Consider the following 56533-nt stretch of genomic DNA (forward strand, 5'->3'; position numbering starts at 1 on the left):
GTCGTAGCCGCATCATCGCGTTGTTTATGATTGGCCTGCCGCTCTCCAGCTTGATTGGTGGGCCACTTTCCGGTTGGATCATGGGCCACTTCCATGAGGTTTACGGCATGCGTGGCTGGCAGTGGTTATTCCTGCTGGAGGGTATCCCAAGTGTGCTGCTGGGCGTGATGACCTTCTGGTTGCTGCCAAACAGCGTAGAAAGCGCCAACTGGCTGAGTGAGGAAGAAAAGCAAGCGGTGCAAAACGACCTCGATAGAGATGAAGGCGAGGCGAAAGGGGTGAAGCATCGTCTGCGCGATGGTCTGCTGAATATCCGTGTGGTGATGCTTGGCGGCATCGACTTTTCCATTCTGCTCAGCGCCTACGCCATGGGCTTCTGGATGCCGACCTTTATTAAAAACGCCGGTACTACCGATATCAGTACCATTGGTTATCTGACGGCTATCCCCAGCCTGGCGGCGTTGATTGGTATGCTGGCGATTGGCAGCAGCTCGGACCGGACGCGTGAACGGCGCTGGCATATTATCGTGCCGTTTATCATTGGCGCAGCGGCGATGGGAGCCAGCACCTTTTTCTCACATAACGTGATGATGACGGTGCTGCTGTTCTCGATTGCTCAGGCGATGATCATCGGCGCGGTACCCGTGTTCTTCAGCCTGCCAGCGACGTTTCTGAAAGGCACGGCCGCCGCCGCAGGCTTCGCGTTGGCCTGCTCCATCGCCAATATCGCCGGGCTGGTCAGTAACTCGGTCATGGGGATTGCCCTCGATCTCACCGGGAGCGGTAATGGCGCGCTGTGGTTCTTTGCGGTTTGTTTGCTGTTGAGCTGCCTGCTGGTAATCGCGTTACCGGCCAAACTGGTTAACCGTTAATCCCCTCCTAAAATCCGCGCGATAAATCGTGCCGCTACAAACAATTACCCCCGTAGCGGCGCGATTTATCGCGCTTTTTTATTTCCCGCTACAATCTCCTGCCCTGTTAACCATCGGTTAAAATTATGTGGTTGAGGTCAAACTATCAGCTAAAGGTATTATAAAGGTATTGTTAGTGGTGTTAGATTGGTTCTACCAACACCGGGGAGTAAGTTCGATGAAAAATACAATGCCAAAACTGTCGTTCATGATGTTCCTTGAATGGTTTATCTGGGGGGCATGGTTCGTGCCGCTCTGGGCCTTTCTGAGTAAAAATGGCTTCACACCGATGGAGATTGCGTGGTGCTATGCCTGCACCTCTATCGCCGCGATCCTGTCACCGATTCTGGTTGGCTCGCTGGCAGACCGCTTCTTCCAGGCACAGAAAGTCTTGTCGCTGCTGATGATTGCCGGGGCCGTGCTGATGTTTTTCGCCGCGCAACAGACGCACTTCAGCAGCTTCTTCCCGCTGCTGCTGCTGTATGCGCTGACCTATATGCCGACCATCGCACTGACCAACAGTATCGCCTTCTCCCACGTTGGCGATGTCGAACGCGACTACCCGCGGGTGCGGGTGATGGGCACCATCGGCTGGATCGCCTCCGGTATTGCCTGTGGCTTCCTGCCGCCGCTGCTCGGTTTCGGTGATATCTCGGCCAGTAATGTGCCGTTGCTGATCACCGCCGCCAGTTCGTTGTTGCTGGGGATCTTTGCCCTGCTGTTGCCGGCCACTGAACCGAAAAGCACCGGCAAGTTCAGCCTGCGCGTGGCGTTGGGTCTGGATGCGCTGCACCTGTTGAAAGATCGCAGCTTCCTCGTCTTCTTTGTCTGTTCGTTCCTGTTCAGCATGCCGCTGGCGTTCTACTACATCTTTGCCGAAGGCTATCTGACGGAGGTGGGGCTGCCGCACGCCACTGGCTGGATGACGCTCGGTCAGGTATCAGAAATCTTTTTCCTGCTGGCGTTGCCGTTCTTTATCAAACGCTTCGGCATCGGCAAAGTATTGCTGCTGGGGCTGGTGACGGCTGCGTTGCGCTATGTGTTCTTTGTGTTCGGCGGCGATCAGAACCTGTTGACCTTCGGACTGCTGTTTATGGGCATCCTGCTGCATGGTGTCAGCTATGACTTCTACTTCATCACCGCCTACATTTACGTGGATAAAAAAGCGCCGGTGGCGATGCGCAATGCAGCGCAGGGCTTGATCACGCTAGCCTGTCAGGGTATCGGCAGCTTGCTGGGCTATCGCCTCGGCGGTTATCTGATGCAGGAGATGTTTGCTTACGACAAGCCGATTAATGGCCAGACATTTAACTGGGCCGGAATGTGGATGTTCGGTAGCGTGATGATTGTGATTATCACCCTCGCCTTTATCGCCCTGTTCCGTGACGGCAAAAAACGCAGTGATGAATTAACCGCTTTTGATACTTCAGCACCCGCTGAAAGCCATAAATAAGAGACGTTACGATGACAATGACACACCAGGAAAAACGGATTTTGGGCGCTTTTTATGGTCAGGCACTGGGCGACGCGATGGGGATGCCGTCGGAACTGTGGCCGCGCAGCCGCGTGAAACAGCACTTTGGCTGGATCGATCGTTTCCTGCCCGGCCCGGCTGAGAACAATGCCGCCTGCTATTTTGGCCGGGCGGCCTTTACCGACGACACCTCGATGGCACTGGCATTGGCCGACGCCATCATCACCCATGATGGCGCGATCAATGCCGAAACCATCGGGGCCAATATTTTACGCTGGGCAGAAGATTTTGATGCCTTCAACAAAAACGTGCTGGGGCCGACCTCGAAAATCGCCCTCAACGCGTTGAAAGCCGGTACGCCGGTGGCGCAGTTGGAAAATAACGGCATGACCAACGGCGCGGCGATGCGCGTGTCACCGCTGGGATGCCTGTTACCGGCACGCGATCTGGCGAGTTTTATTGATGCAGTCGCGCTGGCGTCCAGCCCGACCCACAAATCCGACGTGGCAATCGCCGGGGCAACGGTGATCGCTTGGGCGGTATCGCGTGCGATCGACGGGGCTGACTGGGCCACCCTCCGCGATGAACTGCCAGCGATTGCGCGTGCCGCACAGGAAAAACGCATCACCACCTTCAGCGCCGCCATGTCGGCGCGCGTGGAACTGGCGTTGCAGGTGGTGGCGCAGGGCAGGGGCACCGAATCAACCATGCAACAGATTTACGATGTGGTCGGTACGGGCACCAGCACCATTGAATCGGTGCCTGCTGCGATTGCCATGGTGGAACTGGCCGCGGGTGATCCGAATCGTTGCGCCATTCTCTGCGCTAATCTCGGTGGTGACACCGATACCATCGGCGCGATGGCGGTGGCGATTTGCGGGGCATTGCAGGGCATTGACGGTATCGATCCGGCGCTAAAAGCCGAATTGGACGCGGCCAATAACCTCGATTTCACCCGCTACAGCCGCGCGTTCAACCGTTTCCGCCAGCAGCGTGAGGCCGCCTATGCTGACGCCAGATGATCTGACACGACTGGCGGGTCGTCTGCCGGTTTGTGTGGTGGGTGCGGCGGTGGTGGATGTGATTGCCGATGCTTACTCACTGCCGCATCGCGGCAGTGATATCGAACTGCATCAGCAGGGCGTCAATGTCGGTGGTTGTGCGCTAAATGTGGCGATTGCCTTGCATCGGCTTGGCGTGCCATCGATCAATGCGTTACCGCTGGGTCAGGGTGTCTGGGCCGGGATCGTGCGGCAGAAGCTGGTGGAATACGGCATCCAAAGCGTGCTGGAAACCGCATCAGGCGATAATGGCTGGTGTCTGGCGCTGGTGGAACCGGATGGTGAACGTACCTTTCTCTCTGTCAGCGGCGTGGAAAATCAGTGGGACGCTGCGTTACTCGATACGCTACCGCAACCGGCGCAGCGCTGGATTTATCTTTCCGGCTATCAACTCACCAGCAAAAGCGGGGAGGTGCTGATCAACTGGCTGGAACGGCAACCACCGCCGTATCAGCTGTTGGTGGATTTCGGGCCGCGCCTGGCGGATATCGGGGATGCGCAATTCGCGCGTATTATGGCGCTCAATCCACTGATTACAGTGAACAGGCAAGAGGCGGAGCTGCTGTGGCTGGAACGCCTCGGTGCGACAGAACCCTTTGATGCGCATGCCTTGCTGACGCGCTGGCAGCAGCGGTTTGGCGCTGCAATGGTGCTAAGGCTCGACAGCGATGGCGCGGGATACAGTGACGGCGAAACCCAAGGGTGGGTGCCCGCGCTGGCGACCACCGTGGTGGATACCATTGGCGCGGGCGACAGTCATGCGGGCGGATTGCTGGCGGGTCTGGCATCCGGCTGGTCGCTGGCCGACAGCGTGGCCTTGGGCAATGCCGTGGCATCTTATGTGGTTTCCCAGCGCGGCGGTGACTGCGCGCCGGATCGTGCAACGCTGGCGAGCTACTGGCAGCAGCGTCTCACTCGGCAATAAACACGTACATATCGCTACGGCAGTAGCTGATGCTGTACTCCAGCGGATTGCCCTGTGCGTCGAGCGCCAGCTGCTTAATCACCAGCACCGGCACATTGGCGGGCAGGGCAATTTGCTGTTGCAGCGCGTCATCCGGCATGCGGGCGCTGACGCGGCTTTGTGATTTCACGGGCAGGATTTGCCGTTCACGAAAATAGTCGTACAGCGAGATGCCGATATCGTCGGCATCGGCGATCAGTTGCGTCGAAACCCATGACTCCTCAACGGACACCGCCTGTTGATCCACATAGCGAATGCGTTTGAGTTGCCAGACATCGCTACCGCTGCTCAGTCCGAGTTTTTCCGCAATCTCCGCATTGCAACGGATTTTGCTTTTGTTAATCCACACGGTATCGGGCTTTTTGCCGCGTAACACCGCTTGCTGCGACAGACCCTTCGGTTCTTTCAGCGAATATTCGAACTGGCTACAGATTTGCGTACCGTAACCACGTGAACGAAACACCACGCCCTCTTTTTCCAGTTCATCCATTGCCTTACGTACCGTAATACGCGAAATACCCAGCAACTGGCTGAATTCGCGTTCTCCCGGCAGGATTTCTTCGTGAACCAACACGCCTGCCCGCACGGCGTCTTTAATGGCAGCGGCAAAGCGTTTATACAGCGGCGTGCGGCTTTCGTCCGCCAGAATGGTGGCAAGCTGTGCAAACAGGGAGCTGTGTTGAGGGGTCATACGCAATCCAGTAAACGACAGATCGGGCTATGATACTGAAAATTCGCTAGCTGCGAAGCGGAATTGCGGCGCGATAGCATTGCGCCGCTTTGATGGAGTGCGCTTTTAGGGGCAGTTTGAGATATTAAGGTACATTATTTTGGCTAATGTCCTCCCTGGCGCGCGCGGCATCCGGGCTACCTGATTTACGTTTATCACCGGAATTGGAGCAGTTTGAATCATGGTTTTGTCCAATCTGAAGACAGACTTCCGAGGAGTAATCGCCGTAAACAGGCGAGTTGTGCTGACAGCCACCTGTTATTAATGAAACAAACATGATTGCCGGAACGCATATACAAATGTGATGATTTGATTTCATATTGCACCTTTTATGTTGACTGGAACGTAAAAGGTAAATTTATAATCTGAAGTTTTCTAATTATTATCGTTCTGTTTGTGATTATTTTTGTTTAGAATTCTGGCCGTTGGATGTTTCCCTGGCGTTATGTGTCTTATCTGTTGATGTTTAAAAAGATGAATCGATATATCTTCGATGCTATTTTATTCCTGATGCATAGTGTTCTCGTTCGTCTGCCATGGGCAAGCAGGCATCCTTCCTTAAGCGAAGATTTTAACGTGACAGCACCATCCACTGTGAGCATCTTTTTTTTAACCTTGAATGTTAGTTGTGAAAGATTGTTCTGGGAAGTCACGGCTTTCCGTGAAGGCCATATGTGTTCAATAACAACATCTGCAGGTACGGTGTTTCCATGGTGCTGTGCGAGCAGGCGGTAATAACAGAACTCCATTTTTGTCATTAATAACTCCTTCCGGTTGAAGTAAATCGATTTACAGCAATCATCAATGATTATAAGCACATTTATCTCCTTGTCAGACACTTGTCGGTCTTCACAGGTAACATACGGTTTCTTAATGAATTGCGCAAATATTTCTAGTAGTAATGAAATTATATTCTTCATTGAATTTTATTTTATTAGTTGTTGTAGTTAGTAATCAGATTACTCTTTTATTAATTTAACTGTTTTGCATTGTGGTGATGTTTTTTCTCGGTAAGGATATCTCTCGCAGCTAATTATCCCATGGGAAATCTCGGCGGGTTATAGCTGTAAGAATGAGTCATTTAATTCTGGAGAATTTAAACTTAAGAGGAAAGAGTATGGGTAATGGATTTGATAATGCCCACAATCACCAATTTGGTGGTGGAGATCGCGGCCCAACCGGTGGAGTTAACAGCGGGGGAGGTAATTCGGGGTCAGGAAATGCTGGCGACAAAGGGTACGGATATTACTCGTATAATCCGGGTACGCCTGCATTGGTGATGGTCAATGGTGAACAACGTATCCAAATAACCGGAGGCATGAATTGGGTTAGCGATGACCATCTTCATTGGTCGGACGGTAATTCCGGTGGAGACAGTAACGATAACCTGCGTACCAATGTGACAGCAAAAGTGCCTGACGGTTATCGTGCGGCCGTCAATGGCTACATCTATATGGTAACGGTGGATGGAAATGACAATATTGTCAGTGTCAGCCTATATTCGCGTCCGCTAAATTCAAGCCGCCAGGAATGGATGCAGGGTGACAAAGGACGTCAGGAACAGGCAATTGCCTTGGTTCAGGAGCAAATTAATCTGAAGAAGGCCTTGGAGGCTGAAGCAGCACGTAAAGCCGCTGAATTGGCGGCGGCGCAAGAAGCCCAACGTCTGGCCGAAGAAGAGGAGCGGCGTCGGCAGGCCGAATGGGATGCTGCGCACCCGGTAGAGGCCGCACAACGTGATGTGAATAATGCAGCGGCAGCGGCGACGGCTGCCAGCAATCAAATCAATACTCACAACGCGCAAATCAGCAGTAACAATGCGGAAATTAATGCCAGACAGCCGAGGTTAGAGCAGCTTAATGCTGAAATAGCACAGTTGCGAGGGGTCTGGGCCGCAATGATGCAGGCGGGGGACACGCAACGGGCCAACCAGTTTCATAAAGCGCATATTGACCCGCGACTGAATGAAAGGGACCCGCTACAAAGTGCCGTGGATGCTCTACAAGCGCATAACAGCACGCTAAATCAGGACGTTGCGGCCCAAACCGATATTTTAAATCACGCTAATCAGGCGTTACAGGTGGCACAAACCCGTCTGCAACAGGCCGAGGCAGAAGCGGAAGCTAAACGTCAGGCAGAACGGGAACGACAGGCGGCTGAAGAAGCGCGGGTACAGGCTGAGCGTGAAGCGGCAGCACAGGCGCAGGCAGCCGCAGACGCACAGGCGCAGAGAGAAGCGGAAGCGGCATCTAAGGCGGCAGCGCTTGAAGCCGCTCACGCCAAACTTGAAGAACCAAACGTTTTTGGCTTTGCGGGCTTCCCGGCTGCCGCTGCGGCGGCTCCTCTAACGTTTGCTGAGACCGGACTGGGGGGTTTTACCTTCGGCGAGGCCGCTGCAACGGCGGCGTGGAACACGGTTCGAACTGTGATGGCCGAGTTGCTGGGGACCGTGCTGGCCGGTAGCGGAGTGGGTGCATTGATTGCTTCTGTTGCCTACATTCCTGGGGCGGGAGAGGGCAGCGATCAGGTACCGGGCCGCGAAGATATCAATATGTTTCTCTCCGCGATGCCGGGTGAGGCCATAAATCTTCCTGCTAACGATGATTTGCTGGCTGCGGCCGCTGCCGGAGAGTCGGTAGATATGGTGGTGCGCGGCCGCGTCTACGTGACAGATGGCGTGTTAAAAACCTATCTGGTACGTACCGTCAATCCGGGGCAGGTACGTGTTCTGAGCGCCTCGGTGGATGCGGTGACCGGCCTGTATTCCGTCACCATTCCGGCGGAAAGTGGCCTGCCATCGCGTACTATTTTGGTCTCTCCAACAGGCGCGCCGGGTTACCAGGGATTACCGCCGCTGGTTACCCCCACGCACAGCGAAGCGGTACCGGATAATACCGGTAACACAGATCCTGACGTGGTCACACCTTCGGTAGAAAGTTTTCCTCAAGCCGACGATGTAGATTTCCGTGACGCTATACTGATCTTCCCGGAAGACTCGGGACTTGCGCCTGCTTATATCATGCTGCAGAGCGGGCGCGATCTACCGGGCAAGGTAACGGGCACAGGTACTGATGTTGAGGGAAGCTGGTTAGCGGGTGCCGGAGAGGGGCTGGGTGCTCCTGTACCGACACGTATTGCTGACCGCCTACGCGATCGTGAATTTAGCAGTTTTGATGCGTTTCGCAGATCGTTCTGGCAGGAGGTAGCGGCGGACCCGGAATTGGCAGGGCAATTTAAGAAGGGTAATCAGGGCCGCATGAAAAAAGGTCTTGCTCCACGAGTTCGTGAGTTAGAACAGGCTGGAAAAAGGCATTCTACAGAGTTACATCATGTTGATTTGATTTCAGATGGTGGGGAAGTTTACAACATAGACAATATCCATGTCGTTACACCAAAACAACATGTCGAAATTCACTCAGGAAAGTAAGGAATCCACATGGAACGAAAAACGAAGTTGGAAGACTATTCAGAATCAGAATTTCTGGGATTAATCGAAGAAATTTTTGAAGCAGAAGGTGGAGAGGCGTATCAGGATGCCTTAATTGAACATGTCTGCGACATTTCAGAATATCCTAACTGCAACGATCTCATTTTTTGGAGTGATGAAGATTTGACACCCCAGGGAATTTTGAATGAGATCAAAGATTGGCGAGCAGCAAATAATAAACCAGGTTTTAAGTCCTGAGACTAGCCGCCATAAGCTAACAAGTTGATTCTATGATCGCATGGCCGAGAAGCGTAAGCTACCCGGCCATTTTTTATGGTACCACCAGCAAAGGAATGGCATGAAACATAATGGGGAATCACACGGGTGTGGAATTTATTGGACGGTTGATTGGAATTCGTAGTGGTAATGTAAAAGAAGCGTATCAGGATTAGCTTCTTGAGAATTTCATGAATTTATCGGAATTTCATCAGGATTCTGACTGACTCCTCGACAATGAAGATAAAGATTTCATACCCGACTTTAAATCTATTTGGGTGTACTGATCTCGTCGCGGCACGGCACGATTTATCGCGCGGCTTTTACAGCCCTGACCATGCTTAAAACAGCGCGAAAAATCGCGCCGCTACATATCTGTGCAAGAACAACCGTTACAGCGTGTTAATCATCTCATGCCACGCCATGCCGCCGTGGTCAGAATCAGACGGTTTGATATAAGTAAAACCAAACTTGCGGTACAACTCGATATGCTGGGTTTTACACATCAGGTGAATGCTTTGCTTGCCCAACGCGCGTTGTTCCTCAATAAACCTGCGCATCAGTTGCGCGGCATAGCCTTTACCCTGCCACTGCGGATCCACCACCACCGACATAATCACCACATTCGGCGCGGCAGCATCATGCCCCACCAGCTCTTTAAAGGCTTCGTCAGACATCACAACTTCCCAGGCACAGCCTGAGTTGATAAAACCAACGGGTTGACCGTCCACTTCCAGCAGCAAAAAGCCTTGCGGATAGTCGGCGATACGGGTGGCGATCTTCTCGCGTGTTGCGGCTTCATCGCCTTCATAGGCAGTGATTTCAATTTCAAAGCAGCGATCAACATCATTGAGGGTAGGGCGACGGAACAACGGCAGGGACATGAAGACTCCGGGAGAAAGAAAAAAGCACGTGTAGCGGCGCGATTTATCGCGCAGGTTTTCACAACCCACGCACGGAATTGCGCGCTAAATCGCGCCGCTACGAATTTGTACAAGCTAAGCGGCCTTAGGGTAGCGATATTTGCTAACAGGATAAAGGGAAGAGGGGAAAATCCTGCCCATCAGGATAATGGGCAGGGGAGAGGGTATCCGTTAGCGCTCGTCAAACGGAATGCCGCCCTTTGATTTCATGTGCAACGGCGTTTCGACAATCGAGACCACCACGGCGTGCGCATCAATCTCAAACGAATCCGACACCGCCGCAGTGATGGCTTTCAGCAGTTTCTTTTTCTGTTCAGTGGTACGGCCTTCCGCGGCATAAACAACAACTTCTGGCATAACGTCTTCTCCTGTAAGGGTAAATGCTGCGATTCAGCATACTCCTCAGTTCTATGGAAAAACGTAGCCATTTGTTGCGATCTGTGCGATCACGCGTTTACCTCATCGCGTTCAAACCATTCCGGCAGTGGATCAGATAACTGCTTCCAGTGTGCCGGACCTGCCGCCATCTCTGCGGATGTCAGCAGGGCGTGGTCCAATGCATTCCGCACCTGGTCTTCATCCATCTCAATACCGATAAACACCAACTCCTGCCGCGCATCACCGATACCCTCCTGCCAGTGCCGGGCGATAAACGCCAGCGATTCCTCATCCTGTGGCCAGCGTTCACGTGGGATACTGGCCCACCAATGACCGGCATACCCCTGGCGTGCCACCGCACCGGCCTGCGACCACATCGCCGCATACTCCGGGCGGCTCGCCAGCCAGAAATAACCTTTGGAGCGGATTACCCCCTCCAGTTGGTGATTCACCGCATGCCAGAATCGCTGTGGATGAAAAGGGCGACGCGCGCGATAGACAAAACTGCGGATGCCATACTCCTCTGTTTCCGGCTGATGTTCTCCGCGTAATTCCTGTAGCCAACCGGGAGCCTGAGCGGCGGCATCAAAATCAAAACGCCCGGTTTCCAGCAGTTCCGTCAACGGCACCTGGCCAAAGCGGGAAAATACAATTTGCGCACGTGGGTTAAGGGAACGCAGCATGGCGTGCAGCGTTTGTTGATCGTGTTCGCTAATCAAATCGGTTTTATTCACTACCAGCACATCGCAAAACTCGATCTGATCGACCAACAAATCCACCACTGAACGGGCATCGGCCTCACCGAGGGATTCGCCGCGTGCTTGCAGGGAATCGGTTGAGCGGTAGTCGCGCAGGAAGTTATAACCATCCACCACGGTTACCATGGTATCCAGCCGGGCGAAGCGTGACAGGCTTTGGCCGTCTTCGTCCGCGAAGGTGAAGGTTTCTGCAACCGGCAACGGTTCGGAAATGCCGGTGGATTCGATAACTAACTGGTCAAAGCGTCCAGCTTCGGCCAGACGACGCACCTCCAGCAGTAAATCTTCGCGCAATGTGCAGCAAATGCAGCCGTTGCTCATCTCCACCAGCTTTTCATCGGTGCGGGAAAGCTCCGCGCCGCCATTGCGAACCAGCGCAGCATCAATGTTTACTTCCGACATATCATTGACGATCACCGCGACCCTACGTCCTTCGCGGTTGTTAAGAATATGGTTGAGCAGCGTGGTTTTTCCGGCACCGAGAAAACCAGACAGCACCGTGACGGGAAGGCGAGAATCCGGGATGAGCGACATAGCATAACCTCTGAATCATTAATTGTTATGTTATAACATAACAATAATAACCCAGAGATGACAAGGGAGATTATCGGTCAATCTCTGCTGGCGCCAGACGTTGGCCCGGCGCCGGCAGAATTAAAGCAGACCCCAGTAAGCGCCGAACTCGGGCAGGATATGACCTTGCAAGGCCACCAGCGCGCTGTCGTAGTCGTTGTTACGCAGCGCGGTAACGATAGTGACGTGCTGATCCCATGAACGATGCATATGTTCGTCGTTGCTGCCGAGGTAATTACGTATGGTCGCCATGCGCGATGAGATCAAGGTGTAGGCTTGTTCGAGATAGGGGTTCTGGCACCAGGTAAACAACGCCTGGTGAAACAGGTTATCCAGCCGGATATATTCCACGCTGGAGCCGTTGTTAATGCAGAACTCCATATTATCGAGAATCGCCGAAATCTCCTGCACCAACTGCTTGGGATTCCTTTTCAGCGCCAGTGCCATCGCCTTCGATTCCACATAGAAACGAAACTCCAGCAAATCTTTGAATTCCAGATCGTTCAGGCTAAACACAAAGGTGCCACTTTTGGGTTTGATCTGGACCAGCCCTTCGCTTTGTAAACGCCGTAAGGCATCTCGCACTGGGGCTTTACTGGCGGCTAAACGGGTAGCGAGGGCAGATTCTGAAAGCTTACCGCCCATTGGCAGCGAGCCATTAACGATCATGTCCTTGATTCGTTTGTACACCACATCTTTCAGAAGATCCTGCGCCATAGTTTTGCTGTCTGCTCCACACTGATTGGAGCAGTATGTATACCAGAAATGTAGCCATTCGGACATGGCGTAAATCGCGCTATGCGCAGGCGCATGAGATTATCGTTGGGCTGTTTGAGCGGGGTCAGGATCGTGCTGCCGCCCGGCGGCAGCCAATTGCGCACCGTAATGCGCCACCAGCACCGAGAAAGTCTCTTCTGCTTTAATACGATAGAGTGCCTCTGAAGGATGCACACAATCTGGTGATAACAATGACTGCCAGTTATTCATTTGCAGAATGCGTTGATATTGTTTTGACAGTGGTACGTTTTCAGTCCGCGCCAGCTTATCCAGCTGGGTGACATAAGGGGCAATATTCCACCTGGCGGCTCCCCCACAAATCGGGTGGGGTTCCTGTAAAATCACCTCTTTACCTGCGGCACGGGCAATATTGACCAGTTGTGCCATGACCTTATTGTATTGCGCCGGGCTCACGCGATAGTTAGGTTCAATATCCTGATAATGAAAATGTCTGGCATCGTTAGTGGCAAAATTCAACAGCACGATGCGGGCCGGAGACTTTTTCATCTCCTCGCTCCAGCTTTTATTGTTCTTATAAAAGTATTTGCCGTTCAGCAGATCCATCGCCTGCGAAGATGAAGCACCTTTATTGACAACCTGAATGCCATCACCGTATTTCTCTTTGATGAATTGGTTGATCAGACCTATTTCATTATTTTTTATAAAAATGGGATGCACTTTGCCATTTTCCCGTACCGCCATTGCGCCCTGGGTGCTGGAACCACCGTAAGCCTCAATAATAAATTTATTATCGGTATTGTTTGCTGCATAAACCCATGGACTTAATGATACGATTGCGGGCGATAACGCGCTAAGGAGATAAAAAATGGGTTTCATCGCTAATCTGCCTTTTTGCTATTGGAGTGTGAATGGCTTCAGCTGTAAAGAGTATATATGCCATGTTCTGACATTGGGAATGCCATCAGAGCATTCTTAAAACCTGTCTAATTATAAATATATCGTTAATTAACTTTGTTTATTTGTTTTTGTTGTGATTTAAAATCAAGGAGATAGGGTTTGTTTGTTATTTCATTGTCAGTTATTTAGTTAGCTGGATTAATTTTTATGATTTTATTTTTAACCCTAATTGGTTATATATTCTTTACATTGTCATTATATGCAAATTTATCGTAAAGATATCCACCGCTGAGTGAAAGAATTTCGTCATATTAGCAAAATCATCCATTTAGTGAGTTTTATCCTAACCCTGCCGATATCTCATTAATTCATTGCGTTATGCTTTGCATGGTAAGGTTATTCTTAATGCTATTAATTTTCCTTTAGAGTTGGAGAGGTTTTGCAATAGCGATTTTCCTAAAAGATGTAAACGAACAGTAAACAACTCTCCGAGCTGTTAGCATCAATTTAATAAACGTCGCTTCCTTTAAATAATTCATCTTCGAGGTGTGGATATGAATACGCCGTCGTTTTTGTCTGGCCGTAATATCGGCCTGGATTTGCTGCGCGCCGGATTAATTCTTGAGGGTGTGCTTTTACATGCGTCGCGAAGTCTTCCGGGTGAAAATGGCTGGTATTATGTTGCACAGCGCGACCCCTCAGAGTTATTCACCGCCTTTCTTAGCATGATTCATACATTCAGAATGGAGGTGTTCTTCTTTCTCTCGGGCATGTTTTCCGCGCTGGTGGTATTACGTAAAGGGCAACAACTGTTTCGTGATAACCGCTTAAAACGGGTGCTGGCACCGCTTATTACTGCGTATTTATTCCTGCCACCACTGATGTATGTGATTGCCTGGCAGATGAAAGGCACACCCTTATCGTTAGCGGGTTGGTTGCACAGTTATTCAATGATGCATCACCTGTGGTTCCTGGTGTCGTTGTCGGTGATGTCGTTAGTTATTCCGCTCGGGTTCTATCAATTTGCCGCCAAACAGCTTGAGCGGTTTTCGCTACCCTGGCTTCTGGTAACCCTGATTGCACTTGCTAACGTTTGTTTCTTCCTTAAGTTTTTGGTCAAAGGGCAGGGAGAATTTATCGAGTTAATCCCGGTGACGGCGCGTTTTGTGGTGTATTATGCGGCCGGGTATGCGTTGTATGTTAATCGTGAGAAAATAGCCACTTACGTCAATTCCTGGGTGATTAATACGTGGGTGATTGCTGCGATGGCGCTGATTACCTGGCTGGGGTTTTATGTGGTTGCGCATCATCACATTGCCAGCGCGTTGAAATATTTGCCGGTGCTGGCGGGCGGCGTCCTTTCGTTCCAGCTTGCTTACTGGTTGGTATTCGTCTTTGAACGGATGCCGGTGAAGGAAAACCCCTTACTGACCGGGGTGGTCGATTCCGCGCTGGTGATTTATCTGCTGCATTATCCGGTGGTGATCACTTTTTCCTGGCTGATGGATGTCTGGCTACCGGCGAATTTGTCGATTATCTATGTCCTGATCAACTGCTTCATCGGCATTGCGTTCAGTACGTTATGTTATCTGCTGATTAAGCGGTCACGCATCGCATCAGTATTATTTGGTTTGAAGGTCAAAACGAAAAAAGCGGTGGCACCGGTCGAGGTCCGGTTGTAACCTCAGGCCCGCCCTTTCCGGCAGGAGAGGGCGGGCTGGCGTGATTAATTCGCCTGTTGCAGAAAAGCGTTAACCTGGGACTGGCGAGGGATCGGTGCCACTGCACCGTAGCCCGTGGTGGTAAGTGCCGCGGCCGCGTTGGCGTAATGCAACGCATGTTGAGGCGCATCGCCCGCCAGTAATCGGGTAAGAAACGCACCGGAGAAGCAGTCGCCAGCACCGGTAGCATCAACGGTCGCCACCTTATGACCTGCGGCAATGACGCGTTGCTCCGCGCTGGCATACATCGCACCTTCGCTGCCCATCTTCAATACCACCTGTTTTACGCCGAGATGCAGATAAAAATCGGCGATGGCATCAGCATCCTGTAAACCGGTCAGCAACCGTGCCTCATCCAGGCTTGGCATACAAATATCCACCCAGCGTGCCACCTCATGAATCACCGCGCGTGCCCGCGCCAGCGGCCACAGTTTCAGGCGCAGATTGGTATCGAAGGAGGTTAATGTTTGATGGTTACGCGCCAGTTCCAATGCGGCAAAGACGCTGTCACAGGCACTGTCACTGATTGCCAGGGTAATGGCTGAGGTGTGCAGCAGCCGTGCGGCAGCAATTGCGGCTTCCGGTAAGTCCTGCGGGCGCAGGCGAGAAGCGGCAGAACCCTGGCGATAAAAGGTGAAGTGGTGGCCGCTGGCATCGTGGCTGATAAAGTAGATACCGGTCGGGGCGTCTTCATGACGCAGCACCCAGTCGCAGCGGACGTTTTCCTGCTGCCATAAGGCGACAAACTGATCACCAAATACATCGTTGCCAAGCTGTGTAAACATCGCCACATTCGCGCCCTGACGTGCTGCGCTGATGGCAAAGTTCGAGGTGTCGCCGCCATAGCCGCTGAGATAGCTAACCGGTTGTTGTGCCTGCGGTAACTGACTGAATTCGTACAGCGGTTCACCAAAGGAGAGAATATCCAGATCTTTCATTATTTTGTCCTGTCAGACGGCCGCGACAGTGGGCCACGGCCGTTTATCACGGTTAAATACGACCGTATTTGGCCAGACCTTCACGCAGCGATCCTGACTGGATAATCAGTTTGGCCTGCTCCAGCTCGCGCTGGTCGATCGATTTGGACAGTTCCAGCACTGCGTCAACGTGGGCTTGTGGTACACAAACCACGCCATCAACATCGCCAACGATCAGGTCACCCGGGTGAATGGTCACTTCACCCAGCGTCAACGCGACATTGGCATCGAGGGTTTTGAAACGCCCCAGCGTGGTACCCGGCGTCACGGTTTTGGCATAAACCGGGAAATCGTAATCACGACGGATCTCGGTGAGGTCACGCACGCCGCCCATCAGCACCGCGCCCTCGTGTTTATTCGCTACCGCGCCTGCGGTCATCAAGCCACCCCAGACGGCGACGTTCTCCAGTGCCGGACTGCCACCGATGACAATCACAGAACCTGCTGCTGATTCATCAATGGCATCCAGCGCATGCTGCGGCGGCAGTTTTTCCTCGGTGACATCTTCCAGAATGGTGACGGCTGGCCCGACAATCTTCTTGTCATTGATGCGGTTCTTCACTTCGAACGGCAGGAACATGGTTTTGCCCACAATCTGGTCACAGGCATCGGCAATCGATGCGGTGGAAAAAATAGCGCGATAACCGTCAATAATCTCTTTGCTATACATTTTGTTTTCCTCTTGGCAGGGCGGGTGATTAGCGATTCACCCAATTCAGGGGTTTGTTGCCTTCGAAGACGCGCAGTACTTCCTGTGCGGCTTTGCGTTGCAGTTCAATCACGGATTCTTCGGTGAACCAGGCGGTATGATCGGTACAGATCACGTTGGATAACGTCAGCAGTGGATGGTCGGCACGGATCGGTTCCTGCTCGAACACGTCGAGACCGGCGGCAAACAGCTGACGGTTTTGCAACGCATGGAACAGGGCAGTTTCATCGATCAGACCACCGCGCGAGGTGTTCACCAGCACGCTGGTGGGTTTCATCATGGCCAGCTGTTCAGCACCGATCAGATGGCGGGTTTTCTCCGACAACGGGACATGCAGGGAGATGAAATCCGCTTCACGGCACAGCGTTTCCAGTGAGACGCGGACCACACCGGCATCTTCTGCCGCCTGTGCATCCAGCAGGGGATCGCAGACCAGCAGGGAGCGGAAACCGATACCACGTGCTTTGGCGGCAAGACAGCGAGCAATGCGGCCAAAGCCAACAATCCCCAGCACTTTGCCGCTCATGCGAAACATCGGTTCGGCCTGGCCGATATTCCACTGACCGTGATGGACCTGATGATCGCGCGAGGTAATGCGCCGCGTGGCGGCCAGCAACAATGCCAGCGCGTGTTCAGCCACATCTTCAGAACCGTAATCCGGCACATTCGCCACATAAATGCCTTTTTCTTTCGCTGCTGCGAGGTCGACGTTATCGACCCCAACGCCGTAGCGCACAATCGCCTGACATTTATCGAGTGCGGCAATCAGGCTGCTATCAAGACGGGCTTCACGCAGCATGACGGCATCGGCGTCACGCAACTGATCCAACTTGGTTGCCTGAGAGGCGGTGGTGGGGATCACCACAAACTCAGGATGAAAGGCGGCGAGGATGGCTTCTTCTTCGCGGTAATGCACATAACCCGGTTCAAGAACCACAATCTTTTTCATGACAACCTTCTTAAAACTGACATGTTAGTTTTATTTGATGTTGCCGATAAAGAGGGTTACCAGCAACGGATATTCCTGATAATAGTGACTTGTATCACATTTAATTTATATATCTGAAATGTCAGATTAGTGACCTGGCATCGGAGCCGCATTCGCCGGTTCACGCTGGCGCTGTAGCCATTTGATGATCATCATGGTGCTGATACCGCCCACCAGCATGACGATGCTGAGATAGACCATCGGTGCAGTAGCGCTTTGCATTTGATCGCGTACCAGCGGGATGGTGTTCTGGGCGAAGAAGCCGCCGAGGTTAGCCAGCGAGTTGATAATGGCGATCCCCGCGGCGGCGGATGCGCCGGAGAGGAATTTGGTCAGATTCCAGAAGCAAGGCTGGATGGCAAACACCGACAGCACGACACCGCAGATAAAGGCGAAGCTGATCACCGGTTGGCTGGCGAACCACACGGAACCCACCAGACAGGCGGCGGAGGTGAACATCGGCAGTGCGACGTTAACGAACGGGTTATTGGTGCGTTCGGGTTTTTGCGTCAGCCAGCGCAACATGATCATCACCAGTGCCCAGGGGATCATATTGACGAAGCCGTTGGTCATGTCGGAGACCCCGAAGGATTTCACAATGGTTGGCATCCAGTAACTGATGCCATAAGCACCAAAGCAGATAAAGCCATACACCAACGCCAAGGCCAGTACGCGTTTATCGGTCAACGATTTGAACAGCGTATCGACAGATTTATCGGTTTCCTGGCGGCGTTCTTCTTCCAGGCGCTGTGACAACCACTGCTTCTGCTCACGTGACAGGAAAGAGGCGTGTTCCGGGCTAATGGGGAACCAGGACATCACCGGAATGATCAGCATAATTGCCAGCAAACCGGTCATCAGGAACAGCCATTGCCAGCCTTCATAACCCATAATGCCGTGCATGCTGAGCAGCGCGCCGTTGAGTGGTGCGCCAATCATATTGGCGAACATACTGGCGGTAACCAGAAAGCCGACCACGCGCGGGCGATATTTGGTCGGGAACCACTGGGTTGAGTAATAGATCAGGCCGGGATAGAAACTGGCTTCTGCCAGCCCCAGCACAAAACGCAGGCTGTAGAACATGGTCAGACTTTGTGTAAAGGCGAGGGCGACAGTGATGATGCCCCAGGCGGCGAGGCTGAGGGCAAACCAGCGTTTCGCGCCGACTTTCGACAGGATGAGGTTGCCTGGGACGCTAAAAATCAGGTAGCCGATAAAAAACAACGATGACCCGAGGCCAAAAGCCGATTCACTCCAGCCAAGGCTACTGACCATCTGCAATTTGGCAAAACTGATATTTTGTCGATCGATATAGGCCACCACATACATCGCCACCATCAAAGGGACCAGCATGGTGATGATTTTACGGATGGTGCTGTGCTCGAGGTCGCTGACGACGTCGCGCGTTTTACTCTGTGTCAAAGTACTCATAGCTGCTTTCCTGATTCTTATACGATTGAATGACAGCGTGAGAAGCCGCGGAAAGTACACGTCTGCTCCCTGGTGGGTGGCGGTGCAAAGCAAGGTTGAGGTAATTCCTTCGCTTTGCGCTGACGTTCACTTCGCGCTGAATGTCACTGGGTTAAAACTGACATGTCACAAATCTATCAGGTGGCGGTTATAAAGTTAGCTGCATGTTAGTCATTTGCTAAATTGATCACAAAAAAGACAGCAGTTAACGCGTTAGTGTGATGGTAGTCACGCATAGAGTCACGTTGAGCACGAATTTTGCAATGTCAGAGAAATTTCATAAAATAACGCCTGACATGTTAGCGTGTTGTGTTAATTAATATTTTTATCTATCAAATAGATAAATTCATTTTCCTCCAATTAATGCCTCGACTTGTCAGGCGTTACCTGCACCTGAAGTAAGCCAAAAATCAGCAAAAGATCACATATCATGTTTGCTGATACCCGCTATCAGCCGTGCTGATGACTGAAATACATTTTGTGATGGCGTAGGCAAAATCATCAGATGCCCACTTTACCTGCTGTAAGGGGATGCTAAATTCTGACATGTCAGAAATCGACAAATAATCACAATAAAACCATCCTTCAGGGGTAAAATTATGTTCTATGCATCTCCCTCATATCCGGTAACTAAACGGGCGGTATGGGTCCTGCTGTTGGCCGCTGCCGGAGCCGGGTTGCCCGCGCTGGCGGCAGCACAACCTAAGCTGGACGTCGTCGCAGAATGGAATCGCCTGCCGTATGACCTGAACGATCCGGCGGCGGAGGCGGCCTGGCAAAAAAATGACACCAAAGCGATGCTACACGGCGTAAAAGTCGATGCGCATGGCAACCTTTACGTCAGTACCGCCCGTTGGGGTGGTGCGGCAGTCCCGGCGACGTTGTCGAAACTGGTGAAAAAAGATGGACGCTGGTTACTGCAACCGTTTCCCAGTGTAGCGATGAACGATGTGCATAATCCGCAGGGTTTAAAAGCGGTGCTGGGGTTTGAGATCGATCGCAACAACGTGATGTGGATTCTCGACCAGGGCCATATCGCGGGTGCCCCCAATAAAGCGGGAGATGAAAAATTAGTCGCCTGGGATCTGAATAAAAACAAGGAAGTGGCGCGCTATACCTTTACCAACGATCAGGTCGACTTTACCTGTTCCTTCCTGAACGACGTCGCGGTGGATAACGATGCGGGCGTGGTGTATATCACGGATTCCGGCATCATGTGTCATCCGCTGAAAGGCGGGTTACTGGTGTACAAAATGAAGACCGGGGAGGCAAAACGGGTGCTATCTGCGCCGGAATGGGTCAATGACCAACCCGGTTTCACCTTCAGCATTCATGGTGAAAAGGTGTTGAAGGATAAAGACGGCAAAGCCAATCCGATGCTGACCGGTGCAGACGGTATCGCGCTGTCCGGCGACAAGAAAACCCTCTACTGGACGAACCTCACCGGCAATCGACTGTTGAAAGTGCCGACTTCCGTGCTGCGTAATTTCGGCAACAGCGAAGCGCAGATCGAACAGGCGATCAAGGTAGACACGGTGCTACCGTCCAATACGGATGGCATCACGGCGGACCGACAGGGCAATCTGTACCTGACGGCACTGACGCTGAACGGTCTGATGAAGCGCGATGGCAAAACCGGCAAAGTCACGCCGTTTGTCACCAGTGAGGCGATTGCCTGGCCTGATACCATTGGCTGGGGACCGCACGGCGATCTCTATTTTGTCAGCAATCACCTTAATAGCTGGGTGGGCGGCGAGATGAATTTTGATAACCCGGCCGTGCCGAATTTCCGCATCTATAAAGTGCACGTGGGTGGCACGCCTTATACCGCAAAATAATCCTGTACTGACGGCAAATATTGGCTGATTCCGTAGCGGCGCGATTTATCGCGCGGGGTTTAAAAACAAGCGCGATAAATCGCGCCGCTACGCGTCAGTCATTAATTTTGTTCCGACAACTGCACGGCCAGGGTATTCGGTTCCAGCGCTTCAAACAGATGCGGTTCATCAGCGGGATAGCAAATATAATCGCCGGGACCGAGCAGTACCGGTGCATCGCTGGGGCCGACTAACGCCCGGCCCTGCGCGATAATGACATGTTCCACCGAACCCGGCGGATGCGGCTTCGAAGCGCGTGGTGCACCAGGTTGGCTGGTGATCAGATAGAGATCGCGGCGGCCACCCGGTGGGCAACTGGCCAGCAGCGCGGCCTGGTAGTCCGCCAGCTCCGCAGAAACGACCATCCCTTCACCTTTGCGGATGACCTGCAAACGCTTCACTTCCGGCTCCATCAGGCGGGCAAACGGAATATTCAGCGCGACACACAGCGACCACAGCGTTTCGATACTGGGATTGCCGTTGCCGGCTTCCAGCTGAGAAAGGGTGGATTTGGCGACACCGGCGCGGCGTGCCACTTCTGTCAGCGAGAGTCCGGCGCGCTGGCGCTCACGCACTAATCCGGCGGCAATGATGTCAATCGGCGGGGTCACAACTACTCCTGTTCGTTATAACGAACATATGTTCATCTTGTAAAACGATGTCGGGGCGTTCATTATAACGGCTTTCTTGTTCGATATGAGATGATTTTGTTATGCGTCTGGGAGCAGTGCCTCTGGATAAAGGGGTGATAAAGGCGATTTTCCTCGTCTGTCTGGCTGACGGTATCGTTGGTCTTTCTTATGGTTCACTGGCGGTGGCTGATGGTTTCCCGCTGTGGGTGCCCATGGCGCTGTCTACCCTGGTGCTGGCCGGAGCCTCTGAATTTCTGTTTATCGGGATTGTTGCCGGTGGCGGTAGTCCGTTGACGGCCGCAGCGGCAGGCTTATTGGTCAATGCGCGTCATCTGCCGTTTGGTATCGCGGTAAAAGATTTGGTCGGGCAGGGCGGTCGCGCGCTGTTTGGCTGCCACATTATGAACGATGAAAGCGTGGTCTTTGGTATTTCCCAGCCCAAACTGGCGCAGCGTCGCACAGCCTACTGGATTTGCGGCCTGGGTATCTTTGCCATTTGGCCGCTCAGCGTGATCAGTGGGGCGGTGATTGGGCGCTTTATCCCGGATGTCTCGGTGATTGGTCTGGATGCGGTGTTTCCGGCCATCCTGATTGCGTTGATTTTCCCGGCCCTGCGTCAGCGTCGCACGCGAGTGCCGGCATCGCTCGGCGCGCTGCTGTCAGTGCTGGTGACCCCCTTTGTCCCTGCCGGGATGCCGGTGCTGTTTTCGTTGTTGGGTTTGTTGAGCTGGCGGGAGCGTAAATAATGGAAAATGGATTAGTGATTGCGGGCATCGCGCTGCTGGCTACAGGAACATACCTGATCCGCTTTGCCGGTTTCCGCCTCGGTAGCCGTATGCAGATGTCCGAGCGGGCGCGCAGTATGCTGTCCGATGCGGCTACCGTCCTGCTGCTGGCGGTGGCGGTTACCACCGCGTTGTTTGAGGGGACGCATTTTGCTGGGGTGGCGCGCATCGCCGGGGTGTTGTTTGCGGTGTTTCTCGCCTGGCGCAAAGCCCCGTTGATTGTGGTGATCATTGGGGCTGCATTGATGACGGCCATCCTGCGTTATCTGGGCGTGCCCTGATCGCGCCAGTGCGGCGCGCGTAACTCATAGACCAGACTGGCGGGCGCTCCGGGGATGTCTTCAATCCGGTCATAGCAGCGTAAACCCGCCTTTTCCAGCACCTGCTGCGAGGCGAGATGATCTTCCCGCACCGCAGCATCAATCACCGGTAGCTGGCAGTGATTAAATCCATAGGCAATCACCGTGCGGGCAAACTCAGTTGCATAGCCCTTGCCCCACGCCGTTTTTGCCAGTCGGTAGCCCAGATTGTTTACCGGCCTGCCAGCAAACTCGCGCACGGTTAAGCCACCGAACCCTATCACCTCGTCGGATCGCTCGCGCAGACAAATCGCCCAGTTACCAAACGGATAGGATTGCCAGTGCGCCAGCCAACGTGCTAACACTTCTTCAGTAAAAGTGAGATCAGGAAAGGGGCCGGCTGGATTGTACATGTTGGTGGTGGGATCGCCATAGATGGTGAACAGCGTGTGCAGATCCCGTGCTTCAACCGGGCGCAGAAACAGTCGCGATGAAAACAGTTGCATTGGCATCACCTCATTCATCTTCCTGACAGAGTTTTCGGATTATAAGCACACCTGGAGACACCATGACACCTCGTTTAGCGCGTACTGATGAAACCGCCGCCTTGTGGCGGATTCGTAATCTTGCTATTCGTCACGGTTGCCAGTCGGTTTATCCCGCAGAGGTGATTACCGCCTGGACGCCCGATACCCTGCCAGAGGGGTATTTCGAGGCGGTGCGTGGCAACCCCTTCTTTGTGGTGGACGACCCTGACCATGGGGTGGCCGCCACCGGTTTTCTCGATTTGAGCTGCGGCAGCGTGGAGGCGATTTTTACCCTGCCGGTGTGTAACGGAAAAGGTTACGCCAGTGCGATCATGCAAACCCTGATCGCGGAAGCGCGCCAGCGAGGTTTTACCCAATTAACGCTGGCGGCGACCCCTAACGCCTGTGGCTTCTATCTACGCCATGGGTTCAGCAGGGTGAGAGAAAGCCTTTATCATTCGGCCCTGGCGGGGGCGGCGTTGCCCTGTGTTGAGATGGTGCGGGAGCTTTAAGACTATGATTACAGGACGTCAGCCTTGGAAGGATCTGAAAAAGATGGTGATTAACTGTGTGGTCTACCGCCACGGACAGCGTGAAGAAAATGTCGATATCAGTGACATCAGTGAGGTGCTGAAAGAGGACAACACCTTTGTCTGGCTGGGTTTATACCAACCTGACGCGAGTTTTATGCAGACGCTGCAACAGGAGTTCAGCCTGCATGAACTGGCGATTGAGGACGCGCTGGTGGCGCATCAGCGTCCGAAGATTGAACAATACGGCGAATCGGTATTTGTGGTGGTCAAAACGGCCCACCTGGATGCTCAGCAACGGATCAGCTTCGGTGAAACGCACTTCTTCCTCGGTAAAAATTTCCTGATCACCGTGCGGCACGGTTCGACCGACGGTTACGGCGGTATCCGAGCGCGTGCCGAGAAAAACCAGACGATGATGAGCGAAGGTCCGGCGTATGCCATGTACTGCATCCTGGACTGCATCGTAGATAACTACAGCAAAATCACCGCCAGCCTGAGCCAGCGCATCAGCGCGATGGAAGATGAGATGTTCAGCACCCGTTTCCACCGCGATACGCTGGAAGAGGTTTACCACCTGCGACGTGAACTGCTGTCGCTGCGCAATGCGGCGATGCCGGTGACCGAAATCTGCCCGCAACTGGTGCGCTTCCATGAAGATCTGGTGCCCAAAAATCTGCGCGCCTACCTGCGTGATGTGCAGGACCATGCGCACCATGTGATGATCGATGCTGAAGACATGCGCGAAATGCTGACCAGCGCCATGCAGGTCAATCTGGCACTGGTTTCGGTGCAGCAGAGTGAAGTGAACAAAAAGCTGGCGGGCTGGGGCGCGGTATTGATTGTACCCACCATCATTTTCAGCATGTACGGCATGAATTTCGCCGATATGCCGGAGTTACATACCCATTTTGGTTATCCGGTGGCACTGGGCGTCACCCTGACGATATGTGGTTTTATGTGGTGGCGACTGAAACGTTCGGGTTGGTTGTGATCGGCCATCAAACGATTTTGTTATCACTGTGCACGGTAAAGCGGCGATTTGCGTGTCGTCGCACATTCCGCGCAATTATCCATCTGACGTCCTGTCAACTCTCCGTTGTACCAGCCACTGCGCACCAGGCAGCGAAACATTCACCCGTTCGTCATCGGAGTGACATTTTCTGCTGCTTTTCGTCATCATGCTTTCCTATTACACACGCGAAATAAATACAACATATCCCACATTAACAACATAATTCGGTCTTGCATCCTGCTACGACTGTGCCACTATCTGCTCAACAGTTAGTCAGCCGGGAAGAGTGTAAAATATGCAGGAAATGCCGGATTTATTAACCGCAGCAGCGCAAATCCGTCAGGGGGAAAGCAGCAGTGTGGCTTTGGTGGCGTTGTGTTTACGCCAGATTAAAACCAACAATCCCACATTGAATGCGTTTGGTGATGTCTATGATCAGCAGGCACTGGCGGAAGCGGAAATCTGCGACCGCGAGCGTCAGCAAGGCAAACTCCGTGGTCCGTTGCACGGTGTCCCGTTCGGCATTAAAGACCTGTTTGCCACTGCCGGATTGCGCACCACCAAAGGCTCACTGACGTCACTGGACAACGTACCGGACAGCGATGCGCCGATCATTGCACGCCTCAAAGCAGCCGGGGCGATCATTATTGGCAAAACCGCTACGACCGAATTCGGCTGGACCGGCTCCAGTTTTTCACGGGTGTTTGGTCACGGTCGTAATCCGTGGGATACCACATTGACCAGTGGCGGCTCCAGTTCCGGGTCGGCGATCAGCGTGGCAGCACGCATGGTGCCCGCTGCACTGGGATCGGATGGCGGAGGATCGGTACGTATTCCTGGCGCGTTTTGTGGCATTTTCGCGCTCAAAGCCTCGTTGGGACGTATCCCTACCTGGCCGTGGTCAGCCACCGAGATGCTCAGCCATGCCGGGCCGATGACCCGCACGGTACGCGACAGTGCGCTGCTGTTCGACTTGCTCTCCGGCCCGGATGCCCGTGATCACCAGGCGCTCCCGGCGAAAACCGAAAACTGGCTGGCAAGATGTGATGCGCCGCTGCCGCCTTTGCGCGTGCATTACAGCCCAACCTTATTTAATACGCCGGTGGATGATCGTATCGCGGCCTGCGTCGAGCAGGCGGTGGAACAGATGGCCCATGCGCTGCCGGTAACGCTGACGGCCAAACCGCTCAGCTGGCAAAGCCCGTTCGAGACGTTCGACACGCTATGGAGCGGCGGGCGAGGTGTGGCCTACGGCGCGGCTTTGCAACATCAGTTGCACTTGCTGGACCCCGGCTTTGCCGCCCTGATCGCACGCGCACAACGTATTGAACTGGCGGATTATCTGCATGCGCAAAAACAACGCGCGGCCTTTGCCGGTCAGGTGCATGCCTTATTTGATGAGGTGGACTTGCTGATCACCCCAACGCTGCCGGTGCTACCGTTTGCTGCCGACCGTCATGTTCCTGAAGGTCAGCCGGAGGGTGACAGTGGGGTCGAGTGGGCGCGCTGGACGCCTTTCACCTGGCCGTTCAACCTGAGCGGTAACCCGGCCGCCACGGTGCCGTGCGGATTCACCCCGGAAGGTTTGCCGGTGGGATTACAGGTGATCGGTCGTCGTTATGCCGAAGCGGATGTATTGCAATTCTGTGCCGCGCTGGAAGCGTTAATGCCGTGGGATCAACATCAGCCCAAATTTTAAACGTCGCGCGATAAATCGCGCCGCTACCATGATGCGCGATCTTTTGTAGCGGCGCGATTTATCGCGCCAGGCAGAGACAGCGGACAGGTATACTGCGGTTTTCGCCGCAGAAACAGAAGGGTAAGTATGATCAATCAGCCGCGACTCGATGAGATCAAACGGGTATTGAGCCACGACAAACGGGTGCGTGTCACCGAACTGGCGCAGAAGTTTGTGGTATCGGAAGAAACCATCCGCCGCGATTTGAAGTATCTGGAGGAGCAGGGGGTACTGCGCCGGGTACACGGTGGGGCGATTTTACCGGTGCCCAGCGAGGAGCAGCCGCTGCAAATTCGCAGTCGGATCAAACCGCGCGCCAAACTGCGCATGGGGCAGTTGGCGAGTGAGTTGGTGGAGGAAGGCATGGCGCTGTTCCTCGATACCGGCACCTCGACGCTGGCGCTGGCGCAACAATTAACGCGCTTCTCACGGCTGAAGATTGTCACCAATTCACTGGATATCGCCACGTTGCTGACGCAGCAGAGCGAGAACGTTGTGACGCTAACACCAGGGCGCGTCAGACGAAACGATAACGCACTTATCGGTCCCCATACGCTGGATTTTGCCCGGCAGTTCCACTACGACATCGCCTTTATGGGTATCGGCGCGGTGGATCGGGAAAACGGTTTTATGGACTACGAAGAACCGGAGGCGTTATTACGGCGCGTGCTGAGCACGCACTGCCGCCAGAGCGTGATTCTGGCGGATGAAGGCAAATTTGGACTGCGTACTTTTATCAACACGCTGCCGTTCAGCGCGGTCGACATCTTAGTGACCAACGCGCCACCACCGGCAGCTTTTGTAGCAAGTCTGGAGAACGCACATGTCAACATCCTCCATCCCGGCAATGCTGCGGATGACGCCACGCGACTATCAGGCATTTGATGCGCTGTTTGAACTCAGCAGCCGCATCGGTGCCACGGCGGCAGGTGGTTTGCACCGCCTGACTGCCAGCGCCGAAGACCAACAGGTGCGCGATGCTTTCTGTACCTGGCTGACCCGGCAGGGTTTTGACGTAAAAATTGATGAAATCGGTAATATTTTTGGCCTGATGACGCTGCGTCCGGGCGCGCCGTGGCTGCTGTGCGGTTCACATCTCGACAGCCAGCCGCTGGGTGGGCGCTTTGATGGCGCCTACGGTGTCACCGCTGCGGCTGCAACCGTTGCAGCGCTGACGCGGCAACTGCGCGAGCAGTCTGCGCCGGCGCAATATAATCTGGCGGTGGTCAACTGGACCAATGAAGAGGGTGCACGTTTTCAGCCCAGCCTGATTGGCAGTGCATTTTTTACCGGCGCGGTGACGCTGGAGGAGGCGCTGGCCTGCACCGATGCGGATGGCATCACGCTCGATAGTGCGTTGCAGACGATTGGTTATCGTGGCACCGCCTTAGCCGCATTGCCGTTGCGGGCGTATCTTGAGTTGCATGTTGAGCAAGGCCCGCACCTTGAGCAACAACAGAAACAGATTGGCGTGGTGACTGAGACCTGGGCGGCACTGAAATGGCAGGTAACGTTTCGGGGTGAGCAGAACCATACCGGTCCGGCGCTGATGAGTCGTCGCCGTGATGCGTTGCTGGCAGCAGCTCAAACCATTGTTGCCGTGCGTGCCGAAGCGGATCGTCACGGTGACGTTCTGCATACCTCGGTGGGGCGTCTCGACACCGCGCCGAATTCGCCCAACGTGGTGACCTCCGAAGCCACGGTCTACATCGAATTTCGCTCCTCCGACGAGGCGTTATTGCAGCAACTGCGTGTCAGTTTCAGCCAGCAGATGCAATCGATTGCTCAGACCACGGCGACCGATGTCAGCCTCGATCGGGCACAGTTCCGCCCCCGCCAGCAGCTGGATAGCAAACTGGCACAACGCGCCTTGCAACAGGCTGATCGCATCGGCCTGAGTGCCATACCGTTGCGCAGTGTGGCAGGGCACGATGCCATCAGCCTGAGTTATCACTGCCCGAGCACCTTGTTATTCGTCCCGAGTGTGGATGGCTTATCGCATAACGAACGTGAATACACCGCCACTGAAGATTTACATCGCGGCCTGGATTTATTGATGGCGTTGTTGAGTGATCTGGTTCTGGAGGAGACGGCATGAGTGCGCGTTTAGAACAGGTGTTGCAGCAATGGCAGCCCGGCCAGCGCTTCACTATTCAGCCGGGCACCGCCGGTGTCGCTTCACCACACCGTCTGGCGACCGAGTGGACGGGCTTTTGGCTGGAGAGTGCCGGTCAGCGCTTTTACGCCAAGGTGTTATGTGCAGATCAGCGCGCGTTGCTTGATGTGCGTCGTAGCGCTGAAATCAGCCGTCAGGCAGGTGAATTGGGCATTGCTCCGGTGTTGTGCCATGCCGATGAGGCGGCGGGCGTCCTGATTTTTGCTGCACTGGAGGAGGATTTCCGCTGGGCGAAACTGGCGCATTTCAGCGATCCGGCGCAGTTTGATGCACTGACTCGCACGCTGGACCGCTTGCATGAGGCCGCCCTGCCGTTACCGCAGCATACGCGTCAGCAGGACATGCAGACCCTGCGCCAGCAACTGCAACAGTTGGAGGTCGCGTTGCCGCAAGAGATGCTGTGGTTGGGTGAATGCGTGGATCTCGCCTGGCAGGCGTTAAATGCAACATCGTTCAGCCCGGTATTGATTCACGGTGATCCGATTGCCAGCAACTGGATGGTGAACAGCCAGGGAGAATGGCGTCTGCTGGACTTTGATTACGCGGCGCAGGGTGATGCCTGGCATGATATCGCTACCTTAATCCATGAACAGTTGCCGACTGATGATCGCTGGCGTGATGCGATTCGTGCCTGGCGGGGCGAATGCCACGAAGCGGATGTGGCACGCTGTCGCCTGTATGCCCTGGTGGATGATTATCACTGGACGTTGTGGGGCATGTTGAACGGCCACACCAGCCCGCGCGGACTCGAATTCGCCAAGCTGGGGCAATGGATGTTATTGCGTTGCCGCCAGAGTGCACGCGATGCCCGATTTGAACGTTGGTTAACCCTGACAGCGGAGCAGACACGATGAGTAAACAACCGGGGCAGGCCGTCAGCTGGCAGGAACAGCGTCTGGAACAGGCGATCGCGGCGATGTCAGACTGGCAGAATAAAACCATCCACTATCGCCCGGTGAGCGGTGGGATTTCCAATGCCAACTGGCATGTGGCCGTGGAAGGTGCGCCCTGTGCCTATTTCGTCAAAATTCCTGGCGAAGGCACAGAACGTTTTATTAATCGCGATACGGCACATGAAGCCAGCCTGAAAGCGGCGCAAACCGGCTATGGTGTGCCGGTGGTGGCTTACCTGCGCGATCTTGGGGTGGAGGTTTTTGAGTTCATTGACGGCTGGCGCGCCTCCTCCAATCTCGACTTTCAACAGCAGGGAATTCGCCATCGGGCGTTGCACGCACTAAAAAGTTTTAACGATCAGCCCCTGCTGACCGAGGACAAAACCGTGTTTGATATGTTGGGTGAACATATCGAACAGGTGCGCTCACTACAGGCCCCTTTCTCTGCCGATGCCGTGTGGTTGCATAAACAGGCGCAACGTGCACAGCAGGCGCTGGAAGCAGCGGGTCTTGATCGCGTGCCTTGTATGAATGACACCCTGGCGGGTAATTTTATGCTGAATGCCAGCAATGATATTCGGCTGGTGGATTTTGAATATGCCTCAAATAATGATCGCTGTTATGAACTGGCACTGTGGTTTGGCGAGATGTTTTTTACGCCACAAATCGAACTTGAATTACTGGAGGATTATTTTGGTAAGGTAGATGCCGCGATATTTGCTCGCGTGCAAATCCATAAGTATCTCGCCGATATGAAGTGGTCAACCTGGGCGATTATTCAACACCAGGTAGCAGATATCGATTTTGATTTCTCTAAATATGGCCGTTGGAAAGAATTGCGCGCCCGCAGCGTATTAAACCATCCCGACTGGGAAAACTGGTTGCGCGCACTGTAATCATTGTATTTTTTGTTTTAACACCACAGGGGAAGGCTGTCTGACAGCAGGTAAAGGAGTGCGCACACCGTCATTGTAAATTTCGGAGGGGATTATGAGTACCATGATCATGGCACAACAGTTGCGTGCCCGCATAAGTATCAAAAATAAAATCTTTGCCATCTATCTGCTGGCGTTATTACTTCTGGCGCTTTGTCCACCCTTATATTTAAGTGTCAGTGGCAGCAGTGCGTTATTTCTGGGTGTTCCGTTACCGATTATTTACTGGCTGGCTATTGCCGTATTTCTGGGTGTCGGACTTTGGGTGATGTATCTCGCTGAATGTGCTTTTGGCGAAATTCCCGCGGATGAGGAAGTATCATGAAAATTAGCACCGCAGAACCACATTATTTAATTACCTTTGGTATGATCGGTTTATTTCTGGCGGTCATGATTGCCGTCCTTTATGCCACTAACCGTAAAAGCACCTCGTTTTCCGATTATGCGGTGGGTGGACGCTCTTATGGCCCCTGGTATATCGCCATGAGTTACACCAACTCGTGGTGGCCGGGCGCGACATTTACCGCGTTTTTTGCGCTGTCGGTCAGCGGCGTCATTGGTTTCTATGGTGCGGTTTACTCCACGCTTGGCGTCACCGCCATGTACCTGATGGCGCGGCGTGCCTGGAAGTGGGGACAACACTTTAATTTGACCACCCAACCCGACCTGCTGGGGATGCGTTACAACAGCCCGGCGGTGAAACGCGTCGCATCCATTATTGGCATCATCTGTGTTTTCCCGTGGGTAGTGATGGGGATTCAGGCGCTGGCGTTGTTGGTGGAGTTTGCCAGCTTTGGACGTTGGGGCGTGACGACCTGCCTGATCGCCGGGGTACTGCTGATCCTGGTTCGCCAGTACTGGACAGTCAGCATGGGTATGCGAGGGTTGATTATGACCGACATGTATCAGGGGATTATCGCCTATGGCCTCGGCGCGCTGGTGTGTGTGGTGCTGCTGTTCAGCGGTGATCACAGTTTTGGTCAGCTCGCGTCGTTGCCGCCTGCCATGTTGCAGATCCCGGGGGCGGAAGGTTCCCATTACGGTTCCTGGTATATGTTCAGCCTGATTTTTACCGGTGTGGTCGGTTCGATGTGTTGGCCGATGAGCTTCCAGCGTATTTACACTGCCAGCGGTATCCGCGCGGTGAAGAAGGGGACATTGCTGACCATCCTGCTGGTGGGCGGTTTCTACGCCATCCTGATGTTGTTTGCCACGGCGGTGAGCCAGGACCCGAATGTGCAGGCCAATCCGCAGAACGGTTTCTTCACTGCCTTGTTTGATCAGGGTGGCCCGTGGATGCTGGCACTGGCGCTGGTCATTGTACTGGCGGCAAGTATCGGCCATGTTGATGGCTGCGTGCAGGTATGTGGTACGCAGTTTGCCAATGATCTTGCCACCTGGAACAAACCGCGTAGCGATCGTCAACTGACGGTACTGGCGAAGTCCGGCATGGTGGTATTTATCGTCGCGGCGGCGCTGTTGGCTTACTTCACCTTTAACTACTCACGTTTGCAGTTGCTGGCGCAAATCTCCTATCAGGGGATTATCCAACTGGCGGTGCCGCTATTCTTCGGTATCTTCAGCCGCTTTGGTAACAAGCAGGGGGCACTGTTGGGTATGATGACGGGCATTATTATCGCCATCGTGCTGACGGTATTTTTCCCAGATGACATCCCGGCGCTCGGCTCGCTGACCAGTGGCATCGTCGGCCTCGCGGGTAACTTGTTGGTGTTTGTTGCCTGTGGCGTGCTGGTGCCGGTGGATGCTAAAGAGAAGGCGCGGGTGGATGAGCTGTTTGCGCTGGCGGAGCGCCCGGCTCAGCCAATGGCAAAACCGGTGTTGAATTAACACGTATTTCGTAGCGGCGCGATTTACGCGCTGTTTAAACAACGCGCGATAAATCGCGCCGCTACGAATGATACAAACTCAGATCGCGAACACGTCAGGACCTTTAATCGCCATCGTATTTAGCACGCGTAACGCAGCACCATTTGGCTTTTTCTCTCCGCGTTCCCATTTTGATACAGTGACAACCGACATATTCACATACAGCGCCAGCATGGCCTGGCTGAGATGAAAGCGATCGCGCAAAGAACGTATGGCCTCGCCGTTCATCTCCTCTATCACTGGCAAACTGGCGCGTAGCTCACGCAACTGCACGCGGGCATCTATATGTTTCACCAGATCATCAGAAATCACACCGATTTCATTAAAATCGTGAGCAATTTCCTGCAAGTCTTTTAGATGATCAACCATCACACTTAACCTCTCTCATTTTCCCTGTCTTTAAGGCGAGTAGTGCCTGTTCTGGCGTCATGTTTATCATTTGTATTGCCACGGCTTTAAAAATGTAATTTCCCATAGCGCTTCCTTGTTAATATTTGATGAGAGCTTCCTTGCTCGAAAAAACACCATCTATGGTACTTAGTATGATACAAGGGATCAAGCGTTTAAAAATCATCTACATAATCCGGATGCAACTTTCCCCAAATAAGCCCATGATAAAGCGATAATTCCCTGACAGGAGTCGCTAATGGCAATGCCCACCCCCTTCAATATTGGTCTGCTGCTGTTCCCTCATCTGACGCAACTTGATCTGACTGGCCCGTGGGAAGTGTTTGCCCGGATGCCTGGCGTCAACAACTATCTGGTATGGAAAGACCGGCAACCCGTGATGTCCGACCGGGGTTTAGCGATTGTGCCGACCACCACCTTTGCAGATTGCCCGCCACTGGATCTGATTTGTATCCCCGGCGGCCCGGGCCAGATTGCCTTGATGGATGATGAGGAAACCTTGGCCTTTGTGCGTCGCATGGCGGAAAACGCGCAGTGGGTCACCTCAGTCTGTACCGGGTCGCTGGTGCTAGGGGCAGCAGGGTTGTTACAGGGCTACCGCGCCACCTCACATTGGGGCTCGCTCGATCAATTAAGCCTGCTGGGGGCGACGCCAGTGGCGGAACGGGTGGTGCGTGACCGCAACCGGATCACGGGCGCAGGGGTGACCTCGGGTATTGATTTTGCGCTGACGGTGGCGGAAGAACTATTCGGGCGCGACGTGGCGGAGAATATCCAGTTGCAGATGGAATACGACCCCGCACCGCCTTTCCACAGTGGTTCCCCGCGTAGCGCGTCAACGGCAAGGTTGGCACAGGCTAAACAGCAGATGGCCGAGTTTATCGCCCGCCGTCGTGCGGCGAGCGAAAGGGCAGGAGAACGGCTTAAGCGTTAATTAACTGGCCCAGTTCCAGTTTCAGGCAGCGATCGGCGAGGTGAAAATAGCGATCGTCATGGGTGATCACCAGCACCGTCTTGCCCCGCGCTTTGAGCGCAGGCAGTAGCTGGTGATAAAACACTTCACGGAATGCCGGGTCCTGATCGGCAGCCCATTCGTCAAACAGATAGAACGGACGATCTTCCAGCCATGCCACCAGCAGCGCCAGCCGTTTGCGCTGCCCGGTGGAGAGCGCCAGGGTTGAAAACACACCGTTTTCCAGCGTCACTTTATGCTTCAGCTGCAATGCTTCCAGCAGTTGCTGAGCCTCGTCATTCCAGCGCGAGGTATCAATCCCCTGAAGATCATCAAACAGATGAAAGTCGTTGAACACCGCAGAAAACAGCTGGCGATAACGGGCGCGATTGGCGTTGGTGACCGCGATATTATCCAGCAACAGTTCGCCGCCATCTGGTTGGTACAGGCCGGTGATCAGCCGGGCGAGGGTAGTTTTGCCGCTGCCGTTCCCCCCCGTAAGATATACCAGCTCGCCAGGGGTGAATTGCAGCGATATTGGCCCAACCTGAAAGCCGTTTGTCGCGCCATGATGATAAATCAGGTCACGCAGTTGCAAGGTCTGAAATGCCAGCGGTGCGGCATCGATGTGGGTTTGTTCCGGCGGCAGTTGCTGCTGCATGGTATTAATGCGCTTCAGGGCCACCTGGGTAAGCGTCAGGCTGGGTAAGGTGGAGAGGGCATTCTCAATGGGCACAATCATATAGAGAAACACCATCGCAAAACCCGACAGTACCGCACCACGCAGATCCAGCACCTGCGCCAGCAAAAACATCACCACGCCGATAAAAGCAAAAAAGAACACGCTGGCCCAGATGTTCGCCAGCGAGTACAGCACATAACCGCGTGTGCGCTCGACGCGCACCTGCTCAATGGTGGTAAACAAACGGTTTTGCAGGAACGATTGTTTACGTGCGGCGTGCAGGCGCAGCTCTTTGGCACCGCTGAACAGCGCGTTCACATCGCCTGTCAGCGTTTCTTCGCGCTGACGTGACTGACGCATCAGTTGCAGTGCGCGGCGATGTACCCAGCTGTAACCCAGCGAGCCAATGAACACGGTCACAATAGCAATCGCCATCACCGTCAGTGACAGGTAGCCGAGATAGGCCATGCAGCCGACGATCACCGCCAGCGACATAATAAAGGCGGGCAACGAGACGAAAAACACCACTACCTGATCAAGATCCTGGGTCAGGATACTGAGTGCGCGTGGCATACCGTGTGTTTCCAGGTCGGCATAGCGCGCATCCGCCACCTGCTGCACCAACATTCGGCGCAACTGCGCTTTACTGCGCTGCCCCATCGCCATAAACAACGACTGACTCAGGGTGCGGGTGCCGAGCATCAGTAGTGCCAGCAGGCCAAATTGCCACGCCAGTTGCAAACGTTGCGCGTCGCTGGCGTTGAGTCCCTGGTTGATCAACGCCAGTAGCCCGGCATTGCTTAAACCGCCCACCACGCTACAACCGAGCGCGAGAAAAAACAGCGCACCGGTAGTGCGCAGTAACATCAGGTAAATCGCCACCTCATCTCCTATGAGTTTGTGCTATTCAGCGGACGCCACAACAACAGCGCCAGCCACGGGCCGCCGATCAGCGTTGCCATCAGTCCGGCCGGAATTTGTCGTGGATACAACAGATTGCTGCCTGCCCAGTCAGCCAGCATCATTAACACTGCCGCGATCAGTACGGCCAGTGCTAACTGCCCAAGCGGCTTGCGCGCGCCCAGTTGCCGGGCTAATTGCGGTCCAAGCAGGCCAATAAATGACAGCGGACCGACGATCAATGTCGCGACGCCGGTCATCGCCGCCGCCAGTACCATCAGCAGCAAGCGCGCCCGTGTCACATTCAGCCCCAGCGAGGGTGACACGGTATTCAAGGGTAACAACAGCAAAGCCCGGCGCAGCAACGGCGTCAGCGCCAGCAACAACAGCGCCAGCAGCAGTGCGATACCGGCGGTGCTGGCATTGACGTAATAGGTTGAACCGGTCATCAACTGGCGCAGCATGGCCGCCGCCATGCCGTTATTACTCATCACCACCGCCGCCACTGACTGAAACAATGCGGTGATCGCCAGCCCACTCAACAGCATTCGTTGTGGGTTCAGCGCGTAGTGTCGCGCCTGCCACAGGGTCAGCGCCAGCGTGAGTAACGCACCGACCGCACTGCTGGTCAGCATCGCAGGGATGCCGCCCAGCGGCCATACCAGCAGTTGCACCGTGATGCCGAGCGATGCGCCCGCACCAATCCCGAGCAGCTCCGGGCTGGCCATGGGATTGCGGCTGACGCGTTGAATAATCACCCCGGCCGCCGCCAGCAATACCCCCGCTGAGAGTGCAGCTAATAGACGCGGTAGACGAAACGGCAACATCGCCCGCAGCTCACTGAGGGAATTCCAGTGCCAGCCGTGAATGCCCCGGGCGAAATCAAGTGACACCGCCAGCATCAGAAAAAACACCAGGATGACCGGCAGCAGCGCAGCGCGCCCTGTGGGGAAGGGCGGTTGGTGCGATTCACTCACGTCGGGTTGAAAAATATGACGCAGACGCGGTAAAAACCACAGCAGCAGCGGGCCACCGGCCAGCGCAGTCATCATACCGGTGGGCAGCAACAGACCGCCGATGCCGTTAAGACGGCTAACGCCCTGATCTGTCAGCCACAGCAGAGCTGCGGCCAGCAGCGGTGACCAGAGGAGTTTTTGTCGCAGGGTTTTCGCCCCGGTCAGCGCCGCCAGATGCGGGGCCGCCAGCGCAATAAAGCCAATCACCCCCACCACGCTGATCACCAGGCTGCTGATCACCAGCGCGGATAACAGCGCGATGCCGCGCACGACACCCGCAGGCATACCGATGGACCGGGTAACCTGTTCATTCAATGCCAGCAGCCGCAGTGGACGCAGGATTAACAACACCGGCAGTGCCGCCAATATCACCCGCGGCAACAACCACCACAGCGGGCTGGCGTTTTCCTGGGTTAGCGTGCCGCCACCCCAAATAAACACGGCAGACAGTGAACGGTCATAAATCACCGACAGTAGCAGATTGACTGAACCGCAATAGAGATTAACCAGCATGCCCGCCAGCGTCAGCGCCAGTGGCGTAAACCCCTGGCGCAAACTCAACAGAAACACGGCGGCAAAGGCGAGCAGTGCACCGCTAAGCGCCACCCATTCGCGTCCGGCCAGCAACCATGCCGGGCCGACCAGCGCCGCCAGTGACAGCGCCAGCGTGGCACCGGAGGCAATGCCGAGCGTCATCGGTTCGGCCAGCGGATTACGCAGCGCCTGCTGCATTACCACGCCGGTAAAGCCGAGCGCCAGGCCACACAGTAACGCCATCCCCTGGCGTGGCAACCACATCTGGCGGAAGATTTGTTGTGCCAGGGTGGGGAGATCGCGGGTCTGCAATGCCTGCCAGGCCGCACTCCACGTCAGTTGCTGGTGGATTTGGTGCAGGCTGAGGATCACCGCCACAGCGAACAATGCCATACCGAGCCAGCCAGGATGTCGTGTGGTCATGGCTGAGCTTCCTGTAGCGCGCTCACCAGCGATTCGGCAAAACGCACTGCCGTCAATACGCCGCCTTCGGTTGATAAGCCATCCGGTAAAACCACGATCTGATGGCCACCCCGTGTCAGGGTATGCCACAGCGGAGAGCTTAGCATCGGGTTAAGATCCACTTCCGGCCAGGAAGGCAGTAGCACCAGCCAGCCGGGCGGCATTTGCGCCAGTTGCTCCAGCTCCAGTGTGGCGATGCCCTGAGCGCTGACGGCGAACGGGGTGGGGTGATCCAGGCCCAACAACGCCAGCATGTCATTAAACAAACTGCCCTGACCGAGCGCCAGCACATGTAAGGTATCCAGCGGATGCAGCAGGTAAAGGGGGCGAGGCTGAAAATGCGCGGCGTGCTGGCGCGCCTGATCGAGACGTGCCAGCAGACTTGTCATCACCTGTTCAGCGCGCTGCACATCACCCGCCAGTTCAGCCAGCGATCGCAGATTTTGTTGCGCCTGCTGCCAGGGATGCGGGCTGGAGGTGGAAAAATAGTGCAGGGGTGCAATACGCGACAGTTGAGCTTCCGCCATACGGTGTGCAGGCGTTACCAGCAACTGGGTGGGATGCAGTTCAAACAGGGTTTCATAGTTCGGCTGAAACAGCAGACCGACATCGACCACCTGGGGTGGCAGGTGTGGCTGGCTGAACAAACGGCGATACCAGTCGGTCGCCGCAACACCAACCGGCGTGACCCCCAGCAGCAACGCCATTTCGGTTAATCCCCAGTCGAGGATCACCCAGCGTGGCGCACCGGCAGCCAACAGAGGAAAAGAAAACAGGGCAGCGCTTGCCAGCGCGCCCTGAATCAGTTGCCGACGACTGATTACCACTGATAACTCACCGTGGCGATCAACTGACGGCGCAGCCCGAAGTGACAACCGAGATCGTTACAGTTGCTGATGTACTGTTTATCGGTCAGGTTTTGCAGATTCAGCGCCAACTGCCAGTCCTGCCAGCGATAACGCATCATCGCATCATAGATCGTTCTGGCCGGCACCTTCAGGCTGTTGTCGGTGGTGGCGTAGTTGGTGCCGACATAACGTGCACCACCGCCAATGGTGATGCCATCAAACAGGCCAGGTAAGGCGTACTCGGTCCACAGGCTGGCGGTCTGTCGGGCAATCGCCACCGGCTGTTTGCCTTCGGTATCATCGTTGGCTGAGATCACTTTCGGGTTGGTCAGGGCATAAGACGCATTGACCAGCCAGCGCGACGTAATGTTGGCTTTACCTTCCAGTTCGAAGCCCTGCGAACGAATCTCGCCGGTCTGCACTGAATAGTTCGCGTGATCCGGGTCAGCGGTCAGCACATTGGTCTGACGCAGGTCGTAAAGTGCGGCAGTGAACAGCGCGTTAAAGCCATTCGGCTGATACTTGATACCCACTTCCGACTGCTTGCCTTTGGTCGGTTTGAACGGATCGCCACCGTAAGTGGTGCCCGACTGCGGCTGGAATGACGTGCCGTAGCTGATATAAGGGGCGATGCCGTTATCAAAGTGGTACATCAATCCGGCGCGACCGGTAGTGGCATAGTCGTTCAGTTCGGTACGGGTATCGGCTACCCAGTTCTGCGAGCGGCTTTGTGCTTGGTCATAACGGCCACCGAGATTCAGGATCCAGTGATTCCACTTCATGCTGTCCTGCAAGTAGAAGCCGAGCTGGGTCATAAAGGAACGGTTGTGATTGGTAATCGCCGGGCTTTCGACCGGCGTGCTGTAATCCGGGTTGAGATAGCTGATATCCGACGCCGTACCGTAGCCGCTGTTCTGCCGCAGATCGTCATGCACATAATCCATGCCCACGGTGACGGCATGATTCACCGGGCCGGTGTAAAGGTTGCCCTGCACATTGGTATCGACATCAAAGGCGTTAAATGACTCGATGACGCGCATGCTGTCTCGGCTGACGGTGGCAGAACCATCAACGTTGGTCCCGGTTGGGTAGACCATCTGATAATCGCTGCTGGTATGCAGATAACGCAGATTCTGATGCACGCTCCAGGTGTCATCGAACTTATGCATAAAGTCGTAGCCAACGCTGGCCTGCTCGCGGCGATAGTAATCAAAACCAGGCTGACCGCCGTAGAAACTGTCCGAGAAGTTGCCCTGCGCCAGGTGGATCAGCGAACCTTCCAGCGGCATTTGGTTGTAGAAACCGGTGTAAGGGTCTTTGCGGAATTGGGAAAGCAGCGTCAGCCGCGTGTCATCATTGGGCTGCCAGGTCAGCGCCGGGGCGATGTCATAGTGCTTGTATTTGGTGTAATCGACCTGAGTATCGCTGCGTGACCAGGTGCCGGTGATACGCCCCAGCCAGTGTTCATCGTTATCCAGCGCGCCAGAAAGATCTAAGCCAGTTTCAAACAGGTTGTAATTACCAGCACTGACAAAAATCTGGTGGATCGGTTCGGCCGTCGGACGTTTGCTCACCAGGTTGACCACGCCACCGGGGCTGGCCTGACCGAAGGTGACGGAGTCGGGGCCTTTGACCACTTCGACGCGATCCAGCAGGAAAGTATCGAAATTCGGACGCGACCAGTAAGTCACGGTCGGCAAACGCAGGCCGTCGAGGTACTCATCGGCGGAGAAACCGCGAATAGTGATATCATCGAAACGATAATCCGCACCGCCACCTTCTGAGCCGATACCGCTGTTGTAGCGCAAGGCCTGCGCCACGTTCAGTGCGCCCTGGGACGCCATCTGCGCTTGGGTGATCACCGAGATACTTTGTGGCGTTTCGATTAACGGACGGCTGCTTTTGGTGGCAGAATCGGCTTTCTTCGCCACCTGGTTCCAGCTGTCGGCATCACCGCCATCGCTATCCACATTATTGTTGGCGGTGACGGTCAGTGTACTGTCGTGAGTATTATTGTTATCTGCCGACCATGCAGGTGCGCTGCTGAACAGAATCAGCAACATAGCGCTCAGCGGTGTGCGCTGAAAAGTGCGATGACGCATTAAATTTATCCCCAATGTAGTCCAATGCCCTAAAATAGTGATACAAATGATAATCATTCCTATTTTATTTCATAGCGCCCCGCTGGCGGCTTTGCGAGATTACTCACTGGAATGACGCACAGCAGACAGCAATCGGCAATCTGACAGGATTGGGTGAAATGGTGTTGAACAAACCACGGTTAGCTGACGGTTCCCCGGCGCTGCCGTTATTAACCACACGGGAAATGCATTATCACGCGGGACGCGAAGAGCGCTGGCATGCGCATGAAGTGGCCCAGTTGGTACTGTGTCTACAGGGCGTGATGCGGGTGCAAACGCACACCGCCTCCTGGACCTTAACCCCGGGCAGGGCATTATGGCTACCAGGAACGGTGCCGCATGCGCTCACGGCGTTAAGTGATATTCGTAGTTTGAGTTTGTATCTGGAACCGGTGGTGGCACGCGCCTTTTGGCCGGAAGCGCGCAGCATGATGATTTCGCCGCTCTTGCAGGCGCTAATGCAGACGCTGGTGGAGATTGGCCTGCAACCGCATCCTGATCCGCTGCGTGCAGAACTGATCACGCCACTGCTACTGGATGAATTGCGCCGCGCGCCGGAGGGGCCAGTGTGCGTATTACCGCTGCCCGCCGATCGTCGCCTGATGAACATCTGCCAGCAACTGCTGCAAAGCCCGGCCAGCAGCGATACGCTGGAGGAGTGGGGCAGCCGCGTGGGAGCCAGTTCCCGCACCCTGGCGCGGCTGTTCCGCGATCAAACCGGCATCACCTTTACCCAATGGCGGCAGCAGTTGCGCTTGTCGGAAGCGCTGGTCCAGCTGGCACAGGGCCAGCCGGTGTTACGCATTGCCAGCCAGCTTGGCTATCAAAGCCCCAGCGCGTTTATCTCGATGTTCCGCCGTTTGCTGGGCGATACACCGCAGCGTTTTTTGCGGATTTCAGGCTGAAATCGCCAGCCGGAAAATCATCGACGCCCGCTAACCGCGCGGTTGCACTTGCGACGGCGGGCCTGTGGCTCGCCAACGGTGTGGCAGGGATTTTACACGCTGCGCGTCACGCCGCCGTCGATACGAAGATTCTGCCCGGTGATATAGGCCGCGCCCGGTGAGGCGAGAAACGCGATAGTGGCGGCCACTTCCGCCGCAGTGCCATAGCGCTTAAGCGGTACGCTATCACGTCGCTGCTCGGTGGCGGGCAGGCTGTCAATCCAGCCGGGTAGGACGTTATTGATGCGGATGTTATCGGCAGCATAACTGTCGGCCACGATTTTGGTGAAGGATGCCAGTCCGGCGCGAAATACCGCTGAGGTCGGGAACATATCCGTTGGTTCAAACGTCCAGGCGGAAGAGATATTGATAATGCTGCCGCCCCCTTGCTGTTGCATGATAGGTGTTACCAGACGAACGGCACGGATGACATTCAACAGATAGGTTTCCATCCCGCGCTGCCAGTCCTCGTCGCTTAACGCCAGGATCGGCGCGCGTGGGCCATGACCGGCACTGTTCACCAGGACATCAATCCGCCCCCAGCGTGCCAGGGTACGATCCACCAGCGTTTGCAGGTCGTCAACCGATTGGTTTGAACCGGTGACACCAAAGCCACCAAGGCGCTCGGCCAGCGCTTCGCCTTTGCCAGAAGAGGAGAGGATCGCCACCTTGTAGCCATCATCTGCCAGCTTTTCCGCTGCTGCGGCACCCATACCGCTGCCACCAGCGACAATAATTGCAACTTTTTCTACAGTCATTATTTAACGTCTTTCTCAAGTGAAGGTGATGAAAGCCAGTATAATCATCCTTATCGTGATCAGAGAGTCAGTCTGCTTCGCACCTGACGATAGGAAAACTACAGGATGAGCAATGGGTTTCACGACCTGCCGCCCTTAAACGCGTTGCGGGTGTTTGAAGTGGTGACGCGTCATCTCAATTTTCGGCTGGCGGCCGAAGAACTGGAGGTGACTCAGGGCGCGGTGGCGCAACAGATACGCGGGCTGGAGGCCAGCCTCGGGTTGAAATTGTTTGAACGTCATCCGCGCAGCCTGGCGCTGACCGGTGCCGGACGAGGCTATGCGCAAAGTATTCGTCAGGCATTTGAATTGATTGATGAAGCGACACGCACCCTGCGACCAGAGCCGCATCACCTGACGCTCAGCGTCACCCCGACCTTTGCCAGTCGCTGGATGTTGCCGCGCTTGCCTGCGTTTACTGCGGCCTGGCCGGATATCGATCTGCGGGTGCTGGCTGCGGAACGCCTGGTGCAGTTTCATCAGGAAGGCGTGGATCTGGCGGTGCGTTACGGCCGTCCGCCGTTTGGCACGGGGGTGGAGGCTACGCTGTTATTCCGTTACTCGGCAATGGCAGTGGTCAGCCCTGAGCTACTGGCGCAACTGGGGGATCCGACACAACCAGAAAATTGCCTGCGCTATGTGTTATTGCATGATGGGCATCATCTGTGGCCCGCTTTTCTGGCACAGCAGTTCCCCACGATGACGCTGAATCATCAGCATCATCTGCGTTTTAATCAAACCGCGCTGGCACTGGAAGCGGCGATCAGCGGGCAGGGGATCGCCCTGACCAGCCCACACTTTATCGCGAACGATCTGGCGAATGGCAGGTTGGTGCAGGATTTTGCGCAAACGCTGGAGGTGGACGCAGGCTGGTATCTGGTGGCGCCCTCGCGCCCGCGCCAGCATGCGCCGATCAGCGCGGTTCGCGACTGGTTGCTGGCACAGTAATCGCACGTTTTTTTGTTCAGTAACAAAATCAGATATGCTGATGATCCCGCTCCAGTTATGAATGTTATAACTGGTTCATTTCCCTCTCGTGGGTTTTTATCCTGCTTTCGCAGGGTTTTAGCAAAATATCACGAAAATTCAGCAAGTAACCTGCAAGATTGCGCGTTGCATTCTGCCAGGGGCTGTGAATAAATACGGAGACTTTCTTCATAAAAATGCCATAAAGGCCGGGCGTAAGCCTGAAAAACAGATCACCGTAATCATGACAGACCATAAAGCCAATTTGGCCCGGGAAATCAGCGCCAGAAGTGAAAGCCTCGAAGCGCACCTCATCGCTATCCGCCGTGATATTCACGCCCACCCAGAACTGGGTTTTGATACTGTCCGCACCGCAAAAATTGTCGAGCAGGAACTGCTGGCCCTTGGCCTGACACCGCAAACCGGCGTCGGGAAAATCGGTGTCATGGTGGATATTATCGGCGCGCATCCGGGCAAAACCTTGCTGCTGCGCGCTGACATGGACGCGCTGCCGATTCATGAACAGACCGGGCTACCATTCAGCAGCAACTATCCCGGTAAAATGCACGCCTGTGGCCACGATATTCATACAGCGACCCTGCTTGGTGTGGCGGCAATTCTGCCGCACTACCGTGACCAGTTGCATGGCACGGTACGCCTGATTTTTCAGCCAGCAGAAGAGACGCCGGAAAGCGGTGCCGAAGCGATGATCGCGGATGGTGCGGCGGAAGGGGTTGATCTGGCGGTGACGCTGCATAACAAACCTGAGCTGGCGGCCGGTGAAATTGGCCTGACGCGCGGGGCCAGCACCGCGTCGAGCGATGAGTTCGATTTGGTGGTGCACGGTGTGTCGACCCATGCGGCCCGCCCGCACATGGGCACGGACCCGATTATCGCCGCCGTGCATCTGATTACCCAGTTGCAGACCATCATCTCGCGTGAAGTCGATCCGGCTAACTCGGCAGTATTGACCGTCGGTCATATCCACGGTGGCACTACACACAATATCGTTCCCGATAGCTGCCTGATTCAGGGCACTGTCCGCGCCAAATCACCGGCCACGCGCGCCCATATCGAGACAGCGTTTAAACGGATTTGTGCCGGGGTGGCGCTGGCGTTGAACACCCGGATCGAGGTCAATTATCAGCGCGGCGTGCCGCCTCTGATGAATGACGATGCGTTAATTGATCAGCTGGAAACCATTCTGTCGCACCAGTTCGGTAAAGCGATTGTGGCGAAACCCAGTGCCAGTTTTGGGGCTGAGGACTTTGCGCTGTTTACCGAACGCGCACCGGGTTGCCAGATCCATATCGGTTCCGGTGCGCCCGGTCGCGACGATCATCTGCACAACTCGGACTACCAGCCCGACGAGCGCAGTATCCATGCAGGCACTCAGGCGTTAGCCCGTTTAGCCATCGATTTACTCTCCAACAATCAATAACAAACTTTGAGGTTTTATGATGCGTAAAGGGCTTTTTACTGCTTCCGTTGGCATGCTGCTGCTTGCTACTTCTGCTCTGGTCCAGGCGAAAGATTTTGGCACCCTGAAATTTGCTACCGAAGCGGCTTACCCTCCGTTTAACCAGTCCACGCCGAGCGGCAAAATTGTCGGTTATGAGCCGGATATGGTGGCAGAGCTGGCAAAGCGTGTTGGCTTTAAATATGAGCTGGTGGCCCAGAAATGGTCCGGCATGATCCCGGGCCTGGTGGACGGTAAATATGATGCAGTGGTTGATGCCGTTACTGTCACCCCGAAGCGTGAAGAGGTGGTGGATTTCACCCATCAGTACACCGTCAGTGTTTCGGGCTTCGTGACGCTGAAGGGCAGTGCGCTGGATACGCTGCCGGGTAACAACGAAGTGGTCACCGCAGGCGATGAAGCCGGGATGACCAAAGCGATTGACGCGCTGCGAGCGAAGTTCAAAGGTAAAACCATTGCCGTGCAGGTCGCGACCATTCAGGCTGATTTCCTGAATAAATACCTGGCCGATGTCGCCACTATCCGTACTTACCAGGGTGGCCCGGAAACCTTCGCTGACCTGCTGAATGGTCGTGTTGATGCGGTGATGGCGTCACGTACTAACCTCAATGCCTACGTGAAAAAGCACACGGATACCGTGAACAGCACCGGTTACGGTTTTGTCGGCGGCGTGTTGGGCCAGGGCTCGGCGATTGCCCTGCGTAAAAACAACCCGGAACTGAAAGCCGCGCTGGATGCTGCGCTGGTTGCGATGATCAAAGATGGCACCCTGAAACAGCTGTCTATCAAGTGGTTCGGCGAGAACGTCGCGCCTGCGGAGTAATGCCTGACGCTTATGACTATCGACTGGCAACTGTTAGGGTTTGGTGACGAAGGCTGGGGCGGCGTGCTGCTCAATGCTGCCACGGTCACCGTGACCGTTTCTCTCTGCGCCTGGCTGCTGGGCGCAATTCTTGGCAGCCTGTTGTGCTGGATGCAGATTGGTGGATCGCGCTGGCAGCAAAAGCTGGCGGGGGGTTACATCACGCTGTTTCGCGGTGTGCCGGAACTGTTGGTGATTTACCTGTTTTACTTTGGTGGCCGCCAGGTGGTGGCCTTGTTTGGTGAAATGCTGGATATTGCCGGGCCATACGATGTGAACGGCTTTGTCGCCGGAGCCATCGCCATTGGCCTGATCTCCGGAGCCTACCAAAGTGGTGTGTTTCGCGGTGCGTATCACGTCATCCCGAAAGGAACGCTGGAAGCGGCCACCGTCACCGGTATGGGTCGCTTGATGATGTTTCGCCGCATGATTGTGCCGCAAGCGCTGAAAACGGCCCTGCCGGGTATGGGCAACCAGTGGCAATCGGTGATCAAAGAGTCTGCGCTGGTCTCGGTCACCGGTCTGGTGGAAACCATGAACCAGATTTCGACCGCCTCTAACTCAACGCAAATGCCGTTCTTCTTCTACAGCGTGGGGGCGGTGATTTACCTGATCATCACCACCTGTTCCGATTTTATCTTCCGCTATGTGGAAAAAGTGGCCATGCGCGGGCAACAACGCGCCCGGTTGTAAGGAGGCCCGATGGATTTTTCCTTTTTGCAGCACACCCTGGTGGCGCTGCTACGCGGATTACCGCTCACGCTGAATCTTGCCGTCTTGTCGCTGGTGGGAGGCGGCATGCTGGCGCTGCTGTTGAATCTGCTGCGCCAGAATCGGGCAGGTAGCTATGTGGCGCGATTTTACGTCTGGCTATTTCGTGGTACGCCACTGCTGATCCAGATTTTTATGATCTACTACGGGCTCGGTAGCTTACCGGCGGTACGCGAAAGTATTTTCTGGCCGTTGCTGCGCGATCCTTACTGGTGTGGCCTGATCGCGCTGATTCTCAATGACGCGGCTTATACCTCAGAAATCCTGCGTGGTGGTCTGAACGCGGTGAGCGTGCAATCACTGGAGGCGGCGAAGGTCTGTGGTATGTCGCGCTTCACCACCCTGCGGCGTATCACGCTGCCGATTGCTATCCGCCAGGCACTGCCGGCGTACAGCAATGAAATCATCTCGATGATCAAATCAACTTCGCTGGTTAGTACCATCAGCCTGATGGAGATGACCGGCATTGCCGATTCGATTGTTTCCGAGACCTTCCGCGCGCTGGAGGTGTTTCTCAGCGCGGCGATTATTTACCTGCTGCTGACCGTCCTGGTGAGCAAAGGTGTGGCGCTGTTGGAGCGCCGTTTGTCCCCTTACTATGCTGGAGCACGTTAATGAGCAAACCGACTATCGCCCTGAGCCATCTCAGAAAAAGTTACGGTGGCCATGAAGTGCTGCACGACATCAGCCTGACGGCGCAGGATGGCGACGTGATTTCGCTGATTGGTGCCAGCGGCTCGGGGAAAAGCACCTTGTTGCGCTGTATCCCGTTCCTCGAAGTGCCACAGGGCGGCGAGATTGCCGTGGGGGATGAGTTGGTCACCATCGATAATCCCCATGAAAAGCTGAACCGCGAGCAGCGCCGCAGTATCAAGTTGATGCGCATGCAACTCGGTTTTGTCTTCCAGAGCTTCAACCTGTGGCCGCATAAAACCGTGTTACAGAACATCATGGAAGCACCGGTGCATGTGCAGAAGCGCAGCCACAAAGAGGCGCTGGAAGAGGCTGAAGCCTTGCTGCATAAGGTCGGCCTGTATGAGAAACGCAACGCCTGGCCGTCACAGCTTTCAGGCGGCCAGCAGCAGCGCGTGGCAATTGCCCGGGCGCTGGCGCAACAGCCCAAGGCGATTCTGTTCGATGAACCCACCTCAGCGCTGGACCCGGAACTGGTGGGTGAAGTGCTGCGCGTGATCCGTGGTCTGGCGGAAGAAGGGCGCACGATGATTATCGTGACCCACGAAATGGGCTTTGCCCGTGATGTTTCCAACAAAGCGGTGTTTCTGCATCAGGGCAAAATTGAGGAGTCCGGTTCGCCGCAACAGGTTTTCAGCGATCCGATCTCACCGCGTTGTAAAGCCTTTGTCAGCAGTCATCTGCACCGCAACAGTTAAATCCTGGTACTGATATGTAGCGGCGCGATTTATCGCGCGGTTTTTCCAGCCGCGAGCATGGAGCTGCGCGATAAATCGCGCCGCTACAAATTGACATGACTTAAGTCATCAAAACCCCGCGCTCCACCTTCCTGTTGTCTGAAAAATTTCGTTATAAAAAAAAGCGACACTTATCTCATCAGCGTAGCGCTGAAATAACGCGACCACTCAAGTACTGGAGTCTGGCGTCAACATATCCATGATTGTTGACGCAAGGAGAAGTCACTGTTTTTTAAGGTGGAACTATTATTGCTAACCGTGATGGTCACTACAAAAAACTAAGCGTGACGGCAGGTTGTTTATCGGGTGGAGATGCGGCTACGCGCAGACTATTATCAGCCCTCGCGGCGCGAGATTAGGCTGATATTTCAACTGCGGGGTAGTTTGATGAGTGCAAAAATCTGGCTGGTGGATGACGATACGCCGTTGCGCGAATCCATCGCGTTTTTGTTAAAAACGCTCGGTTATGAGGTGGTGGATTTTGCCGAACTCGGCGGATTTGAAGCCTGTACACCTGAACCTGAGGCAGAACCTTTTTCGGGGTGCCTGTTACTTGATGTCCCGCTTGCTGATTTTAATGGCCCCGGTTGGCTGGAAGAAAATAAGCAACGCCATCCGCTGCTGCCGGTCATCATCATGGACGATCATGATATCCCGGAAGCGTATCGCCAGGACGCTTTTGCGGCTTTTACCAAACCGCTGGACGTTGAGCAGCTGCTGGAGAGTATCAAACAGGCGATGGCGGAGAGTGCGCGGCGTGTTGAAGGCTGGCGATCGGGGTAAGGTTACACCAGCACGTTTTTCCCTTGCTGTAACCGACGCGAAGTGACAAAACAGAGCAGCGGTACCGGCAAAGTAAACAACAGCAGCAGCCACAGCAGCACGTACACTGCATCGACACCGTCATTTTGCAGGTTGTTGTACAACTGTACCGGCATGCCCTGTGGGAAGTAGGCAAAGATCATCACAATGCCAAATTCGCCCATTGCCCGCACCCAGGCAAGGGCAGTCGCCGAGGCCAGGCCCGGGGCCGCTATCGGGACTGAAAGCCGCCAGAAACGTTGCCACGGACGCGCACCCAGGGTGCGTCCTGCTTCCAGAATCTCTTTGGGCACCCCGGCGAAAGCGGAGCGCGCGGCGGTGACAAAGTAGGGCAGTGCACCATACCATTGCGCCAGCACAAAGGCGGCCGGGTTATTCACCAACGTCATGCCAAAACGCCCCAGCAATTCGCCGGGAAGGCTGTAGGGTCCGTAAGCGCTAACCAGTAAAATCCCCAGCGCCAGTGGCGGTGTCAGCAGTGGAATCAACACCACCAACTCCACCACCAGGCGCGCTTTGCCTCGCGCCTGTGATAGCCACCAGGCCACCGGCAAGCCACTGATAAAAATCAGCAGCAACGCCACCGCACCGAGACTGAGCGAGGTCGCCATGGCATGACTATCGCCCCATGCCAGCCGCAGATGTTGCCAGTGCGTCACACCAATTAAGGTGATAAAGGGCACCGCCAGCAGCAGCAAGGCAGGGAGTGAAAGCCACAGCGCGGTGGGCTGGCGTTTACTCATGGCTGATACAGGACGCCACCTTTCGGTGCGGCATAGCCATTCTGTTTAAACAGCGCCTGGCCCGGTTGGCTCAGCATAAAATCGACAAAGGCTTTACCGGCTGCGGTGCCGTTCGGGGCATTTTTCAGCACGGCCGCGTAGTAGACCATTGGCTGAGTATGCAGCGTTTTATCGTTACCCTGGCTGTCTTTTACCTGGAAGCTGACGGTGTCATACCATTGTTTGGCCTGATCCGGGTTGCTCAGGTTGATCTCATCCGGCAACGCGATGTAAGGCAGATGGGCAGAAATCACTTCGCTTTCATAACCCGCTGCGGCATCCACCTGGCCGCTTTCCAGACGAGCCAGCAGACCACCTTCCAGATGGGTTTGTGCCGGGTTCTGCACGCCGCCCATGATTTTTTCTGCTATGCCAGGCTGATGGTAATACTTCTCGGCCAGCAGCAGGGTAAACACGATGTTTTGACCTTTCGGATCGTTAATCGGGTCAGTACGGCCAAACTTCAGACCCGGTGTCGCCAGCACTTTCAGCCAACTGGCATCGCTGCCTTTGGCCTGGGCAAACTGCTGCGCGTATTTCCCTTTCGGGCTATAGGCGATCACCATGCTGGTACTGGCAACCGGCACGGCGGTATCAATCAGTCCGGCATCCTTCAGGATCTGCATGGGGCCAGGGGTGATAGAAACAAACACATCGGCGGTGATTTTCTTGCTCGCCAGCAGACGAGCCATGCCGTAAGCGCCTTGACCTTGCCCCTGATAGTTGCCGTTGTTCTCTTTAGCAAAGGCTGGACCTAATGCCTGATCCATCACTTTCCCCATTGATCCGGCGTAGGTGACGCGGATGTCGGTATTCGCTACGGCAGTGAGACTCGCACTCGCGCCAGCGGTGAGCAGAAGCGCGCAAAGCAGTTTATGTTGCATTCCATTTCTCGCTATATAATTAGGTAAATAACGATTAACAGGATAACCACTTTAGGGCAAGGGGTAAACTATTGCGAAATATAGTGAAAGGCCCGATGACTCGGGCCTCAGCGTCAGGCAAGGATGCGTTTTGCCCAGGATTCGATCTCATCGCCACTGCCGATATCCGCCTGTACCAGCCCGTTGACGATAAAGGTCGGTGAGACGTGGATACCGTTCTGGCGCGAATATTTGCAGTGCCATTTGATTTCATTCTGCAATTCAGCGCGATCAAAGGGTTCACGAGCATTTACGCCGCTGTACTGTTCCAGCCGGTCAATGATTTGGTTTGGCGTGGCATCCCTATTCGGCCCACGTGCATGATCGGTGAACTCAAACTCTTCGCGGTGATCGGCCACCGCTTTCAGCACCGCTTTAGCGGCAGCTTTCCCTTGCGGCAGGGTCGAGGCAGCCAGGATATAGCGCACAATCAGGCCGGAATACATATGCCAGGGTTGTGATTGTAAACGGATTTTCAATGTCATCTGATCTTCGCCGACCAGACTCAATAAGGCATCAAACTTATTAAACGCGCGCACCGAGAACGGACAGGTGGGTTCGAGAAACACTTCAAACACCTTCGGGCCATGACCCCACACCAGTGGATCGGCATGCAATGCGGTTGACTGACTCATCGTAACTCCCTTGTGTGATAAAACGTTTTGCTACTTTGACAAAGCGTGGCGATGGCGACCAGCTCAAGCTAAGGCTTTTTTGTTACAAAGCCATTCGCTTACGGCATAATCCGTACCAAAGAAAAATCAGGTTACAGATCCGCGAGCTATAAAATTGTCAGGTACTGCGCCGTCGGCGAGTGAAATAACCAACTATAGTTATCTTACTTTTCTGCAATCTTCAGACGCTGCGTTCGCCGCGCCTTTGACTCACTTGCCCGGAGCCGATAGAACGAAAAGAGGTTTATTGTGTTTGCCGATATTTCCTGGAAAAACATCCATCAGGTCATCAGTCAAACGATCGCGGAGATGGTGGATGAGCAGCAAACGCTGGATGTGTTAACCCTGCGTGGGCGGTTAAGGGAAATGGCCGAAAATGAAACCGATGAAGAGATGGTGCTGTGTTACTGGCAGGCGATGAAGGTACTGACGCGGTTGCCGCCGACGGTGACCGCCAGCCAGCTGATCGAGGCCGCGCGTCACGCTTTTCGCAGTCCGATCAACCATGACCCGCTTTAACCCTGCGTGCTTTTCAGCGCAACAGCAGCAGGTGCTGGCGTAATCGCATGATTATTCGGCATAAAAATGGGTGCTGGTTTGCTAGACTCCTGTCATCAGAGACCAACCACTGAGGACAGCGATGAAAATTACGAGCTATGCCGCCATGCAGGCGGGTGAGGCGCTGGTGCCTTACGAATATGATGCCGGCCCACTGGCTGCGGAAGATGTACAGGTTGAGGTCGATTATTGCGGCGTCTGCCATTCCGATCTGTCGATGATTGATAATGAGTGGGGCGGTTCAACCTATCCGTTGATTGCCGGTCACGAAGTGATTGGCCGCGTGGTGGCGCTGGGCGAAGCTGCACAGAATAAAGGCTTGCGCCTGGGGCAGCGTGTGGGCATTGGCTGGACCGCCAAAAGCTGCCAGCACTGCGATGCCTGTATCAATGGTGATCAGGTTAACTGTGAAAACGGTAAAGTCTCCACCATCAATAACCACGGCGGTTTCGCCAGCCATCTGCGCGCCAACTGGCAATGGGTGATCCCGCTGCCGGATGCCCTGGATATTGCCACTGCCGGTCCGTTACTGTGCGGCGGTATTACCGTGTTTAAACCGTTACTGATGAACAACATCACCGCTACCAGCCGTGTGGGCGTGATTGGTATTGGTGGTCTTGGCCATATGGCGATCAAACTGTTGCGTGCGATGGGGGCGGAAGTCACCGCGTTCAGTTCCTCTGCCGCAAAAACCGAATCCATTCTGGCGATGGGCGCTGATCGCGTGGTAAACAGCCGCGATCCCGAGGCGCTGAAGGCGTTGGCGGGACAGTTTGATCTGATTATCAGTACTGTCGCGGTGGATCTGGATTGGGCACCGTATTTCCAGGCGTTGGCGCGTCAAGGCAAGTTCCACACCGTGGGCGCGGTGATGAAGCCGTTCGAAGTTCCGGCCTTCAGCCTGATTGTCGGCGACCGTGCGGTCACCGGTTCGTCGACCGGTTCGCCGGGTCAGTTGCGCGCGCTGCTGAAACTGGCATCACGTGCCGACATTGCGCCTACCGTGGAAGAGTTCCCGATGTCACAAGTGAATCAGGCGCTCGATCACGTCCGTGCCGGGAAGGCGAATTATCGTGTGGTGTTGAAAGCGGATTTTTAATCATTAAGGTTTTAAACATAGCGGCGCGATTCCGGCGCGCCGCTGTGCTATAGAGCAAACAGGCTTAAATCACCTGGGTTGCCCGAGCCCGGACGAGGACGGACGAAAAGGACAATTTCTGTGTTGATGGCGCGTAAGATTACCTTTGTTCTTGAAGGCAGCACCACACTCCAGGCAGAGCAATTTGTCCTGCTCCTGATGTGTTTTAGCGTGAATTTTTAAACTAATAGGGGTGGTGTAATACTTATTGCATTCAGGATATGAACAAAGAAGCTTTTCACGGGCAGCGTGTATTTTTTTATGGTTTGTTAAATAGGCTTGATTGGTAAACCGACTGTCGCATGATGGCCAGTCGCAGGCAAACGCCTTCTCTCCATGTACAATTCTTACATGTTTATTCAATTTAGATTTGGTGTCGAATTTCTTACCGCATCTTGCATGTGAGCACAGGTGACCCTCTGTCGGGTGTTCCATTCTTCCATGATTACGTAAGGCGCTTAGTGCTGAAAAAGATTCGGCACAGTGGCTACAAACATACTTGTTCTTAACCACCGTGGCTGCCGGTTCTGAAGCGGTTGATTGGGACGTTTCGTCAGTGAGATCGACCACAGCGAGTAATTCTGCTTGAGGTGGCTCTATGGTTAAGGCCTTTCTAAGGATCGAGTAATGCTGGGCATTGTCGACAGTGACAGCATGGGTTCCTGACGTTGATGGTCCCGGCTCTGGTGCTGTTGCAATTTGTGGTTCGAGAGATTGCAGACTGGCAGGGACATCTTCAAAGGAAGATTGTCTTATCGCTTGTAATAACAACTCATCTTCCATCCTTCCGTCCCGATCAAACAGGGTAACGGGATTATTGCTTACCATGCGGAACAGATTCAGCCCGTCAACGGTGCCCGCCGGATCGCAATTCAGCCAGCGCATCTGCCAGGGAGCGTAGTACCGCCAGCCATAGGCGATCAACCCGGTCGCATCACGCTCTTTACCTGCGTAGCGCTGGAATTTTATCTCTGCACCCGCTTGATTACCGGTTAACCAACTGGCGGTACCGCCAAAGGGATACCAGGTTTCCTGACTGACCCGAGCACCCTGCGCATCCATGACCAGGCTGATATTACCGAGGCGATCACACAGGTTAAAATGCGTCCTGGTATCGCTTCCTTGCAGATAAATACGGCAGTTTCCTGACCCCAGCACCTGTAGTCGTGCCGCTTCTCTGGCGCGGGTGGTGGATGTGCGGATTTCCAGACCTTGCAGATAACGTACCTGCTGTGACTGATGTGTGTAGTGACGTTTTAAACTGCGCTCGCCAGGTGCGGCATAGCGATAACACTCCTGATTGTGGGACATACGTTCTCTCCTGGTTAAAAAGCAGCAAACGTAAATCAGCGGGCGTCTGTTAAATATCCCGGCGTGCGTTTTGGCACTGTCGGTAGCGGCGCGATTTATCGCGCTTGTTTTTAAACCTGCGTTTTAAAGCGCGCCGCTACGTCAGCTTCAGTTTATCCCTGCGATTCATCCTTCTCGCCAAGGAACCAATACCACAATGGGATCGACATCAGCGCGGTAAACACCGTGGTGTACAGCGCAATCATAAAGCCCTGCGTCAGATACATTGCCAGCGACCAACGTCCGAACGGGATACCGTATTGATCAATCACCCCACCAATGATGGCATTGCTGATCACCGTCCCCACAATCAGCGCCAGCACGCACAGCCCATAGAGGAAATGGCGCATCTCCTTACGTTTCACCGCAAACCGCGCACGAATAATGCCAAGCGGAGATTGCTGGGAAGCCAGCAACGTCTGCTCATCAACCGGTTGGCGCTGCTGTTTACGCCAGCGCAGGATATCGACCAGCAAAAATGCCAGCAGGCTGATCCCCATCACTGGCAACGCATAGCCGAGTGCCAGCGCCAGCAGCAGGCAGGCACCTTTCACATAATGAGGTAACGCCAGCCAGGCGGCGGTGAGGGTTTGGGTTGGGCTGGCCTCGGCCTGCTGCGGGCGGCGCAGCCACCACATGCGGTAACCCAGTACAATCATGGTGCATAACCCCAGGCCGAACGCCGCTAACAGCAGCTGATTTGCCAGGCCAAACAGCACGCCCATATGGGCATCCACACCCCAGCGCGTCAGCTTGGCGACCAGCGGGAAACGATCAAACCAGACATGATCGACAATGGTAAAGTCTTGCGGATTAACGGATACCGCATCCACCTGGGTGGGCCAGCTGCGATCGATTTCACTCACCGTCCAGGCTTTACCGGCGCTTTTCGGCTGGCGTAGTTCGACTTTCGCCGCCGAAATGCCATTAGCACGTGCGGCGCTCAGTACGCGGTCCCAGTCAGCATCAGCCGGATTTCTCGGCCCCTGTTGTGCAGGCATCGTCATGGTCGACATATCCATCCCCGGCATACTTTGATGGTCAGCATGGGGATCGGCGGGCATTACCGGTTCATCGTGATTCAATGCGGTGTTAACTTGCGGTGTCAGCCAGTTCAGTTCGGTACGCCAGCGATCGATATTGCCGCCCGCCCACTGTGACCAGGTCAGCCCGGTAATCGAGAAGAATACCAGACCGAGGAGTAACGTCAGGCCGAGGGTGACATGCCAGTGGCGGCTAAAGGCAAAGCGCCCACGCGCTGTTTTCGCTTTGCGGCGCGGGCGCGTGCCCAGCCACAACAGCACGCCACCCACTGCGGCGACCCACAGCCAGGACGCAGCCAGCTCACTGTAGTTGCGGCCGAAATCACCCAATAACAGGCTGCTGTGCAGCAGGTCAATGGTGGTGCGGAGCGGCAATACGCCGCTGGTGCCGTACACCGTCATATCACCGGTCACTTTCAGGGTGTAAGGGTCGATAAACACCGAACGGGATTGTGAAGCGCCCAACGCAGGGTCGCTGAACTGCACCCGCGTGGTGTCGCTGGCCCCTGGGGCCGGGCGTACCGCATAGATACGGGTGTTTTCCCCGGCATAAGCACGGGCAGCCGTGATTTGCGCCGACAACGGCTGCGCCTCGCCGTTGGGTTGCACGTACAGCACATCCTTATACAGCAGGTTTTCCAGTTGCGGCGTCAGCACATATAAGGTGCCGCTCAGGGCCGCAACAAAGATAAACGGGGCGACAAACAGGCCAATGTAAAAATGTAAGCGGCGTAGCAGATTAAGCACCGCGCCGCGCGGTGCCGCAGAGTGAACAACAGACAAAGCCGTCTTCCTTCCGATAAAAGAATACATAAGCGTCATCCTGGCGGATGCGCTGCGGATCAGAACTTATCAGCAGAAGAATGTCGCTGGCGGTGCCCGTGGTCGGTGGATGCCGGTTTGACGGCGGATCACCGGAGAGATGAGGGTAGGAAGGGGCGGGGCACGGGAGATCACCAGCATCAGCCAGATGAACGGGATAAACACCCACATCATCAGCGGCACATGCACCAGCAGGTCACAATAGCCGCAGGCAAATTCACCGTCGTCCATCATGTGATGATCCATACCTGGCATCGCCAGGTCGGGCATCGCTGCATGATGCATCGGCATATCCGCCATCATGCTTTGCAGGTGGTTTTGCCGTTCCAGCAGCGTTTTCGACACCACAGGCGCGACAAACAGCAGCAACACCGCCACGATGGCGATGCAGGCGGTCAGGCGTTGGCGCAATGCGAGAGAAAACGTCATGGCTAAAACGGAGGTGACTGATTAAATTGGGCGGAAGTGTAACGCGATTACCTGGGAAGGGTTAAAAAAACTGGGGGCAGTTAATAAAAAATCCGCATCTTTTGAAAATAGTCACTTAACACGCAGCTTTTGTTAACCTTAATGCAACTTCAACAGATCACTACGGAAACATTAAAGCGATGAAGATAGTTACCCTCGACGGCGATACCCTGCCACGCGCGCCTCAGCGCCCACAATGGTGTGGCGATTGGCAATATCGTGCCACCACCTCACTGGCCGAACTGGTTCATGTTCTCCACGATGCGGACATTGTGATCACCAACAAGGTGCCGTTACGGGCTGACACGCTGCGCCAGCTACCGTCGTTGCGCTATATCTGCGTGGCGGCGACCGGTTATGACTGCATTGATCTGGCCAGTTGTCGCGAACGTGGCGTGGTGGTGAGCAATGTGCCCGGTTACTCGACACGCAGCGTGGCAGAAGGGGTGATCGCGTTCTTATTTGCTCTGCGACGTCATCTGGTGGACTAC

General features: G+C 54.8%; 56 protein-coding genes (2 of these 56 only partly in view). 31 read left to right on the top strand and 25 right to left on the bottom strand.

The annotated features are described in order from the left end of the window. The 4 genes from PAT9B_RS20450 to PAT9B_RS20465 all read left to right on the top strand — a co-directional run. Window positions 1-872: the 3' portion of an MFS transporter gene (locus PAT9B_RS20450; protein ID WP_013511170.1), read on the top strand. It extends 439 nt beyond the left edge of the window; 872 of the gene's 1311 nt are visible here — the last part of the coding sequence; the start codon falls outside the window, past its left edge; it ends in the stop codon at window positions 870-872. A 217-nt stretch (window positions 873-1089) separates the two neighbouring features. Beyond that, window positions 1090-2364 carry a nucleoside permease gene (locus PAT9B_RS20455; protein ID WP_013511171.1) on the top strand — a complete coding sequence of 425 codons (1275 nt, stop codon included), beginning with the start codon at window positions 1090-1092 and terminating at the stop codon, window positions 2362-2364. Window positions 2365-2381: 17 nt separating this feature from the next. Further along, window positions 2382-3407: an ADP-ribosylglycohydrolase family protein gene (locus PAT9B_RS20460; RefSeq protein WP_190274683.1), complete on the top strand. Its 1026-nt coding sequence runs from the start codon at window positions 2382-2384 to the stop codon at window positions 3405-3407. After that, window positions 3391-4371 (top strand): PfkB family carbohydrate kinase, encoded by a 981-nt coding sequence (locus tag PAT9B_RS20465; protein WP_013511173.1) that lies wholly within the window; start codon window positions 3391-3393, stop codon window positions 4369-4371. Before PAT9B_RS20460 ends, PAT9B_RS20465 begins: the two co-directional genes overlap by 17 nt. Here the strand turns inward: PAT9B_RS20465 and PAT9B_RS20470 are convergent. Further along, window positions 4358-5101 (bottom strand): GntR family transcriptional regulator, encoded by a 744-nt coding sequence (locus tag PAT9B_RS20470; protein ID WP_013511174.1) that lies wholly within the window; start codon window positions 5099-5101, stop codon window positions 4358-4360. The two genes, PAT9B_RS20465 and PAT9B_RS20470, sit on opposite strands and share 14 nt — an antisense overlap. Window positions 5102-5592: 491 nt before the next feature. Next, on the bottom strand, window positions 5593-5898 hold the full coding sequence (locus PAT9B_RS20475) for a hypothetical protein (protein WP_190274678.1): 306 nt from the start codon (window positions 5896-5898) through the stop codon (window positions 5593-5595). A gap of 314 nt (window positions 5899-6212) precedes the next feature. On the opposite strand from PAT9B_RS20475, the gene PAT9B_RS20480 reads away from it, so the two are divergent. Next, window positions 6213-8567, top strand: coding sequence for an S-type pyocin domain-containing protein (locus tag PAT9B_RS20480; protein WP_150105832.1), 2355 nt, complete (start codon window positions 6213-6215; stop codon window positions 8565-8567). 9 nt (window positions 8568-8576) lie between these two features. After that, window positions 8577-8825, top strand: a complete 249-nt coding sequence (locus PAT9B_RS20485; RefSeq protein ID WP_013511177.1) for a bacteriocin immunity protein — start codon at window positions 8577-8579, stop codon at window positions 8823-8825. A 410-nt stretch (window positions 8826-9235) separates the two neighbouring features. Here the strand turns inward: PAT9B_RS20485 and PAT9B_RS20490 are convergent, their stop codons facing one another. From PAT9B_RS20490 to PAT9B_RS20510, 5 genes are all read right to left on the bottom strand, one after another. After that, on the bottom strand, window positions 9236-9727 hold the full coding sequence (locus tag PAT9B_RS20490) for a GNAT family N-acetyltransferase (protein ID WP_013511178.1): 492 nt from the start codon (window positions 9725-9727) through the stop codon (window positions 9236-9238). Window positions 9728-9937: 210 nt separating this feature from the next. Further along, a complete protein-coding gene (locus PAT9B_RS20495; RefSeq protein WP_013511179.1) occupies window positions 9938-10123 on the bottom strand; it encodes a tautomerase family protein in 186 nt (61 codons plus the stop codon). Window positions 10124-10212: 89 nt separating this feature from the next. After that, complete coding sequence (zigA, locus tag PAT9B_RS20500; RefSeq protein ID WP_013511180.1) at window positions 10213-11436, bottom strand: zinc metallochaperone GTPase ZigA; 1224 nt, start codon at window positions 11434-11436, stop codon at window positions 10213-10215. Between the two features lie 120 nt (window positions 11437-11556). Next, window positions 11557-12192, bottom strand: coding sequence for a GntR family transcriptional regulator (locus tag PAT9B_RS20505; RefSeq protein WP_013511181.1), 636 nt, complete (start codon window positions 12190-12192; stop codon window positions 11557-11559). A gap of 99 nt (window positions 12193-12291) precedes the next feature. Next, window positions 12292-13089: an SGNH/GDSL hydrolase family protein gene (locus PAT9B_RS20510; RefSeq protein WP_013511182.1), complete on the bottom strand. Its 798-nt coding sequence runs from the start codon at window positions 13087-13089 to the stop codon at window positions 12292-12294. Window positions 13090-13664: 575 nt separating this feature from the next. Between PAT9B_RS20510 and PAT9B_RS20515 the strand changes: the two genes are divergently transcribed. Beyond that, the gene (locus tag PAT9B_RS20515) at window positions 13665-14792 is read left to right on the top strand and encodes an acyltransferase family protein (protein ID WP_013511183.1); all 1128 of its coding nucleotides are present in this window, start codon (window positions 13665-13667) and stop codon (window positions 14790-14792) included. Between the two features lie 44 nt (window positions 14793-14836). Here the strand turns inward: PAT9B_RS20515 and PAT9B_RS20520 are convergent, their stop codons facing one another. From PAT9B_RS20520 to PAT9B_RS20535, 4 genes are all read right to left on the bottom strand, one after another. Continuing rightward, a complete protein-coding gene (locus PAT9B_RS20520; RefSeq protein ID WP_013511184.1) occupies window positions 14837-15769 on the bottom strand; it encodes a sugar kinase in 933 nt (310 codons plus the stop codon). A 52-nt stretch (window positions 15770-15821) separates the two neighbouring features. Then, window positions 15822-16478 (bottom strand): RraA family protein, encoded by a 657-nt coding sequence (locus tag PAT9B_RS20525; protein ID WP_013511185.1) that lies wholly within the window; start codon window positions 16476-16478, stop codon window positions 15822-15824. Window positions 16479-16506: 28 nt separating this feature from the next. After that, window positions 16507-17466 (bottom strand): C-terminal binding protein, encoded by a 960-nt coding sequence (locus PAT9B_RS20530; RefSeq protein WP_013511186.1) that lies wholly within the window; start codon window positions 17464-17466, stop codon window positions 16507-16509. A 126-nt stretch (window positions 17467-17592) separates the two neighbouring features. After that, complete coding sequence (locus PAT9B_RS20535; RefSeq protein ID WP_013511187.1) at window positions 17593-18936, bottom strand: MFS transporter; 1344 nt, start codon at window positions 18934-18936, stop codon at window positions 17593-17595. Between the two features lie 638 nt (window positions 18937-19574). Here PAT9B_RS20535 and PAT9B_RS20540 point away from each other — a divergent pair. Then, the gene (locus PAT9B_RS20540; protein ID WP_013511188.1) at window positions 19575-20813 is read left to right on the top strand and encodes an L-dopachrome tautomerase-related protein; all 1239 of its coding nucleotides are present in this window, start codon (window positions 19575-19577) and stop codon (window positions 20811-20813) included. A gap of 101 nt (window positions 20814-20914) precedes the next feature. Here the strand turns inward: PAT9B_RS20540 and PAT9B_RS20545 are convergent, their stop codons facing one another. Continuing rightward, entirely contained in the window at window positions 20915-21463 is a 549-nt protein-coding gene (locus PAT9B_RS20545) for a helix-turn-helix domain-containing protein (RefSeq protein ID WP_013511189.1), read from the bottom strand. Window positions 21464-21564: 101 nt separating this feature from the next. On the opposite strand from PAT9B_RS20545, the gene PAT9B_RS20550 reads away from it, so the two are divergent. Beyond that, entirely contained in the window at window positions 21565-22230 is a 666-nt protein-coding gene (locus PAT9B_RS20550) for an AzlC family ABC transporter permease (RefSeq protein ID WP_013511190.1), read from the top strand. Beyond that, window positions 22230-22550: an AzlD domain-containing protein gene (locus PAT9B_RS20555; protein WP_013511191.1), complete on the top strand. Its 321-nt coding sequence runs from the start codon at window positions 22230-22232 to the stop codon at window positions 22548-22550. Before PAT9B_RS20550 ends, PAT9B_RS20555 begins: the two co-directional genes overlap by 1 nt. Here the strand turns inward: PAT9B_RS20555 and PAT9B_RS20560 are convergent. Further along, the gene (locus PAT9B_RS20560; RefSeq protein ID WP_013511192.1) at window positions 22532-23074 is read right to left on the bottom strand and encodes a GNAT family N-acetyltransferase; all 543 of its coding nucleotides are present in this window, start codon (window positions 23072-23074) and stop codon (window positions 22532-22534) included. The two genes, PAT9B_RS20555 and PAT9B_RS20560, sit on opposite strands and share 19 nt — an antisense overlap. 62 nt (window positions 23075-23136) lie before the next feature. On the opposite strand from PAT9B_RS20560, the gene PAT9B_RS20565 reads away from it, so the two are divergent. From PAT9B_RS20565 to PAT9B_RS20605, 9 genes are all read left to right on the top strand, one after another. Beyond that, window positions 23137-23607 (top strand): GNAT family N-acetyltransferase, encoded by a 471-nt coding sequence (locus tag PAT9B_RS20565; protein ID WP_013511193.1) that lies wholly within the window; start codon window positions 23137-23139, stop codon window positions 23605-23607. A gap of 43 nt (window positions 23608-23650) precedes the next feature. Further along, entirely contained in the window at window positions 23651-24619 is a 969-nt protein-coding gene (gene corA / locus PAT9B_RS20570) for a magnesium/cobalt transporter CorA (protein ID WP_041526029.1), read from the top strand. A gap of 325 nt (window positions 24620-24944) precedes the next feature. Then, window positions 24945-26339, top strand: coding sequence for an amidase (locus PAT9B_RS20575; protein WP_041526030.1), 1395 nt, complete (start codon window positions 24945-24947; stop codon window positions 26337-26339). A gap of 126 nt (window positions 26340-26465) precedes the next feature. Next, window positions 26466-27263: a DeoR/GlpR family DNA-binding transcription regulator gene (locus tag PAT9B_RS20580; RefSeq protein WP_013511196.1), complete on the top strand. Its 798-nt coding sequence runs from the start codon at window positions 26466-26468 to the stop codon at window positions 27261-27263. Then, window positions 27202-28476, top strand: coding sequence for a Zn-dependent hydrolase (locus tag PAT9B_RS20585; protein WP_013511197.1), 1275 nt, complete (start codon window positions 27202-27204; stop codon window positions 28474-28476). The genes PAT9B_RS20580 and PAT9B_RS20585 overlap by 62 nt, the downstream gene beginning before the upstream one ends. Then, window positions 28473-29408, top strand: coding sequence for a phosphotransferase (locus PAT9B_RS20590; protein WP_013511198.1), 936 nt, complete (start codon window positions 28473-28475; stop codon window positions 29406-29408). The genes PAT9B_RS20585 and PAT9B_RS20590 overlap by 4 nt, the downstream gene beginning before the upstream one ends. After that, complete coding sequence (locus tag PAT9B_RS20595; RefSeq protein WP_013511199.1) at window positions 29405-30343, top strand: choline kinase family protein; 939 nt, start codon at window positions 29405-29407, stop codon at window positions 30341-30343. The genes PAT9B_RS20590 and PAT9B_RS20595 overlap by 4 nt, the downstream gene beginning before the upstream one ends. A gap of 94 nt (window positions 30344-30437) precedes the next feature. Then, a complete protein-coding gene (locus PAT9B_RS20600) occupies window positions 30438-30707 on the top strand; it encodes a hypothetical protein (RefSeq protein ID WP_013511200.1) in 270 nt (89 codons plus the stop codon). After that, window positions 30704-32230, top strand: coding sequence for a sodium:solute symporter (locus PAT9B_RS20605; protein WP_013511201.1), 1527 nt, complete (start codon window positions 30704-30706; stop codon window positions 32228-32230). The genes PAT9B_RS20600 and PAT9B_RS20605 overlap by 4 nt, the downstream gene beginning before the upstream one ends. Window positions 32231-32308: 78 nt before the next feature. Here the strand turns inward: PAT9B_RS20605 and PAT9B_RS20610 are convergent, their stop codons facing one another. After that, window positions 32309-32638: a DNA-binding transcriptional regulator gene (locus PAT9B_RS20610; protein WP_013511202.1), complete on the bottom strand. Its 330-nt coding sequence runs from the start codon at window positions 32636-32638 to the stop codon at window positions 32309-32311. Between the two features lie 283 nt (window positions 32639-32921). Between PAT9B_RS20610 and PAT9B_RS20615 the strand changes: the two genes are divergently transcribed. Continuing rightward, window positions 32922-33611, top strand: coding sequence for a DJ-1/PfpI family protein (locus tag PAT9B_RS20615; RefSeq protein ID WP_150105844.1), 690 nt, complete (start codon window positions 32922-32924; stop codon window positions 33609-33611). Here PAT9B_RS20615 and PAT9B_RS20620 read toward each other — a convergent pair. Genes PAT9B_RS20620 through PAT9B_RS20635 form a run of 4 tightly spaced genes read right to left on the bottom strand, consistent with a single transcriptional unit; the run spans window position 33601 to window position 40173 of the window. Then, window positions 33601-35193: a cyclic peptide export ABC transporter gene (locus PAT9B_RS20620; protein WP_013511205.1), complete on the bottom strand. Its 1593-nt coding sequence runs from the start codon at window positions 35191-35193 to the stop codon at window positions 33601-33603. The two genes, PAT9B_RS20615 and PAT9B_RS20620, sit on opposite strands and share 11 nt — an antisense overlap. Window positions 35194-35201: 8 nt before the next feature. Next, window positions 35202-37184 (bottom strand): Fe(3+)-hydroxamate ABC transporter permease FhuB, encoded by a 1983-nt coding sequence (gene fhuB / locus PAT9B_RS20625; RefSeq protein ID WP_013511206.1) that lies wholly within the window; start codon window positions 37182-37184, stop codon window positions 35202-35204. After that, complete coding sequence (locus tag PAT9B_RS29410) at window positions 37181-38050, bottom strand: ABC transporter substrate-binding protein (protein ID WP_013511207.1); 870 nt, start codon at window positions 38048-38050, stop codon at window positions 37181-37183. Before PAT9B_RS29410 ends, fhuB begins: the two co-directional genes overlap by 4 nt. Beyond that, on the bottom strand, window positions 38044-40173 hold the full coding sequence (locus PAT9B_RS20635) for a TonB-dependent siderophore receptor (protein WP_013511208.1): 2130 nt from the start codon (window positions 40171-40173) through the stop codon (window positions 38044-38046). The genes PAT9B_RS29410 and PAT9B_RS20635 overlap by 7 nt, the downstream gene beginning before the upstream one ends. A 158-nt stretch (window positions 40174-40331) precedes the next feature. On the opposite strand from PAT9B_RS20635, the gene PAT9B_RS20640 reads away from it, so the two are divergent. Next, a complete protein-coding gene (locus PAT9B_RS20640) occupies window positions 40332-41117 on the top strand; it encodes a helix-turn-helix transcriptional regulator (RefSeq protein WP_013511209.1) in 786 nt (261 codons plus the stop codon). A gap of 92 nt (window positions 41118-41209) precedes the next feature. On the opposite strand, the gene PAT9B_RS20645 is transcribed toward PAT9B_RS20640, so the two are convergent. Beyond that, window positions 41210-41914 carry an SDR family oxidoreductase gene (locus PAT9B_RS20645; RefSeq protein ID WP_013511210.1) on the bottom strand — a complete coding sequence of 235 codons (705 nt, stop codon included), beginning with the start codon at window positions 41912-41914 and terminating at the stop codon, window positions 41210-41212. Between the two features lie 105 nt (window positions 41915-42019). Between PAT9B_RS20645 and PAT9B_RS20650 the strand changes: the two genes are divergently transcribed. The 7 genes from PAT9B_RS20650 to PAT9B_RS20680 all read left to right on the top strand — a co-directional run bounded on the left by PAT9B_RS20650 (window position 42020) and on the right by PAT9B_RS20680 (window position 48245). After that, window positions 42020-42901 carry a LysR substrate-binding domain-containing protein gene (locus tag PAT9B_RS20650; protein ID WP_013511211.1) on the top strand — a complete coding sequence of 294 codons (882 nt, stop codon included), beginning with the start codon at window positions 42020-42022 and terminating at the stop codon, window positions 42899-42901. Between the two features lie 262 nt (window positions 42902-43163). Continuing rightward, window positions 43164-44360: a M20 family metallopeptidase gene (locus PAT9B_RS20655; protein WP_013511212.1), complete on the top strand. Its 1197-nt coding sequence runs from the start codon at window positions 43164-43166 to the stop codon at window positions 44358-44360. A 16-nt stretch (window positions 44361-44376) separates the two neighbouring features. Then, complete coding sequence (locus PAT9B_RS20660; RefSeq protein WP_041526031.1) at window positions 44377-45222, top strand: transporter substrate-binding domain-containing protein; 846 nt, start codon at window positions 44377-44379, stop codon at window positions 45220-45222. 12 nt (window positions 45223-45234) lie between these two features. Further along, window positions 45235-45954 carry an ABC transporter permease gene (locus tag PAT9B_RS20665; RefSeq protein ID WP_013511214.1) on the top strand — a complete coding sequence of 240 codons (720 nt, stop codon included), beginning with the start codon at window positions 45235-45237 and terminating at the stop codon, window positions 45952-45954. A 9-nt stretch (window positions 45955-45963) separates the two neighbouring features. Continuing rightward, window positions 45964-46647, top strand: a complete 684-nt coding sequence (locus PAT9B_RS20670; protein ID WP_013511215.1) for an ABC transporter permease — start codon at window positions 45964-45966, stop codon at window positions 46645-46647. Next, the gene (locus PAT9B_RS20675) at window positions 46647-47423 is read left to right on the top strand and encodes an ABC transporter ATP-binding protein (protein ID WP_013511216.1); all 777 of its coding nucleotides are present in this window, start codon (window positions 46647-46649) and stop codon (window positions 47421-47423) included. The genes PAT9B_RS20670 and PAT9B_RS20675 overlap by 1 nt, the downstream gene beginning before the upstream one ends. A 426-nt stretch (window positions 47424-47849) precedes the next feature. Further along, window positions 47850-48245 (top strand): response regulator transcription factor, encoded by a 396-nt coding sequence (locus tag PAT9B_RS20680; RefSeq protein ID WP_013511217.1) that lies wholly within the window; start codon window positions 47850-47852, stop codon window positions 48243-48245. Between the two features lie 2 nt (window positions 48246-48247). Here PAT9B_RS20680 and PAT9B_RS20685 read toward each other — a convergent pair whose 3' ends face one another. From PAT9B_RS20685 to PAT9B_RS20695, 3 genes are all read right to left on the bottom strand, one after another. After that, the gene (locus tag PAT9B_RS20685) at window positions 48248-49027 is read right to left on the bottom strand and encodes a molybdenum ABC transporter permease (RefSeq protein WP_013511218.1); all 780 of its coding nucleotides are present in this window, start codon (window positions 49025-49027) and stop codon (window positions 48248-48250) included. After that, the gene (locus PAT9B_RS20690) at window positions 49024-49950 is read right to left on the bottom strand and encodes an extracellular solute-binding protein (protein WP_013511219.1); all 927 of its coding nucleotides are present in this window, start codon (window positions 49948-49950) and stop codon (window positions 49024-49026) included. Before PAT9B_RS20690 ends, PAT9B_RS20685 begins: the two co-directional genes overlap by 4 nt. 113 nt (window positions 49951-50063) lie before the next feature. Beyond that, a complete protein-coding gene (locus PAT9B_RS20695; RefSeq protein ID WP_013511220.1) occupies window positions 50064-50624 on the bottom strand; it encodes a hypothetical protein in 561 nt (186 codons plus the stop codon). A gap of 288 nt (window positions 50625-50912) precedes the next feature. On the opposite strand from PAT9B_RS20695, the gene PAT9B_RS20700 reads away from it, so the two are divergent. Further along, window positions 50913-51182 carry a hypothetical protein gene (locus PAT9B_RS20700; protein WP_013511221.1) on the top strand — a complete coding sequence of 90 codons (270 nt, stop codon included), beginning with the start codon at window positions 50913-50915 and terminating at the stop codon, window positions 51180-51182. A 121-nt stretch (window positions 51183-51303) separates the two neighbouring features. Next, window positions 51304-52320, top strand: coding sequence for an NAD(P)-dependent alcohol dehydrogenase (locus tag PAT9B_RS20705; RefSeq protein WP_013511222.1), 1017 nt, complete (start codon window positions 51304-51306; stop codon window positions 52318-52320). 69 nt (window positions 52321-52389) lie between these two features. On the opposite strand, the gene PAT9B_RS20710 is transcribed toward PAT9B_RS20705, so the two are convergent. The 3 genes from PAT9B_RS20710 to PAT9B_RS20720 all read right to left on the bottom strand — a co-directional run bounded on the left by PAT9B_RS20710 (window position 52390) and on the right by PAT9B_RS20720 (window position 56003). Beyond that, entirely contained in the window at window positions 52390-53670 is a 1281-nt protein-coding gene (locus PAT9B_RS20710) for an RHS repeat-associated core domain-containing protein (RefSeq protein WP_013511223.1), read from the bottom strand. A gap of 152 nt (window positions 53671-53822) precedes the next feature. After that, the gene (locus tag PAT9B_RS20715) at window positions 53823-55565 is read right to left on the bottom strand and encodes a DUF2534 family protein (protein ID WP_013511224.1); all 1743 of its coding nucleotides are present in this window, start codon (window positions 55563-55565) and stop codon (window positions 53823-53825) included. A 39-nt stretch (window positions 55566-55604) separates the two neighbouring features. Further along, window positions 55605-56003 (bottom strand): DUF2946 domain-containing protein, encoded by a 399-nt coding sequence (locus PAT9B_RS20720; RefSeq protein WP_013511225.1) that lies wholly within the window; start codon window positions 56001-56003, stop codon window positions 55605-55607. A gap of 179 nt (window positions 56004-56182) precedes the next feature. Here PAT9B_RS20720 and PAT9B_RS20725 point away from each other — a divergent pair, with 179 nt between their 5' ends. Next, window positions 56183-56533: the 5' end (the start) of a D-2-hydroxyacid dehydrogenase gene (locus PAT9B_RS20725; protein ID WP_013511226.1), read on the top strand. 591 nt of this gene lie beyond the right edge of the window; the window shows 351 of its 942 coding nt (coding positions 1-351); the start codon lies at window positions 56183-56185; its stop codon lies off the right edge, out of view.

The organism is Pantoea sp. At-9b (genome assembly GCF_000175935.2).
Lineage (GTDB): Bacteria > Pseudomonadota > Gammaproteobacteria > Enterobacterales > Enterobacteriaceae > Pantoea.

What these genes read in the sequence shown, in the direction of transcription:
- PAT9B_RS20675 (WP_013511216.1), top strand. Translation starts at nt 46,647, where the DNA reads ATGAGCAAACCGACTATCGCCCTGAGCCATCTCAGAAAAAGTTACGGT.
- PAT9B_RS20600 (WP_013511200.1), top strand. Translation starts at nt 30,438, where the DNA reads ATGAGTACCATGATCATGGCACAACAGTTGCGTGCCCGCATAAGTATC.
- PAT9B_RS20660 (WP_041526031.1), top strand. Translation starts at nt 44,377, where the DNA reads ATGATGCGTAAAGGGCTTTTTACTGCTTCCGTTGGCATGCTGCTGCTT.
- PAT9B_RS20605 (WP_013511201.1), top strand. Translation starts at nt 30,704, where the DNA reads ATGAAAATTAGCACCGCAGAACCACATTATTTAATTACCTTTGGTATG.
- PAT9B_RS20510 (WP_013511182.1), bottom strand. Translation starts at nt 13,089, where the DNA reads ATGAAACCCATTTTTTATCTCCTTAGCGCGTTATCGCCCGCAATCGTA.
- PAT9B_RS20460 (WP_190274683.1), top strand. Translation starts at nt 2,382, where the DNA reads ATGACACACCAGGAAAAACGGATTTTGGGCGCTTTTTATGGTCAGGCA.
- PAT9B_RS20635 (WP_013511208.1), bottom strand. Translation starts at nt 40,173, where the DNA reads ATGCGTCATCGCACTTTTCAGCGCACACCGCTGAGCGCTATGTTGCTG.
- PAT9B_RS20485 (WP_013511177.1), top strand. Translation starts at nt 8,577, where the DNA reads ATGGAACGAAAAACGAAGTTGGAAGACTATTCAGAATCAGAATTTCTG.
- PAT9B_RS20565 (WP_013511193.1), top strand. Translation starts at nt 23,137, where the DNA reads ATGACACCTCGTTTAGCGCGTACTGATGAAACCGCCGCCTTGTGGCGG.
- PAT9B_RS20490 (WP_013511178.1), bottom strand. Translation starts at nt 9,727, where the DNA reads ATGTCCCTGCCGTTGTTCCGTCGCCCTACCCTCAATGATGTTGATCGC.
- PAT9B_RS20705 (WP_013511222.1), top strand. Translation starts at nt 51,304, where the DNA reads ATGAAAATTACGAGCTATGCCGCCATGCAGGCGGGTGAGGCGCTGGTG.
- PAT9B_RS20495 (WP_013511179.1), bottom strand. Translation starts at nt 10,123, where the DNA reads ATGCCAGAAGTTGTTGTTTATGCCGCGGAAGGCCGTACCACTGAACAG.
- PAT9B_RS20575 (WP_041526030.1), top strand. Translation starts at nt 24,945, where the DNA reads ATGCCGGATTTATTAACCGCAGCAGCGCAAATCCGTCAGGGGGAAAGC.
- PAT9B_RS20650 (WP_013511211.1), top strand. Translation starts at nt 42,020, where the DNA reads ATGAGCAATGGGTTTCACGACCTGCCGCCCTTAAACGCGTTGCGGGTG.
- PAT9B_RS20555 (WP_013511191.1), top strand. Translation starts at nt 22,230, where the DNA reads ATGGAAAATGGATTAGTGATTGCGGGCATCGCGCTGCTGGCTACAGGA.
- PAT9B_RS20710 (WP_013511223.1), bottom strand. Translation starts at nt 53,670, where the DNA reads ATGTCCCACAATCAGGAGTGTTATCGCTATGCCGCACCTGGCGAGCGC.
- PAT9B_RS20720 (WP_013511225.1), bottom strand. Translation starts at nt 56,003, where the DNA reads ATGACGTTTTCTCTCGCATTGCGCCAACGCCTGACCGCCTGCATCGCC.
- PAT9B_RS20505 (WP_013511181.1), bottom strand. Translation starts at nt 12,192, where the DNA reads ATGGCGCAGGATCTTCTGAAAGATGTGGTGTACAAACGAATCAAGGAC.
- PAT9B_RS20525 (WP_013511185.1), bottom strand. Translation starts at nt 16,478, where the DNA reads ATGTATAGCAAAGAGATTATTGACGGTTATCGCGCTATTTTTTCCACC.
- fhuB (WP_013511206.1), bottom strand. Translation starts at nt 37,184, where the DNA reads ATGACCACACGACATCCTGGCTGGCTCGGTATGGCATTGTTCGCTGTG.
- PAT9B_RS20690 (WP_013511219.1), bottom strand. Translation starts at nt 49,950, where the DNA reads ATGCAACATAAACTGCTTTGCGCGCTTCTGCTCACCGCTGGCGCGAGT.
- PAT9B_RS20585 (WP_013511197.1), top strand. Translation starts at nt 27,202, where the DNA reads ATGTCAACATCCTCCATCCCGGCAATGCTGCGGATGACGCCACGCGAC.
- PAT9B_RS20715 (WP_013511224.1), bottom strand. Translation starts at nt 55,565, where the DNA reads ATGTATTCTTTTATCGGAAGGAAGACGGCTTTGTCTGTTGTTCACTCT.
- PAT9B_RS20615 (WP_150105844.1), top strand. Translation starts at nt 32,922, where the DNA reads ATGCCCACCCCCTTCAATATTGGTCTGCTGCTGTTCCCTCATCTGACG.
- PAT9B_RS20530 (WP_013511186.1), bottom strand. Translation starts at nt 17,466, where the DNA reads ATGAAAAAGATTGTGGTTCTTGAACCGGGTTATGTGCATTACCGCGAA.
- PAT9B_RS20655 (WP_013511212.1), top strand. Translation starts at nt 43,164, where the DNA reads ATGACAGACCATAAAGCCAATTTGGCCCGGGAAATCAGCGCCAGAAGT.
- PAT9B_RS20595 (WP_013511199.1), top strand. Translation starts at nt 29,405, where the DNA reads ATGAGTAAACAACCGGGGCAGGCCGTCAGCTGGCAGGAACAGCGTCTG.
- PAT9B_RS20610 (WP_013511202.1), bottom strand. Translation starts at nt 32,638, where the DNA reads ATGGTTGATCATCTAAAAGACTTGCAGGAAATTGCTCACGATTTTAAT.
- PAT9B_RS20465 (WP_013511173.1), top strand. Translation starts at nt 3,391, where the DNA reads ATGCTGACGCCAGATGATCTGACACGACTGGCGGGTCGTCTGCCGGTT.
- PAT9B_RS20540 (WP_013511188.1), top strand. Translation starts at nt 19,575, where the DNA reads ATGTTCTATGCATCTCCCTCATATCCGGTAACTAAACGGGCGGTATGG.
- PAT9B_RS20560 (WP_013511192.1), bottom strand. Translation starts at nt 23,074, where the DNA reads ATGCAACTGTTTTCATCGCGACTGTTTCTGCGCCCGGTTGAAGCACGG.
- PAT9B_RS20515 (WP_013511183.1), top strand. Translation starts at nt 13,665, where the DNA reads ATGAATACGCCGTCGTTTTTGTCTGGCCGTAATATCGGCCTGGATTTG.
- PAT9B_RS20580 (WP_013511196.1), top strand. Translation starts at nt 26,466, where the DNA reads ATGATCAATCAGCCGCGACTCGATGAGATCAAACGGGTATTGAGCCAC.
- PAT9B_RS20645 (WP_013511210.1), bottom strand. Translation starts at nt 41,914, where the DNA reads ATGACTGTAGAAAAAGTTGCAATTATTGTCGCTGGTGGCAGCGGTATG.
- corA (WP_041526029.1), top strand. Translation starts at nt 23,651, where the DNA reads ATGGTGATTAACTGTGTGGTCTACCGCCACGGACAGCGTGAAGAAAAT.
- PAT9B_RS20535 (WP_013511187.1), bottom strand. Translation starts at nt 18,936, where the DNA reads ATGAGTACTTTGACACAGAGTAAAACGCGCGACGTCGTCAGCGACCTC.
- PAT9B_RS20550 (WP_013511190.1), top strand. Translation starts at nt 21,565, where the DNA reads ATGCGTCTGGGAGCAGTGCCTCTGGATAAAGGGGTGATAAAGGCGATT.
- PAT9B_RS20475 (WP_190274678.1), bottom strand. Translation starts at nt 5,898, where the DNA reads ATGACAAAAATGGAGTTCTGTTATTACCGCCTGCTCGCACAGCACCAT.
- zigA (WP_013511180.1), bottom strand. Translation starts at nt 11,436, where the DNA reads ATGTCGCTCATCCCGGATTCTCGCCTTCCCGTCACGGTGCTGTCTGGT.
- PAT9B_RS20470 (WP_013511174.1), bottom strand. Translation starts at nt 5,101, where the DNA reads ATGACCCCTCAACACAGCTCCCTGTTTGCACAGCTTGCCACCATTCTG.
- PAT9B_RS20670 (WP_013511215.1), top strand. Translation starts at nt 45,964, where the DNA reads ATGGATTTTTCCTTTTTGCAGCACACCCTGGTGGCGCTGCTACGCGGA.
- PAT9B_RS20520 (WP_013511184.1), bottom strand. Translation starts at nt 15,769, where the DNA reads ATGAAAGATCTGGATATTCTCTCCTTTGGTGAACCGCTGTACGAATTC.
- PAT9B_RS20685 (WP_013511218.1), bottom strand. Translation starts at nt 49,027, where the DNA reads ATGAGTAAACGCCAGCCCACCGCGCTGTGGCTTTCACTCCCTGCCTTG.
- PAT9B_RS20480 (WP_150105832.1), top strand. Translation starts at nt 6,213, where the DNA reads ATGAGTCATTTAATTCTGGAGAATTTAAACTTAAGAGGAAAGAGTATG.
- PAT9B_RS20665 (WP_013511214.1), top strand. Translation starts at nt 45,235, where the DNA reads ATGACTATCGACTGGCAACTGTTAGGGTTTGGTGACGAAGGCTGGGGC.
- PAT9B_RS20695 (WP_013511220.1), bottom strand. Translation starts at nt 50,624, where the DNA reads ATGAGTCAGTCAACCGCATTGCATGCCGATCCACTGGTGTGGGGTCAT.
- PAT9B_RS20455 (WP_013511171.1), top strand. Translation starts at nt 1,090, where the DNA reads ATGAAAAATACAATGCCAAAACTGTCGTTCATGATGTTCCTTGAATGG.
- PAT9B_RS20590 (WP_013511198.1), top strand. Translation starts at nt 28,473, where the DNA reads ATGAGTGCGCGTTTAGAACAGGTGTTGCAGCAATGGCAGCCCGGCCAG.
- PAT9B_RS20640 (WP_013511209.1), top strand. Translation starts at nt 40,332, where the DNA reads ATGGTGTTGAACAAACCACGGTTAGCTGACGGTTCCCCGGCGCTGCCG.
- PAT9B_RS20680 (WP_013511217.1), top strand. Translation starts at nt 47,850, where the DNA reads ATGAGTGCAAAAATCTGGCTGGTGGATGACGATACGCCGTTGCGCGAA.